The 56,876-nt window shown below is 69.9% G+C and carries 50 protein-coding genes and 1 tRNA gene (2 of these 51 cut by a window edge); 25 read left to right on the top strand and 26 right to left on the bottom strand.

Annotation, left to right across the window (positions count from 1 at the left end; genetic code table 11):
- The 4 genes from ACFVKT_RS02100 to ACFVKT_RS02085 form a co-directional block, all read left to right on the top strand.
- Positions 1–486, top strand: partial view of a fumarylacetoacetate hydrolase family protein gene (locus ACFVKT_RS02100; protein WP_385726582.1) — the 3' portion only. 375 nt of this gene lie to the left of the window's left edge; the window shows 486 of its 861 coding nt (coding positions 376–861); the start codon falls outside the window, past its left edge; the stop codon is at positions 484–486.
- Entirely contained in the window at positions 483–962 is a 480-nt protein-coding gene (locus tag ACFVKT_RS02095; protein WP_385726580.1) for a hypothetical protein, read from the top strand. The genes ACFVKT_RS02100 and ACFVKT_RS02095 overlap by 4 nt, the downstream gene beginning before the upstream one ends.
- A 14-nt stretch (positions 963–976) precedes the next feature.
- Entirely contained in the window at positions 977–2,227 is a 1,251-nt protein-coding gene (locus tag ACFVKT_RS02090) for an oxygenase MpaB family protein (RefSeq protein ID WP_385726578.1), read from the top strand.
- A gap of 104 nt (positions 2,228–2,331) precedes the next feature.
- Positions 2,332–2,991, top strand: coding sequence for a TetR/AcrR family transcriptional regulator (locus tag ACFVKT_RS02085; RefSeq protein ID WP_385726576.1), 660 nt, complete (start codon positions 2,332–2,334; stop codon positions 2,989–2,991).
- A 13-nt stretch (positions 2,992–3,004) separates the two neighbouring features.
- On the opposite strand, the gene ACFVKT_RS02080 is transcribed toward ACFVKT_RS02085, so the two are convergent.
- Complete coding sequence (locus tag ACFVKT_RS02080) at positions 3,005–3,778, bottom strand: sulfite exporter TauE/SafE family protein (protein WP_385726574.1); 774 nt, start codon at positions 3,776–3,778, stop codon at positions 3,005–3,007.
- Positions 3,779–3,955: 177 nt separating this feature from the next.
- The gene (locus ACFVKT_RS02075) at positions 3,956–4,513 is read right to left on the bottom strand and encodes a MarR family winged helix-turn-helix transcriptional regulator (protein WP_385726572.1); all 558 of its coding nucleotides are present in this window, start codon (positions 4,511–4,513) and stop codon (positions 3,956–3,958) included.
- Between the two features lie 194 nt (positions 4,514–4,707).
- Here ACFVKT_RS02075 and ACFVKT_RS02070 point away from each other — a divergent pair, with 194 nt between their 5' ends.
- Positions 4,708–5,259 (top strand): YceI family protein, encoded by a 552-nt coding sequence (locus ACFVKT_RS02070; RefSeq protein WP_385726570.1) that lies wholly within the window; start codon positions 4,708–4,710, stop codon positions 5,257–5,259.
- Positions 5,260–5,399: 140 nt separating this feature from the next.
- A complete protein-coding gene (locus ACFVKT_RS02065; protein ID WP_385726568.1) occupies positions 5,400–5,936 on the top strand; it encodes an NUDIX hydrolase family protein in 537 nt (178 codons plus the stop codon).
- A gap of 40 nt (positions 5,937–5,976) precedes the next feature.
- Here the strand turns inward: ACFVKT_RS02065 and ACFVKT_RS02060 are convergent, their stop codons facing one another.
- Both ACFVKT_RS02060 and ACFVKT_RS02055 read right to left on the bottom strand, forming a co-directional pair.
- Positions 5,977–7,791: an ABC transporter ATP-binding protein gene (locus tag ACFVKT_RS02060; RefSeq protein WP_385726566.1), complete on the bottom strand. Its 1,815-nt coding sequence runs from the start codon at positions 7,789–7,791 to the stop codon at positions 5,977–5,979.
- 205 nt (positions 7,792–7,996) lie between these two features.
- Entirely contained in the window at positions 7,997–8,506 is a 510-nt protein-coding gene (locus tag ACFVKT_RS02055) for a polysaccharide lyase family 7 protein (protein WP_385726564.1), read from the bottom strand.
- 298 nt (positions 8,507–8,804) lie between these two features.
- Here ACFVKT_RS02055 and ACFVKT_RS02050 point away from each other — a divergent pair, with 298 nt between their 5' ends.
- Positions 8,805–9,623: an alpha/beta fold hydrolase gene (locus tag ACFVKT_RS02050; RefSeq protein WP_385726562.1), complete on the top strand. Its 819-nt coding sequence runs from the start codon at positions 8,805–8,807 to the stop codon at positions 9,621–9,623.
- A gap of 28 nt (positions 9,624–9,651) precedes the next feature.
- On the opposite strand, the gene ACFVKT_RS02045 is transcribed toward ACFVKT_RS02050, so the two are convergent.
- The gene (locus ACFVKT_RS02045) at positions 9,652–11,178 is read right to left on the bottom strand and encodes a hypothetical protein (protein WP_385726560.1); all 1,527 of its coding nucleotides are present in this window, start codon (positions 11,176–11,178) and stop codon (positions 9,652–9,654) included.
- A gap of 113 nt (positions 11,179–11,291) precedes the next feature.
- Here ACFVKT_RS02045 and ACFVKT_RS02040 point away from each other — a divergent pair, with 113 nt between their 5' ends.
- Positions 11,292–12,524 carry a molybdopterin-dependent oxidoreductase gene (locus ACFVKT_RS02040; protein ID WP_385726558.1) on the top strand — a complete coding sequence of 411 codons (1,233 nt, stop codon included), beginning with the start codon at positions 11,292–11,294 and terminating at the stop codon, positions 12,522–12,524.
- A 358-nt stretch (positions 12,525–12,882) separates the two neighbouring features.
- Here the strand turns inward: ACFVKT_RS02040 and ACFVKT_RS02035 are convergent, their stop codons facing one another.
- From ACFVKT_RS02035 to ACFVKT_RS02025, 3 genes are read right to left on the bottom strand one after another with little or no spacing between them, the layout of a single operon-like run.
- Positions 12,883–13,707, bottom strand: a complete 825-nt coding sequence (locus ACFVKT_RS02035; protein ID WP_385726556.1) for a class I SAM-dependent methyltransferase — start codon at positions 13,705–13,707, stop codon at positions 12,883–12,885.
- 41 nt (positions 13,708–13,748) lie between these two features.
- On the bottom strand, positions 13,749–14,363 hold the full coding sequence (locus tag ACFVKT_RS02030) for a DUF2064 domain-containing protein (protein WP_385726554.1): 615 nt from the start codon (positions 14,361–14,363) through the stop codon (positions 13,749–13,751).
- Positions 14,360–15,094: a glycosyltransferase family 2 protein gene (locus ACFVKT_RS02025; protein ID WP_385726552.1), complete on the bottom strand. Its 735-nt coding sequence runs from the start codon at positions 15,092–15,094 to the stop codon at positions 14,360–14,362. Before ACFVKT_RS02025 ends, ACFVKT_RS02030 begins: the two co-directional genes overlap by 4 nt.
- Before the next feature lie 111 nt (positions 15,095–15,205).
- Between ACFVKT_RS02025 and ACFVKT_RS02020 the strand changes: the two genes are divergently transcribed.
- Positions 15,206–15,979: a response regulator transcription factor gene (locus tag ACFVKT_RS02020; RefSeq protein ID WP_385726551.1), complete on the top strand. Its 774-nt coding sequence runs from the start codon at positions 15,206–15,208 to the stop codon at positions 15,977–15,979.
- Between the two features lie 204 nt (positions 15,980–16,183).
- Positions 16,184–17,296, top strand: coding sequence for a sensor histidine kinase (locus ACFVKT_RS02015; RefSeq protein WP_385726549.1), 1,113 nt, complete (start codon positions 16,184–16,186; stop codon positions 17,294–17,296).
- A gap of 180 nt (positions 17,297–17,476) precedes the next feature.
- Here ACFVKT_RS02015 and ACFVKT_RS02010 read toward each other — a convergent pair whose 3' ends face one another.
- A complete protein-coding gene (locus tag ACFVKT_RS02010; protein WP_385726547.1) occupies positions 17,477–18,472 on the bottom strand; it encodes an NAD-dependent epimerase/dehydratase family protein in 996 nt (331 codons plus the stop codon).
- A 491-nt stretch (positions 18,473–18,963) separates the two neighbouring features.
- Here ACFVKT_RS02010 and ACFVKT_RS02005 point away from each other — a divergent pair, with 491 nt between their 5' ends.
- Both ACFVKT_RS02005 and ACFVKT_RS02000 read left to right on the top strand, forming a co-directional pair.
- A complete protein-coding gene (locus tag ACFVKT_RS02005) occupies positions 18,964–21,801 on the top strand; it encodes a carbohydrate-binding protein (protein WP_385726545.1) in 2,838 nt (945 codons plus the stop codon).
- Between the two features lie 2 nt (positions 21,802–21,803).
- On the top strand, positions 21,804–23,966 hold the full coding sequence (locus ACFVKT_RS02000; protein ID WP_385726543.1) for a ThuA domain-containing protein: 2,163 nt from the start codon (positions 21,804–21,806) through the stop codon (positions 23,964–23,966).
- A gap of 171 nt (positions 23,967–24,137) precedes the next feature.
- Here ACFVKT_RS02000 and ACFVKT_RS01995 read toward each other — a convergent pair whose 3' ends face one another.
- On the bottom strand, positions 24,138–26,903 hold the full coding sequence (locus ACFVKT_RS01995; RefSeq protein ID WP_385726541.1) for a carbohydrate-binding protein: 2,766 nt from the start codon (positions 26,901–26,903) through the stop codon (positions 24,138–24,140).
- Between the two features lie 500 nt (positions 26,904–27,403).
- Between ACFVKT_RS01995 and ACFVKT_RS01990 the strand changes: the two genes are divergently transcribed.
- Both ACFVKT_RS01990 and ACFVKT_RS01985 read left to right on the top strand, forming a co-directional pair.
- A complete protein-coding gene (locus tag ACFVKT_RS01990; RefSeq protein WP_385726539.1) occupies positions 27,404–27,829 on the top strand; it encodes a hypothetical protein in 426 nt (141 codons plus the stop codon).
- A gap of 160 nt (positions 27,830–27,989) precedes the next feature.
- Entirely contained in the window at positions 27,990–29,783 is a 1,794-nt protein-coding gene (locus tag ACFVKT_RS01985) for a CocE/NonD family hydrolase (protein WP_385726537.1), read from the top strand.
- A 228-nt stretch (positions 29,784–30,011) separates the two neighbouring features.
- Here ACFVKT_RS01985 and ACFVKT_RS01980 read toward each other — a convergent pair whose 3' ends face one another.
- A complete protein-coding gene (locus ACFVKT_RS01980; protein WP_385726535.1) occupies positions 30,012–30,845 on the bottom strand; it encodes a DUF1206 domain-containing protein in 834 nt (277 codons plus the stop codon).
- 163 nt (positions 30,846–31,008) lie between these two features.
- The gene (locus tag ACFVKT_RS01975) at positions 31,009–31,866 is read right to left on the bottom strand and encodes a ribonuclease BN (protein WP_385726534.1); all 858 of its coding nucleotides are present in this window, start codon (positions 31,864–31,866) and stop codon (positions 31,009–31,011) included.
- A gap of 169 nt (positions 31,867–32,035) precedes the next feature.
- Here ACFVKT_RS01975 and ACFVKT_RS01970 point away from each other — a divergent pair, with 169 nt between their 5' ends.
- A complete protein-coding gene (locus ACFVKT_RS01970; protein ID WP_385726532.1) occupies positions 32,036–32,656 on the top strand; it encodes a hypothetical protein in 621 nt (206 codons plus the stop codon).
- Between the two features lie 155 nt (positions 32,657–32,811).
- Here the strand turns inward: ACFVKT_RS01970 and ACFVKT_RS01965 are convergent, their stop codons facing one another.
- Positions 32,812–33,681: a UbiA family prenyltransferase gene (locus ACFVKT_RS01965; RefSeq protein WP_385726530.1), complete on the bottom strand. Its 870-nt coding sequence runs from the start codon at positions 33,679–33,681 to the stop codon at positions 32,812–32,814.
- Between the two features lie 182 nt (positions 33,682–33,863).
- Here ACFVKT_RS01965 and ACFVKT_RS01960 point away from each other — a divergent pair, with 182 nt between their 5' ends.
- The 3 genes from ACFVKT_RS01960 to ACFVKT_RS01950 all read left to right on the top strand — a co-directional run bounded on the left by ACFVKT_RS01960 (position 33,864) and on the right by ACFVKT_RS01950 (position 36,535).
- Positions 33,864–34,922, top strand: coding sequence for a type III polyketide synthase (locus tag ACFVKT_RS01960; RefSeq protein WP_385726528.1), 1,059 nt, complete (start codon positions 33,864–33,866; stop codon positions 34,920–34,922).
- Positions 34,923–34,985: 63 nt separating this feature from the next.
- The gene (locus ACFVKT_RS01955; protein WP_385728097.1) at positions 34,986–35,525 is read left to right on the top strand and encodes an isoprenylcysteine carboxyl methyltransferase family protein; all 540 of its coding nucleotides are present in this window, start codon (positions 34,986–34,988) and stop codon (positions 35,523–35,525) included.
- On the top strand, positions 35,522–36,535 hold the full coding sequence (locus tag ACFVKT_RS01950; protein ID WP_385726526.1) for an NAD(P)/FAD-dependent oxidoreductase: 1,014 nt from the start codon (positions 35,522–35,524) through the stop codon (positions 36,533–36,535). The genes ACFVKT_RS01955 and ACFVKT_RS01950 overlap by 4 nt, the downstream gene beginning before the upstream one ends.
- Positions 36,536–36,716: 181 nt before the next feature.
- On the opposite strand, the gene ACFVKT_RS01945 is transcribed toward ACFVKT_RS01950, so the two are convergent.
- Positions 36,717–37,301, bottom strand: a complete 585-nt coding sequence (locus ACFVKT_RS01945; protein WP_385726524.1) for a TetR family transcriptional regulator — start codon at positions 37,299–37,301, stop codon at positions 36,717–36,719.
- Positions 37,302–37,479: 178 nt separating this feature from the next.
- Here ACFVKT_RS01945 and ACFVKT_RS01940 point away from each other — a divergent pair, with 178 nt between their 5' ends.
- Together ACFVKT_RS01940 and ACFVKT_RS01935 are read left to right on the top strand one after the other, a co-directional pair.
- Positions 37,480–38,781, top strand: a complete 1,302-nt coding sequence (locus ACFVKT_RS01940) for an alpha/beta hydrolase (protein ID WP_385726522.1) — start codon at positions 37,480–37,482, stop codon at positions 38,779–38,781.
- 96 nt (positions 38,782–38,877) lie between these two features.
- On the top strand, positions 38,878–40,461 hold the full coding sequence (locus ACFVKT_RS01935) for an MFS transporter (RefSeq protein ID WP_385726520.1): 1,584 nt from the start codon (positions 38,878–38,880) through the stop codon (positions 40,459–40,461).
- 10 nt (positions 40,462–40,471) lie between these two features.
- On the opposite strand, the gene ACFVKT_RS01930 is transcribed toward ACFVKT_RS01935, so the two are convergent.
- The 5 genes from ACFVKT_RS01930 to ACFVKT_RS01910 form a co-directional block, all read right to left on the bottom strand.
- Positions 40,472–41,095: an ATP/GTP-binding protein gene (locus ACFVKT_RS01930; RefSeq protein ID WP_385726518.1), complete on the bottom strand. Its 624-nt coding sequence runs from the start codon at positions 41,093–41,095 to the stop codon at positions 40,472–40,474.
- Positions 41,082–41,438 carry a DUF742 domain-containing protein gene (locus ACFVKT_RS01925; protein WP_385726517.1) on the bottom strand — a complete coding sequence of 119 codons (357 nt, stop codon included), beginning with the start codon at positions 41,436–41,438 and terminating at the stop codon, positions 41,082–41,084. Before ACFVKT_RS01925 ends, ACFVKT_RS01930 begins: the two co-directional genes overlap by 14 nt.
- A gap of 1 nt (position 41,439) precedes the next feature.
- Complete coding sequence (locus ACFVKT_RS01920) at positions 41,440–41,868, bottom strand: roadblock/LC7 domain-containing protein (protein WP_385726515.1); 429 nt, start codon at positions 41,866–41,868, stop codon at positions 41,440–41,442.
- 11 nt (positions 41,869–41,879) lie between these two features.
- Positions 41,880–44,312, bottom strand: a complete 2,433-nt coding sequence (locus tag ACFVKT_RS01915; RefSeq protein ID WP_385726513.1) for a nitrate- and nitrite sensing domain-containing protein — start codon at positions 44,310–44,312, stop codon at positions 41,880–41,882.
- A 195-nt stretch (positions 44,313–44,507) separates the two neighbouring features.
- Positions 44,508–45,530 carry a substrate-binding domain-containing protein gene (locus tag ACFVKT_RS01910; protein WP_385726511.1) on the bottom strand — a complete coding sequence of 341 codons (1,023 nt, stop codon included), beginning with the start codon at positions 45,528–45,530 and terminating at the stop codon, positions 44,508–44,510.
- Between the two features lie 435 nt (positions 45,531–45,965).
- Between ACFVKT_RS01910 and ACFVKT_RS01905 the strand changes: the two genes are divergently transcribed.
- The gene (locus tag ACFVKT_RS01905; RefSeq protein WP_385726509.1) at positions 45,966–47,495 is read left to right on the top strand and encodes an APC family permease; all 1,530 of its coding nucleotides are present in this window, start codon (positions 45,966–45,968) and stop codon (positions 47,493–47,495) included.
- Positions 47,496–47,589: 94 nt separating this feature from the next.
- Here the strand turns inward: ACFVKT_RS01905 and ACFVKT_RS01900 are convergent, their stop codons facing one another.
- Positions 47,590–47,793: a hypothetical protein gene (locus ACFVKT_RS01900; protein ID WP_385726507.1), complete on the bottom strand. Its 204-nt coding sequence runs from the start codon at positions 47,791–47,793 to the stop codon at positions 47,590–47,592.
- 435 nt (positions 47,794–48,228) lie between these two features.
- Here ACFVKT_RS01900 and ACFVKT_RS01895 point away from each other — a divergent pair, with 435 nt between their 5' ends.
- On the top strand, positions 48,229–48,771 hold the full coding sequence (locus ACFVKT_RS01895; protein ID WP_385726505.1) for a DUF3455 domain-containing protein: 543 nt from the start codon (positions 48,229–48,231) through the stop codon (positions 48,769–48,771).
- A 290-nt stretch (positions 48,772–49,061) separates the two neighbouring features.
- On the top strand, positions 49,062–50,039 hold the full coding sequence (locus tag ACFVKT_RS01890; RefSeq protein ID WP_385726503.1) for a catalase: 978 nt from the start codon (positions 49,062–49,064) through the stop codon (positions 50,037–50,039).
- Between the two features lie 115 nt (positions 50,040–50,154).
- Here the strand turns inward: ACFVKT_RS01890 and ACFVKT_RS01885 are convergent.
- Positions 50,155–50,228, bottom strand: a tRNA-Pro gene (locus tag ACFVKT_RS01885).
- A 151-nt stretch (positions 50,229–50,379) separates the two neighbouring features.
- Here ACFVKT_RS01885 and ACFVKT_RS01880 point away from each other — a divergent pair.
- Together ACFVKT_RS01880 and ACFVKT_RS01875 are read left to right on the top strand one after the other, a co-directional pair.
- Entirely contained in the window at positions 50,380–51,081 is a 702-nt protein-coding gene (locus ACFVKT_RS01880; RefSeq protein WP_385726502.1) for a transketolase, read from the top strand.
- 131 nt (positions 51,082–51,212) lie between these two features.
- On the top strand, positions 51,213–52,124 hold the full coding sequence (locus ACFVKT_RS01875) for a transketolase family protein (protein ID WP_385726500.1): 912 nt from the start codon (positions 51,213–51,215) through the stop codon (positions 52,122–52,124).
- A gap of 92 nt (positions 52,125–52,216) precedes the next feature.
- Here ACFVKT_RS01875 and ACFVKT_RS01870 read toward each other — a convergent pair whose 3' ends face one another.
- From ACFVKT_RS01870 to tdh, 5 genes are all read right to left on the bottom strand, one after another.
- A complete protein-coding gene (locus ACFVKT_RS01870; protein WP_385726498.1) occupies positions 52,217–53,599 on the bottom strand; it encodes an MFS transporter in 1,383 nt (460 codons plus the stop codon).
- Between the two features lie 110 nt (positions 53,600–53,709).
- Positions 53,710–54,069, bottom strand: coding sequence for an MmcQ/YjbR family DNA-binding protein (locus ACFVKT_RS01865; protein WP_385726496.1), 360 nt, complete (start codon positions 54,067–54,069; stop codon positions 53,710–53,712).
- Between the two features lie 232 nt (positions 54,070–54,301).
- Positions 54,302–55,204 (bottom strand): LysR family transcriptional regulator, encoded by a 903-nt coding sequence (locus ACFVKT_RS01860; protein ID WP_385726494.1) that lies wholly within the window; start codon positions 55,202–55,204, stop codon positions 54,302–54,304.
- Between the two features lie 295 nt (positions 55,205–55,499).
- The gene (locus ACFVKT_RS01855; protein ID WP_385728095.1) at positions 55,500–56,693 is read right to left on the bottom strand and encodes a glycine C-acetyltransferase; all 1,194 of its coding nucleotides are present in this window, start codon (positions 56,691–56,693) and stop codon (positions 55,500–55,502) included.
- Between the two features lie 132 nt (positions 56,694–56,825).
- A protein-coding gene (gene tdh, locus ACFVKT_RS01850) for an L-threonine 3-dehydrogenase (protein WP_385726492.1) crosses the window boundary here: on the bottom strand, positions 56,826–56,876 show its final stretch. Its footprint extends 978 nt past the window's final position; only the last 51 of its 1,029 coding nucleotides appear in the window; its start codon lies beyond the right edge, outside the window; it ends in the stop codon at positions 56,826–56,828.

Genomic DNA, 56,876 nt, shown 5'->3' with positions numbered 1-56,876 from the left:
GGGCGGGACGGCCGCGACATTCCGGAGACGGACGCCTGGGACTTCGTCGCGGGCGGGACGGTCGCCAACGACCTCTCGGCGCGCGACGTCCAGTCCGGCGACAATCCCGCCCTGCCGATGGCCAGTCCGGCCCTCGCCAAGGGTTTCGACGGCTTCAAGCCGCTAGGGCCCGCCCTGCTCACGTCCGACGAACTGCGCCTGCACGACGCCCTGGACCTCACCACCGAGGTCAACGGCGAAGTACGCCAGCGTTCCTCGACGGCCGAGCTCATCTTCTCCATCCCTCAACTCCTGGCGTACGTCAGCTCGTTCCTGACCCTGGAAGCCGGTGACGTGATCCTCACCGGGACCCCGGGAGGAACCGGCGTCGCGGACGGGCGGTTCCTGGCGGCGGGCGACGTGGTGTCGGTCACGCTCGCCAGGATCGGCACCCTGACCAGCACGATCGCCCCTCCGAACACCGGGGTCCGGCAGGAGGGGCCATGACTGGATGCCTTCTCTGTCGGCGAGCCGTCGTCCTCGATACCGCGGATCCCGGCTGGCTGCTGCGGGCCGGGTACTGGGGGGTGTCCATGCACCCGGCCATGGCGGCGCCCGGCTGGGTCGCGGTGCAGACACTGCGGCACACCGAGGGACTCGCCGGTCTGGACGGCGCCGAGGCTGCCGAACTCGGCCCGCTGCTCGCCCGGTTGAGCACCGCGGTGACGCGGGTGACCGGCTCGGAACGGGTCTACACCTACTCGCTCGGCGAGGGCAGTCCGCACACCCATGTGCTGCTGGGGCCGCCCCGAGGAGACGTGCGCGGCGCGGCGTTCATCACTGGGCTGATGCGCCGTGACGCCTCCCTGGCCGACGAAGCGGCCGCGCTCCGTACCGCCCGCGAGCTGGCCGGCGAGCTGACGGGCCGACAGGCCGGCGAAGCAGCAGGCGAACCGGCCGTGGGAAACACCAACACCATCTGAAAGCGGTGAGATCAATGACGCAGTCGACCGAAGTGGCGATCCCCGAGATCTTCACGTACTTCGAGACCGCCAAGAGCCCGAAGGGCCTCGCGCTGAAGGCGCAACTCGAACGCTACGCCAAGCGCCCCCTCGACGTCCCCGAGGAACTGGCGACGGCCTTCGGACGGGCCATGAACACCGGGGACAGGCTCGGCGACGCCTACATCGACGCCTGCTTCGCCTCGCCCAAGGGCAAGTCCCGCGCCCGGAAGGACGTGGAGCAGGCCCTGCACGGCGGCATCAAGAGCGTCAACGACCCCTCTCCGGAGCTGGTGGCGCTGTTCGACTCGATCAACACCGACCCCGAGTGGGTGGACTGGGACAAGGTCGAGCACGGAGCCGAGGTCTTCCGGCGGTACAAGGAGCTGTACCCGTTCTTCGGAATGTCCACGTTCAACGCGTACGGCCTGGAGACCGTCGCCAAGCCGCTCGCGCTGACCGGCGCGTACACCGGCGGGTCGGCGTTCGGCCGGTTCGTGGAGACCTCCCGGCTCTGGACGGACACCACCGAGCCCGGGGCCATGCGACCCGGTGCCGTGGGACGCCGCTCCGCGGTCTTCGTACGCACCCTGCACTCGATGATCCGGCACACCCTGCTGCCGCACCCCGAGTGGGACCGGGACCGGCTGGGCATGCCCATCAGCCAGTTCGCGCAGACCGGGACCCTGCTGCTCAGCTCCTTCGCCCCCGGGATGCAGCTCAAGCTGCTCGGCTACCGGCCGACGGACGCCGACATCGAGGCGATGATGCATCACTGGCGCTATGTCGGATACCTCATGGGTGTCGAGGCGCCGTGGTACCCGGAGACGGTCGCCGAAGGCTTCCTGGCCAACCTGTTGCTCGGGCTCTCGGAGGAGCCGAAGATCGACGACGACTCCCGTGAACTGTGCCGGTCGTTCATGGACACCTATCTGCCGCCCGAGGACGCGAAGGGGCTGCGCCAGGTCTACGGCAGGCTGCGCTACAAGGCGCAGCTCGGTCATGCGCGCTTCTACCTGGGCGAGGAGAGCTATGGGTGGACGGGGCTGCCCGACCCCGGCCTGTGGCGTTTCGCTCCGCTCGCCCGGGTGCCCGGGAACCTGACGCGCGAGACCCTGCGCAGGAATGTGACCGGCGTGGCCGGGTGGATCGACCAGGTCAACCGGCGGGACCGGCACGCGTTCCTCAATGCGAACCTCGAAGGCGGCGAGGCGAAGTTCAAACCCGTCGACAAGCTCGCGCGGTAGTCCTCCGCCGCCCGCGCCAAAGGAATATCCGCCCCGCCCCACCCGGTTCCCGCCTCCTCTCCTCCATCCCCACGGAGGAGAGGAGGCGCCGCTAAGCTGGTGTCATGCCTGAGAATCCGCCCCGCGTAAGCCGCCCACGAGGGCGTCCGCCCAAAGACGCGCAATTCGCCCCGACCGACGAGGTTATGGCCGCCGCGATCGAGGCTTTCTCGGTGCACGGATACAACGGTGTGTCACTCCGGACCGTGAATGACGAACTGGGCGTCAGCCGCAACCTTCTCTATCAGCGCTTCGGTTCGAAGGCGAACCTGTGGCAGGCCGCTGTCGACTGGGCTTTCCGCCCTCTCGTGGCTTACCTGGTGTCCGCGGACGACGAATCGGCCGACCCCATGGTGCGGTTGAGAATGCTGATCCGGAATTTCATCGAGTACTCGGCAACACGCCCTTATCTCGCCCGCCTTGTCACCCTTGAGGGCGCCGCCGCCACGGAGCGTCTCGACTATCTCTACGGCAACTACATCGAGCCGATAAGATCGCGCTACATCCACGTCTTTGAACTTCTGTACGAGCAGGGCAGAATCAAGAAAATCCCCTACGAGACTTTCTATTTCCTGCTCACTTCCGGTGGATCCGCGCTCTACGGCCAGATCGCGCTCGCCTCGCTGATGAGCCCGGAGATGACGTCGACCGAGGAGGCCCGCGTCCGGCTCTACGCCGAGAACGTCGCCGAAGTCCTCCTGAACGGCCTGTCGTTGCCGAACTGAACCGTCCGCCCGGTCAGCGCAGCAGCAGTTGCGCTCCGCCCACCACCGTCGCCGCGATCACCAGCCGCTCGAAGAGCCGCTGGTTGATCCGGTTCACGGCCCACCGGCCAAGGACGGCCCCCGGCAGCACGAAGACCGCCAGCGCCGCGTCCAGGAGCAGCGAGTTCCCGTCGATCAGGCCGAGGCCCACGCTGAACGGCACCTTCGACACATTGACGATCAGGAAGAAGAAGGCGGAGGTGCCCAGGAAGCCGAGCTTCCGGAATCCCGCCGACAGGAGGTACATGGACATCACGGGGCCGCCGGCGTTGGCGACCATCGTGGTGAAGCCGCCGAGCACGCCGTACGAACGGGCCTTGACCCGGCCGGTGCGCGTCGTCACGGAGTCGGGTTCCTCGTCCTTCGTGGCCGCCCGTCTGCGCCACAGGGTGACCGCCGCCATCAGCAGCAGGATCGCGCCGATCGAGGTGCGTACGACCCCGTCGTCGGCCCACACCAGGAAGAGTGTGCCGAGGACGACTCCCGCGGCGACCGCCGGGAACAGCCGCCAGAGCGTGGGCCAGTGGGCGTGGCGCCGGTAGGTCAGCACCGCGAGCACGTCCCCGACGATGAGGATGGGCAGCAGCACCCCCGTCGAGGCGCGGGCGGGCAGCACGGCGGCGAAGATCGCCAGGCTGACCGTGTTGGCCCCGCTGACGGCGGTTTTCGAGAAACCGACGAGCAGGGCCGCCGCGGCGAGCGCGGCGAACTCCCAAACGGATATGTGCCAGAGCGTCATCGTGTTCATGCGGGAACCGATGCTATGCCCACGTATCTCTCCAGCGTAAGGACCGTCTCGCCCATTGGCCCCTGAGGTGTCCTCGGGGCTCATCGTGCACCGGCGCCGCACCGGACAGCACCTGGCTGATCCAGCCTCCGCGACGCCCGGTCGATCCGCCTGACCGCGGTGCACCGGGGGCAGGCGTCAGCAGTTACCCGCCGCCCCGCCTCCGGCGCACGGATCGTCCGCGAGTCCCAGCCTGACGAAGGCACCGGCGAACGATGCGAAGCCCTCGTCGCCCAGCGGTTCGACGACGCGGCGGCGCACCGAGTCGGCGAACACCCTGGCCGCGGCCGTGGCGGTCTCGCGGCCCTGCGGGGTCAGCGCGGCGTACGTCACCCTGCGATCCGAGCTCGACGGCCGGCGCTCGACGAGCCCGGCGACGGCCAGCTTGTCGACCACTCCGGTCGTCCCGGCGGTGGAGAACCCGAGCGTCTGGGCGACCAGTCGCATCGGGGCGGCCTGTTCCGGAGTCGTGGCCAGGAAGCAGAGCACTTCGAGCAAAGACGGCGGCAGACCGATTTCCCGCTGCGCGTCGCCCAGGAGCTGGTCCGACAGTTCCCGGAATCCGGTCGCCAGGGAGTTCCAGCGCTGGAGCAGTTCGGCCTCCTCGGCGCTGGGGGCCCCGGCCCCGCCGCCACTGGGGCACTCCATCGAGGCAGGCCACTCGACCCGCCCCGCCGCTTGCTGGGACTCCCCCATGCACTGGCTCCCGTCCACCGATCCACGTCCTGATCCGCTTGCCGAGGATACCCCGCCCAGCTATTATCTCGCTAACTACCTAATAGCTGGCAATTTATTGAGTCTTAAAGCGGCTGGTCAGGGACAGTGCATGCGTTCCGCCGCCCGGATCACCGCGGATTCCCCCAGATCACTCACGAAAGGCCCGACCGATCATGTCCAACACCACCTCGAACTCCCACTCCTCCGGTTCACTCACGGACGTCGGTCCGGGCCGCTGGACGCTCGACCCGGCCGGCACATCGGTCCGCATCCAGAACAGGACGATCTGGGGCCTCGTCAACGTCAAGGGCGTCTTCACCAAGGTCAGCGGCGAGGGCGAGGTGCTCGCCGAGGGCGGTGCGCACGGCAGCGTCACGATCGACGCCGCTTCCCTGGACACCAAGAACACCAAGCGTGACGTGCACCTGCGCTCCGCGGACTTCTTCGACGTCGAGAAGCACCCCTCGATCGTCTTCACCGCCACCGGTGTCACCCCGGTCGGCGACGGCACCGCCCAGGTCACCGGCGAGCTGACCGTGCTCGGCGTGAGCCGCGCCCTCTCCTTCACCGCGGAAGCCTCCGAGATCTCATCGGACGCCGTCACCCTCACCGCCGAACTCCCGGTGGACCGCAAGGAGTTCGGCATGACCTGGAGCCAGGCCAACATGATCAAGCCCCTGACCCTCGTCACGCTCACCACGCGCTTCATACGCCAGTCCTCCTGACGCCCCCTTCGCATACAGGTGCGCGTGGCTCGAAGGACACCCGCTCCGCGGCTCGGAAGTGGTGCGAGTCACGGTCGACCCGGCGGGTCTGACCTGGAGCGGCGCGCACCAAGTGGGGCCATGGAAAGTACGATCAACGAATGGCTGACACGACCGAAACCACGCCCGGCTGGCTGAGTCCCGACGACCTCGAGCTGGCGCGCGCACGTATGCCGATCCTCTACGTCGAGGCCGTGCCGGTGCGCGTCGACGACAACGGCGAGGTGACCAGCATCGGACTGCTGCTGCGCATCGGCCCGGACGGGACGGTGAGCCGTGCGCTGGTCTCCGGCCGGGTGCTGCACCACGAGCGGGTCAGGGACGCGCTCATGCGCCATCTGGAGAAGGACCTCGGGCCGGTGGCACTGCCCCGGGTCCCGGCCTCCCCGCAGCCCTTCACCGTCGCGGAGTACTTCCCGACGCAGGGGACCACGCCCTTCCACGACCCCCGCCAGCACGCGGTGTCGCTCGCCTACATCGTCCCGGTGGCCGGCGACTGCCGCCCCCGGCAGGACGCCCTCGACCTGGTCTGGTTCAGCCCGGAGGAGGCCTCCTCGCCGGTGGTCCAGAACGAGATGCCGGGCGGGCAGGGAGTCCTCCTCAAGCAGGCCCTCGCGCACGTCGGCTGCCTGTCCTGACCGAGGGGGGCACCCATGCGGTGAGCCCACATGCGCTGCCTCAGTGCAGGTCCGCCCGCACCGGACTGTCGTCGAGGAAGCCGCCCGACTGGTGCTGCCACAGCTTCGCGTAGGCGCCTTCCGAGACAAGCAGCTCCTGGTGGGTGCCCTGCTCGATGATCCGACCGCGGTCGAGGACGACGAGCTGGTCCATGTTCGCGACCGTGCTCAGCCTGTGTGCCACCACGAGCGCCGTCCGGCCTTCCATGAGCCGCCACAGCGCCTCCTGGACGAGGACCTCGCTCTCGGAGTCCAGGGCGCTGGTCGCCTCGTCGAGCAGCAGGATCGGCGCGTCACGCAGGATCGCCCTGGCGAGGGCGACCCGCTGGCGCTGTCCGCCGGACAGCTTCACACCGCGCTCGCCCACCATGGTGTCGAATCCGTCCGGCAACGCGTCGGCGAACTCCGTGACGTGCGCCGCCTCGGCCGCGCGGCGGATCTCGGCGTCGGTGGCGTCCGGCCGGGCGAACGCGATGTTGTCCCGCAGCGAGCGGTGGAACATCGCCGGGTCCTGCGGCACGTAGGCGGTCAGGCTGCGCAGGTCCGCCTGGCGCAGCCTGCTGATGTCCTGCCCCCCGATCAGGATCCGGCCGTCGTGGATGTCCGTCATCCGCAGCAGCAGCCGGGTGAGCGTGGTCTTGCCTCCGCCCGACCGGCCGACGAGACCGATCTTCGTCCCGCTGGGCACGGTCAGATCGAGTCCCTCGAAGAGCGGTTCCGCGCCCGCGTGGGCGAAGGTCACCTCTTCGAAACGGACGTCGGCCGCCCGCGACCGCAGCGGCTCCGGCGACGCCGGGTCGATCACGGTCGGCGGCGTCAGCAGCAGTTCGGTGAACTGTGCGGCCTCCGTCATCGAGCTCTCCAGGCGACGGTAGATCTGGTTGAACTCGAACATGATCCGCGTCGCGTTCGTGTAGTACATGAAGGCGACCACGACCGACTCGACGCCGTTGCCGCCCCCGCCGAGCGCGACCGCGAGCAGCAGGCCCAGCGCGTTGGTCAGCACGGACATCGGCGCGACCAGTGTGTCGATGCGCAGGTTGCCGTAGTCCCAGGACCTCAGCGTGAGCCGGCGCGACACCGCGACGCGTGAGCGGTGCTCGGCGGCCTCGCGCTCCTCCGCGGCGAAAGCCCGGACCGTGTCCATGTTCATCAGGCTGTCGGCGACGTGCCCCGACACCCTGGCGATCGCCTCCTCACGCTGGGCGACCAGTGCCTGGCGGCGCCGGATGAGGGGCATCGCGCACAGCGCCGTCAGCGTGATCATCACCAACAGGCCCACGACGAGCAGCGGTTCGTACAGCCACAGCACCACCGATCCGAACGCCAGCGGCACGAAACTGCCCACGACCTGGAACGTCATCGTGTCGACGAAGTCCTCGAAGCGGGTGGCGAAACTCAGCACCCGCTTGGTCAGCGACCCGGCGAAGTTGTCGTGGAAGAAGGCCGCGTCCTTGGCGAACAGCTCGTCCATGCCGATCACATACAGGTGCTCGATGCCGAGGGCGTCGACGCGGTTCAGACAGTGCAGTCCGATGCGCCACAGCACCTCCGCGAGCAGCAGGACACCGGCGAAGGCAAGGACGTAGGGCAGGGTCGAGCCGATGGTGACATCGGCGTCGTCGGCGATCTCGCCGACGAGCTTGGCGATGACCAGCGGCGCGATGTAGTTCATGCCGATGTTGCCCAGCGCCGGCGCCAGCGTCCCGGGCACCGTCAGCCATCGCAGCCGGGCCAGCTCCCGTCCGTAATAACGAAGCGCGAGGAGGACCGGGCCCTTGCCCGGTAAAGCCTCACGCGATTCAGTCGTTCCCATCCCAACCTCGCTCGGACCGGTCCCCTGGGGACGGGGCACGTCGACGGAGCCTCCGCGCGGCTCTCGGCGACGCCGATGTGCGAGTACGGGCAGGCCAGGCCTCGAATTGTCCTGGGCCGCCGGCTCCGGAGTCCAAGCGTTTTTCTCGGCCAACGGCACGTCAGCCACCGATACGTCAGCCGACGCCCCGTCCGCCACCGACGCATCACCCACCGGCACGCCCGAGGAGTTCCCGGGCCGCACTCTCCCGGCGCGAGTAGCGAGCCGCGCCATGCGGGTTTCGCGCGCCGTTGTAGTTGACGTCGACCATCCCACCGTGGGCCACGAACTTTCCCTGGAAGCGGGTGCCGAGCTGGTAGCTGGAGGTCACCAGCTTGTAGTGGGTGGTGTTGTACGAGGTGATGTACAGCGAGGTCCCTTCGAGACGGAACGAGGTGACGTCGCTCGACGAGTCATGTATCTGCCCCGCCATCACATGCGGTTTGGTCTTGGGGAGGTGGGTGATCGCCTGGTCGACGACCATGGTGTGGGTGCCGGACGTGGACGAGCAGCTCTTCGTGGCCGACCCGTTCGCGGTCATCTCGCGCAGTTCTGACCGCGGGTATCCGGTGTTGCTGAACTCGGCCGGCAGGCCGCCCAGACTTTGGAAGCACTGATGGCGGCCAACGACGACACCGAACCCAGAGTCATTCCCATGGAACTTCGCGTACGCCACACCAGCGCTCCCCCGGCGATTCCCGCGCACTGAGGCGAGGAAGCACCTTCACCAAGGCGCCGGAAGGAAAATCTTACGAAACTGTGAAATATACCGTGCCCGGCGCGGATTGACGGAGTTCGAAGCGAGCGCGAGACACCATGGCGGAAACGCGAAGGCCGGATCAGCCGGCCTCGCGGACCACTTCATCCCGTTCATACCACCACCGTTTCGGAACCTCCACGAGCGTCGGCAGACGCGCGTGGGCATCGTCTGCAATCGCCCCTCATGGGTCGCTAGCGAGTGAGGAACCTTGTCCTTGATCAGTCGACGAACATTCTCCGGTGCACTCACGGCAGGAGTCGCGGCAGCGGCGGCCGGAGTGCCGCCCACCGGGGCCGCGGCCCAGGAACTCCCGACGCCCGCAGCTCACCCGGGCGTTGAGCCGGTGCGCAACGTCGTACTCGTCCACGGCGCGTACGCGGACGGATCGTCGTGGTCGGAGGTGACCGAACGCCTTCAGTCGGCCGGCATGAACGTGACCTCGGTACAGAATCCGCTCACCTCACTCGCCGACGACGTCGCGGCGACCGAGCGCGCTCTCGCCCTCCAGGACGGGCCGACGATCCTGGCCGCACACTCCTGGGGCGGCACGGTCATCTCCCAGGCGGGCCTTGCCTCGAACGTCACCGGTCTCGTCTACGTCGCCGCCCGTGCACCCGACGCCGGAGAGGACTACACCGCCCTCGCCGCGAAGTTCCCCACCCCGCCCGCCAACGCCCAACTCGTCGAGTCCGGCGGGTTCAAGCAGCTCAGCCAGGAAGGGTTCCTCCGCGACTTCGCCGGCGGGGTCTCCCGGCGCCGGGCCCTCGCGCTCTACGCCGCACAGGGCCGTATCGCGTCCTCGCTGTTCCCGACCTCGACGACCACGGTGGCCGCGTGGCGGCACAAACCCACCTGGTACGCGGTGTCGAGGAACGACCGGACCACCTCGCCCGAACTCGAGCGTTTCCTCGCCGCGCGTATGCGCGCCAAGACCATCGAGCTCGATTCGAGCCATCTGTCGATCGTCACCCACCCCGACGCGATCGCCCAACTGATCCTCGAAGCCGCGGCCCACACCGCCCCGGACGCCTAGCTCGGACACCGCGCGGGCCGCTCTCCTCTCACCAGCCGGTCAGGAGCAGATGGTTGAGGAGGAGGGCGAGGGCGGCCTGTGCGGTGAGCCAGGCGCGGGGACGGGTGAGGAAGGCGCAGGCCGGAAGCAGCCACATCACGAACGGCAGCCAGATGCGTTCCGTCTCCGCCTTGCTCATGCCCGAGAGGTCGGCGATGAGGAGCGCGAGCAGGCCGGCGAGGACAAGCAGGGCGAGGCGGGATTCGGGAGCGGGTGTGCGGAGCCGGGACTCGGAAGCGGGCGTACGGAAGCGCGCCTCGGAAGCGGGCGTGCCGAAGCGCGCCTCGGAAGCGGGCGTGCCGAAGCGCGCCTCGGAAGCGGGCGTACGGAAGCGCGCCTCGGAAGCGGGCGTGCCGAAGCGCGACTCGGGAACGGGCGTAGGGACGCCCGACTCGGGAACGGGCGTGCGGAAGCCGGCGCGGATGTCCTTGCGTACCGGTGCCGCGCCCGCCCGCCGCAGCCCCGCCACAGTCGCCGGGCCCGCGATCAGCACCGTGCACGCGAGGTTCGCCCACACCCAGTAGCCGTACGGCCGGATGCCGCCGGCCCCTTGGTAGTAGCGGGTCACCAGCAGTCGGTACGCCTCCCACCAGTCGAAGCCGGCGAGGGTGAACGCGAGCGGGACGACGAGGGCCCCGGCGACCACGTACGGGAGGGGGCGCAGTCGCCGCGTACCGAGCAGCAGAACGGCAACGGCGATCACCGCGATCAGTGTCAGCCCGTACGAGAGATACATGGTGAGGCCGAGGAGGAGGCCGGAGACGACGCCGGTCGCCCGCGGCCGGTGTCCCGTGACGGCGAGGGCGAGGAACGCGAGGGCCCAGGCGGCGACCGCGGCGAAGTACCCGTCCGCGGAGGTCCCCATCCAGACGGCGGCGGGGGCCAGGACGAGGAAGGGCGCGGCGCGGCGGGCGAGCGCCTCCCCGGACAGCGCTCGTACGGTGACGAGCACGGCGACCGCAGCCATCGCCCCCACGGTGATGCACCAGACGCCCGCCCAGGCTCCACCGCCGAGCCCGATCCGGTCCAGGAGGACGAAGGTGAGGGTGGCCGCCGGGGGGTGTCCGGCGACGTGCGGGGGCCAGTGGTCGGGCGATCCGATGACGATGTGGTGCGTGAAGTCCCGCAGTGCGTACGGGATGTCGTGGAAGCGGTCGATGACCTGGAGGTACTCGTACCTGGTCGTCAGCCGCAGGGCGATGCCGCGCTGCCAGCCGTCGACGAGGGCGAGGGAGAACGTCCACGCCGTGCCGGTGCCCCAGATGCTCAGCAGCAACGCGCGCCAGGGCAGCCGGGCGGCGACGAGCGGGCCGTAGGCGACGACCGCGACGGCCACCACGATCGCGGCCGGGGTGCCGGGGCCGACGTGCGGATCCCACCGGGAGTACAGCGGCGGCCAGCCGACGTGGAGCGTTCCGTCGCGGTGCTCGATGGCGGTGCCGACCAGCGCGGCGGCCAGCACGAGCAGGGCGGCGGCAAGGGCCGCGGACAGGTCACGGAGAAGATCGCGGTTCACACCAGCACGTTAGGACGGGGGCCGGTCTCCACGGCCTCCACCAGGGCGAACGTCAGAGTTTCGTCATGGTTCGCGAACCCTTTCGTGGGCTGTCCCGCGCCTACGGTCGAGGCATGCCACGGTCCCCTTCCTCCCCCGCCTTCTGGCGCAGTCCGCTGCGCGGCCCCTGGTTCACCTCCGTGCTGGGCATCGTGCTGCTCGGCGGGATCACGGTGCTGTTCGTGACGGGTCTTCTGTCGTACGCCGCCTACAACCCGGGCCTGTCGGGCGTGAACGACATGACCCCGGACAAGGGTCTGCTCGGTTTCTATCTCTTCTCCTGGCCGACCGACCCGCACGGGCTGTACCGGCTCACGCAGGGCGTCCACGTGACGTTCGGTATCACCCTGATCCCCGTGCTGCTGGCGAAGCTGTGGTCGGTGGTGCCGAAGCTGTTCGCGCTGCCGCCGGCCCGGTCGCTCGCGCACGCGCTGGAGCGGGTCTCCCTGCTTCTGCTGGTCGGCGGCGCCCTGTTCGAGTTCATCACGGGCGTGCTGAACGTCCAGCTCGACTACCTCTTCCCCGGCTCCTTCTACTCCTTGCACTTCTACGGGGCCTGGGTGTTCTTCGCGGCCTTCGTGACGCACGCGGTGCTGAAGATGCCGACAGCCGTACACAATCTGCGCCACCTGCGAGATGAACACCCCTCTGCGGACGAGGAGTTGGTGTCCCCGAATCCGGCCGAGCCCACCGTCTCGCGGCGCGGCGCCCTCGGCTTCGTCGGCGGCGGATCGCTGCTGCTGTTCGCCACGACAGCGGGCCGGAGTTTCGACGGGCCGCTGCGGGAGACGGCGCTGCTCGCGCCGCACGGCGGCCCCGAACCGGGTTCCGGGCCGGGCTCGTTCCAGATCAACAAGACGGCACGGTCACGCGGGATCAGCGCGACGGAGACGAGCGCGCAGGCCTGGCGGCTGGTCGTCGAGGGAGGCGGTCGGACGGTCCGGCTGAGCCGCGCCGAGCTGCTGCGACTCCCTTTGCACAGCGCGGCGTTGCCCATCGCCTGCGTGGAGGGCTGGTCGACCTCCGACCAGAACTGGCGGGGTGTACGGCTGCGGGATCTGGCCCGGCTCGTGGGTTACGAGCAGGCGCCCGACGTCCTGGTGGAGTCGCTCCAGCAGAGCGGGGCTTTCCGCCGCGCCGCTCTGCGTGACAACCAGGTGCGTGATCCGGATTCCCTGCTCGCCCTGTTCGTCAACGGCGCGCCGCTCACCCCCGACCACGGATACCCGGCGCGGATCATCGTCCCGGCGGCGCCCGGCGTGCTCAACACCAAGTGGGTGGCGCGGATGACTTTCGGTGACCTGTGACCCCTTCCGAGAAGAGACCTGTGAGGAGACGTGTGATGCGACGACTGTTCGGGACCGCCGCCATCGGCAGTCCACTGCAACTCCTGCTGCTCGCCTGCTCGTTCGCGCTCGCCGGTTACGCGGCGGTGCGGCTGCTCGCGGGCGACTGGTTCGGGGTGGCCCTGTGGTTCGTGGGCGCGGCGGTGGTGCACGACCTGGTGCTGCTGCCGCTGTACGCGGGGGCTGACCGCGCTCTCTCAGGCGCGCTGGGCATCGTCGGCCGCCAGGGGTGGACGGTCTTCGTCCGGGTACCGGCGGCGCTCTCCGGCCTCCTGCTGCTGGTGTGGTTTCCGCTGATCAGCGGTCAGGTGGCGGACCACTACCGGTCCGCGACCACCCTGTCCGGCGACGGGTTCCTGTCCCGCTGGCTGCTGATCACGGCCGCGCTGTTCGGCGGCTCCGCGGTGCTGCTGGTGCTGCGGTTGCGCAGGGCGACGAAGGAACGGCCGCCTGCCTCCCACTGACCGTCCGGCTGCCAGCCCGCGCGCACGGCCTGCCTCAGCAGAGCCGGCGTACCGAGGCGGGCCCAGGGAAAGGCCGGACCGGCGGCGCCGTGGGCGTCGGCGCCGCGGACGACATGGACGTGGACGCGTTCGTCGACGTCCATGTCCGGGACCGCCTCGACGATCAACAGCCCGCGGGGAGAGAGGAGTTGGGACATCCGGCGGAGCAGCGCGGCCGGGTCGCCGCCGATGCCGACATTGCCGTCGATGAGGAGGGCCGTGTCCCAGCGGCCCTCACCGGGGAGTGGCTCGAAGACGGACCGGCGCAAGGCCTGCCCTCCCAGCCGTACGGTGTGGGCGACGGCGGCCTCGCTGACGTCGATGCCGAGCGCGGGCCGGCCCCGCGCCGCGAGCTCGGCGACGAGCCGCCCCGGCCCGCATCCCACATCGAGCACGGCGCCTTCGCAGCGCCGCAGGGCCTCCAGATCGGCCGCGTCGGCCCGTGCGCACCAGCGCTCGACGTCGAGGGGTAGCAGCCAGCCGTCGGGGCGGCGGAGGTAGAGGGGGCCCTGGCCGGTACGGAGTGCGTCGGAGTACGGGTCGGCCGACCAGGGGGCGGATGGGGTCGCCGCTCTGTCGGGCGCTTGGGGGCGAGCGCGTTCGGGCTGGGGGCGGAGTCCCCCGCGAACGGGGGCAGGCATGCGCCCAGCAGACGCGGCGTGCGAGCCAGATCCTGCGCTCATCAGCGGCTCACCGCCCGCATCCGGGCCAGCTCCGCGGCGAAACGGCCTCCCGGCGCCAGCGCCGCGACCGCCTCCGCGTCGGCCGCGGTGTCGACGTCCCGGAGCCGGGGCAGGTCGCGTACGCACAGGCCCGCGGATGTCAGCCGCTCCCGCTGTACGGCGCCTGTGGTCGGCCTCGACATCGGTACGCCGCGCAGCAGTTCGGGGTCGGGAGTGGCGAGCCCCAGCGCCCAGAAGCCGCCGTCCTCGGCGGGTCCGAAGTACGCGTCGCAGTCGGCGAAGTCCACCGTGAGGAGATCGGGCGTCACCTGCGGCGTGTCCATGCCGATGAGCAGAGTGGGCCCTTCGCAGCCCGCGAAAGCGGCGGCCAGCCGTTCGTCCAGACCTCCCGCGCACTGCGGTACGACGTCGATGCCGGTCGGCAGCCATGGGCCGGGCGTGCCGTCCAGCACCAGTACGCGGCGCCGCGCGGGCGTCGCCGCCACCGTACGCAGGGTGTCCACGAGGGCCGCCTCGGCGAGCAGCGCGGCTTCCCGGGGCGTGAACGGCGGCGTGAGGCGGGTCTTCACCCGTCCCGCTCGCGGCTCCTTGGCGATGACGAGCAGGGTGCTCACTGGGCGGTTCCTGTCGAAGCGGCGGCGGGCGCCTTGATCGGCGCCGATGGTTCGGCCAGGACGCGGCGCATGTCCCGTACCGCCTGCCAGGTACCGCGCCAGGTGCCGGTGACCTTGGAGGCGCCGGTGCGCGGCAGGTACGGCACGTCGTGCTCGGTGACGCGCCAGCCGGCGTCGGCGGCGCGGACGACCATCTGGAGCGGGTAGCCGCTGCGGCGGTCCGTGAGGGCGAGGTCGAGCAGCGGTGCGCGGCGGGCCGCACGGAGCGGGCCCAGGTCGTGGAGGCGCAGCCCCGTGCGGCGGCGGATCATCCGGGCCAGCGCGAGGTTGCCCGCTCGGGCGTGCGCGGGCCAGGCGCTCCGGCTCTGCGGGCGACGCCGCCCGAGCACGAGGTCCGCCTCCCCGTCCCGTACCTCGCGTACGAAGGGGGCGAGCAGGGACGGGTCGAGCGAGGCGTCGCAGTCGCAGAAGCACACGAACTCCGCGGTGGCGGCGGTCAGTCCGGCGTGGCAGGCGGCGCCGAATCCGCGGCGCGTCTCCTGCACGACGGTCGCGCCGAGGCTGCGGGCCAGTTCCGCCGAGCCGTCCGTGGACCCGTTGTCCACGACCAGCGCGTGCCATCCCCGGGGGATGCGGGCGAGTACCCAGGGCAGAGCCGCGGCCTCGTTCAGACAGGGGAGGACCACGTCGACTTCCGGGTCCGTTGCGGGAAACGCGGGATTTGCAGTCACGGCTTCACCCTACGAACGCGAAAGGGGCATATCGGTCTTGGCCTCCTTACGAAACACGGACGTCGAGCCGCGCCGGCGGCACAGGTGCGAGGCCGGTGGGAGGCTGGACGCATGCAGCAGCCGTACGAATCCCCAGCTACCGGGCGTGTGCCGAACGGGCAGGGGGACACGACCCCGGGCGGGGCAGGGGCCACGACGCGCGTTCTCGTCGTCGACGACGATCCGACCGTCGCCGAGGTCGTCGTCGGCTATCTCGACCGTGCCGGGTACGTCGTGGACCGGGCCGCGGACGGACCCTCCGCGCTCGCCCGGGCCGCCGCGCACTGGCCGGACATGGTGGTGCTGGATCTGATGCTGCCGGGGATGGACGGTCTTGAGGTGTGCCGGCGGTTGCGGGCGCACGGTCCCGTGCCCGTCATCATGCTCACCGCCCGCGGCGACGAGGACGACCGGATCCTGGGCCTGGAGGTCGGCGCCGACGACTACGTCACGAAGCCGTTCAGCCCCCGGGAGCTGGTGCTCCGGGTGGAGTCGGTGCTGCGCCGCGCCCGGCCTGCCACCGGCGCCCGCCCCCTCCACGCGGCCGGTCTCACCGTCGACCCCGCCGCCCGCCGTGCCACCAAGGACGGTGCGGAACTCGCCCTCACCATCCGTGAGTTCGACCTCCTCGCCTTCTTCATCCGCCACTCCGGGCGGGCCTGCAGCCGGGAGGACCTGATGCGCGAGGTCTGGGGATGGGACTTCGGGGACCTGTCGACGGTCACGGTCCACGTACGTCGGCTCCGGGGGAAGGTCGAGGACGACCCGGCGCGGCCGCGGCTGATCCAGACGGTGTGGGGCGTCGGCTACCGCTTCGACGGCACGCCCCGCGAAGGGGCGGTCTGACGATGTACGACACGACACCCCGCGAAGGGGCGGTACAACCACGGTCGACACCCCACCCGGCGAAGGGGCGGTACGACCATGCACGGCACCACACCCCGCAGAAAGCGCCGCCTGACCACGCTCGACACCACACCCCCCGAAGAGACGGCCTGACCATGCACGAAACGGCACTGCATACGGCACCCCTCGAAGAGCTGGTCTGACATGCACGACATGCTGCTCATCGCCCTCTTCGCCTTCCTGGGCGCCGCCGCAGCCGGGCTGCTCGGCGCGGGTGCGCTCCGGCTGATCCGGCGGCGGTCGCTGACCGCGTCCCTCGCCGTCGTGGCCGCCGTGGCCGTCGCCGCGATGCTCGCCGGGACGCTGGCCGTGGCCTGGGCGATGTTCCTGTCCTCGCACGACCTGAGCGTGGTGACGACGGTCGTCGCGATGGCGGCCGTCGTGTCGCTGGCGACCGCTCTCCTCCTCGGCCGCTGGGTCGTGTCCGGCAGCCGGGCGCTCACCCTCGCCGCCCGTTCCTTCGGCGACGACGGTGACTTCGCGGCTCCGGAAGGCCCCGCAACCGCCGAACTCACCGCGTTGAGCCGGGAGTTGGCGGCCACCAGCGCCAAGCTCGCCGAGTCCCGCACCCGCGAGCGCGCCCTGGAGACCTCGCGCCGCGAACTCGTGGCGTGGATCTCGCACGACCTGCGCACCCCACTCGCCGGACTGCGCGCGATGTCGGAGGCCCTGGAGGACGGCGTCGCGGCCGACCCGGACCGCTACCTCCGCCAGATCCGCACCGAGGTCGAGCGCCTCAACGACATGGTCGGCGACCTCTTCGAGCTGTCCCGCATACACGCCGGGACCCTCGCCCTCTCCCCCTCCCGGATGTCGTTGTACGACCTTGTCGGCGACGCCCTCGCGGGAGCGGACCCGCTCGCCCGCGAACTCGGTGTACGGCTGGTCGGCGACCGGATCGAACCGGTGCCCATCGAGGTGGACGGCAAGGAGATGAGCCGCGTCCTGGGCAATCTGCTGGTCAACGCGATCCGGCGGACACCCGCCGACGGCACGGTCGCGGTCGCGGCCGAGCGGTCGGAGGAAGGTGTCGTACTGTCCGTCACCGACGGCTGCGGGGGCATCCCGGAGGAAGACCTCCCGCGCGTCTTCGACACCGGCTGGCGAGGCACGCACGCCCGGACGCCTCCCGCGGGCGCGGGGCTCGGCCTCGCGATCGTCCGGGGCATCGTGGAAGCCCACCGGGGACAGGCCGCCGTCCACAACGTCCCCGGGGGCTGCCGCTTCGAGGTCACGCTCCCCACGGCCGAGGCATGAGCAGGGCGCCCGGCGAGGTGCCAGGGCCTGCCCGGCGGATCACGCCGGAGACACCGGGCCCGACACCGCCGAGGCATGAACGGCAACACCCCGCGAGGTGCCAGGGCCTGCCCGGCGGATCACGCCGGAGACACCGGGCCGGACACGGCCGAGGCATGAGCGGGGGCACCCTGCGAAGGGTTACTCCCCGCGCAGCTTCGCCGACGCGAACTCCCGCATTCCCTCGGTGAATCCGACCTCCGCCTTCCATCCCAGTTCGGCCCGCAGCCGTGCGGAGTCGGCCGTGATGTGGCGCACGTCGCCGAGCCGGTACTCCCCGGTCACGACGGGGTCGGGGCCGCCGTACGCGAAGGCGAGAGCGCGCGCCATCTCGCCGACCGTGTGCGGTTCCCCGCTCCCGGTGTTGTAGGCGGTCAACGCGCCCTCCCGGGGCGCGGTCTCCAGCGCGGCCGCGTTGGCCGCCGCCACATCCCGTACGTGCACGAAGTCCCGTCGCTGGCCGCCGTCCTCGAAGACACGCGGAGCCTCGCCCCGGGCGAGCGCGGACCGGAAGAAAGAGGCGACACCCGCGTACGGGGTGTCGCGCGGCATCCCGGGTCCGTACACGTTGTGGTAGCGCAGCGACACCGCCGAACCGCCCGTGGACCGCGCCCACGCCGCCGCCAGATGTTCCTGGGCCAGCTTGGTCGTCGCGTACACGTTCCGCGGGCCGGCCGGGGCGTCCTCGCCGACAAGGCCGGGCGTCAACTCCTCACCGCAGTGCGGGCATCGGGGCTCGAAACGCCCCGCGTCCAGATCGGGGACGGCCCGGGGTCCGGGCCTGACCGTCCCGTGCCACTCACACGCGTACGCGCCCTCGCCGTACACGACCATCGACCCCGCGAGCACCAGCCGCCGTACGCCCGCGTCGGCCATCGCGGCGAGCAGCACCGCCGTACCGAGGTCGTTGTGGGACACGTACTCGGCGGCGTCGCCGAACCCCTTCCCCAGCCCGACCATCGCGGCCTGGTGACACACGGCGTCCACGCCCGGCAGGGCGGACGCGACGGTGTCGGCATCGCGTACGTCCGAGCCGTCGCGCAGGTCGAAGCCGACCGGCTCGTGTCCGCGCGCGGTCAGCGTCTCGACGACATGGGATCCGATGAACCCGGCTGCGCCGGTGACCAGTACTCGCATGTGCGAAAGGCTAGGACCAGGGGGACACCGTGACGGGGCACCGGGCGGTCACGTCACGGGTCCGTAAGACCTCGGCGAGCCCGGCCGGCCGTCGCACGGTCCTGGTCGACACACTCGACCGCGTGTCATCCCTTATGAAAATCGATCGCTTTTATTTACGTCAATAGGCGTGCGCCCTACAGTGCCTTGAGGTGCGGGGGCGACGGGACGAAACGGTCGATCACTCCCTGGACGGCGGTGCACAGCCCGCCACTTGAGGGCTGTAAGTCCAGAAGATGGACATATGGGGCGGAGTTTTGACAGGCGCTTGACAAACTCGGCGCGCTTCACGAGTATGCAAAACATCTGCAGATTGCTGCAAATATCGCATTGCAGCACGCAATTGATGTTCGCTGCCTCCATTTCGCATCCCAGTACGGCTGATGCACGCGACAAGCGCGGCCGACGCGCACCCATGCCTGACAACCCGCACGTCAGGAAGGAAGCCCCCCATGTCTCGGCGCCCTCGCGCAGGGCTCAGAATGCTCACTGCGCTCACGCTCATCCTGGCCGGAGCCGCCACGGCGGCACCCTCGGCCACCGCGTTACCGGCGGATCTCCCGCCGGCCGACTACCAACAGGTACAACTCGCCTCGGGAGCAGCCGAGATGGGCGAGCCGATGTCGCTGACGGTGCTGCCCGACCGGTCCGTCCTGCACACCGCACGCGACGGCACGATCCGCTACACGGACGCCGCGGGCAACACCAAGCAGGCCGCCAAGCTGGACGTCTACACGCATGACGAGGAGGGCCTGCAGGGCATCGCGGCCGACCCCGGATTCGCCACCAACCGGTACGTCTACGTGTACTACTCCCCCAAGCTCAGCACCCCCGCGGGCGACGCCCCGACCACCGGAACCGCCGCCGACTTCGAGCCCTGGAAAGGGCACCTGAACCTGTCGCGGTTCACGCTGAAGACGGACGGCACCCTCGACACGGCCAGCGAGAAGGTCGTCCTGGAGGTCGACAACGACCGCGGACAGTGCTGTCACGTCGGTGGCGACATCGACTTCGACGCGGCCGGGAACCTCTACCTGACCACGGGCGACGACACCAACCCGTTCGACTCCTCCGGCTACGCGCCGCTCGACGAACGCACCGACCGCAACCCGCAGTTCGACGCGCAGCGCAGCTCCGGCAACACCAACGACCTGCGCGGCAAGCTGCTCCGTATCAAGCCGACCGCCGACGGCGGCTACACCGTCCCGGCCGGCAACCTGTTCGCCGCCGGCACCGCGAACACCCGCCCCGAGATCTACGCGATGGGCTTCCGCAACCCGTTCCGGATGTCCGTCGACCGCGCCACCGGAGTCGTCTACCTCGGCGACTACGGCCCCGACGCGGGCACCACCGACGCGGCCCGCGGCCCCGGCGGCCAGGTCGAGTTCGACCGCGTCACCGCGCCCGGCAACTTCGGCTGGCCGTACTGCACCGGCACCAACACCACCGGTGAGACGTACAACGAGTACACCTTCCCGAGCGGCCCCTCCGGCGCCAAGTACGACTGCGCGAGCGGGCCCGCCAACAACTCCTTCCGCAACACCGGGCAGGCCCAGCTGCCCCCGGCGAAGCCGAGTTGGATCAAGTACGGGCTGGACGGCTCACCTCCCGAGTTCGGCGGCGGCTCCGAGTCCCCGATGGGCGGCGAGGTCTACCGGTACGACCCGAACCTGGACTCGGACGTCAAGTTCCCGGAGTCCCTCGACGGCCGGTACTTCGCCGCCGAGTTCGGACGCCAGTGGATCAAGGCGATCGAGGTAAAGAGCGACGGTACGTACGGCACGATCGAGGACGTCCCCTGGGACGGCACCCAGGTCATCGACACCGACTTCGGACCCGACGGCGCGCTGTACGTCCTGGACTACGGGAGCGGCAGCGACAACCAGGGCCTGTACCGCGTCGAGTACATCGCGGGCAGCAACCGCAACCCCGTCGCGCAGGCGTCCGCCGACAAGACCTCCGGCCAGCTGCCGCTGACCGTACAGTTCTCCTCGCAGGGCAGCTCGGACCCCGAGGGTCAACAGCTCACCTACTCCTGGGACTTCGGGGACGGTTCGACGTCCACCCAGGCCAACCCCAGCCACACGTACACGACCGCGGGTACCTATCAGCCCACCCTCACCGTCAAGGACCCCGAGGGTCTCACCGGTACCGCGAGCCTGGTGGTGACGGCCGGCAACACGGCGCCGACGGTCACGCTGCAACAGCCTCTGGACGGGCAGCTGTTCTCCTTCGGTGACACCGTCCCGTTCAGGATCCAGGTCAGCGATCCCGAGGACGGCACGATCGACTGCTCCAAGGTGAAGCTCACCTATCTCCTCGGCCACGACAGCCACACCCACGCCATCACCTCCACCACGGGCTGCACCGGCACCCTCACCGTCCCCGCCGACGGCGAACACGACAGCGCCGCCAACCTGTACGGCGTCTTCGACGCGGAGTACACCGACACCGCCGGTCTGACCACGCACTCCACGCGCACCCTGCAACCCCGCCATCGCCAGGCCGAGCACTTCTCCGCCCAGTCGGGCATCCAGATCGCCGGACACGGCCCGGCCGAGGGCGGCAACACGGTCGGCTTCACCGACGACGGCGACTGGATCTCCTTCGAGCCGTACGCGCTCACCGGGGCCAACCGCTTCTCCGCCCGCGTCGCCTCCAACGGGGCCGGCGGCACCGTCGAGATCCGCGCGGGGTCCACGACCGGGACGCTGCTCGGCACGGTGACCGTGCCGGTGACCGGCGGCTGGGAGACGTACACGGACGTCTCGACCTCACTGTCCGCAGTCCCCTCCGGCAGCACCGAACTGTTCCTCGTCTTCCACGGTCCCAGCGGCCAGGGGAACCTCTTCGACATCGACGCGTTCACCTTCAGCACCAGTACCCCCACCACGACCACGTGGGAGGGCGAGTCCTACAGCTCCGGATCCGGCGTACAGACCGCCGCGCACACTCCGGCCAGCGGCGGACAGACCCTCGGCTACATCGACAACGGCGACTGGGCCGGATACGCCTCCGTGCCCACCACGGGCGCCACGTCCTTCTCCGCCAAGGTCTCCTCGGCGGGCGCGGGCGGCACCATCCAGATCCGCTCCGGCTCGCAGACCGGGACGGTGCTCGGCTCGGTGGCGGCGGCGAACACCGGCGGCTGGGAGACCTTCAGCACCGTGACCACCACGCTCAACGGCACCGGGTCGGGGCCGCTGTTCCTCACCTTCACCGGCGGCAGCGGATACCTCTTCGACATCGACACCTTCACGCTCGGCGCCTCGGCGCGAAAGGGGCGCTGACCATGACCAGCCTGATACGACGGTTACGCCGCGGTCCGGCGTTCCTCGCCATGGCACTGACCTGCGCCCTGCTGACCCCCTTCGGCCAGGCCCAGGCAGCCGCCGACCGGCAGGCCGCGCCCTTCGACGTCCTCGTTTTCTCCAAGACCGCCGGTTTCCGGCACGACGCGATCCCGGCCGGCATCAGCGCCCTGCAAACCCTGGGCCAGCAGAACGACTTCACCGTCACCGCCACCGAGGACGCCGCCGCCTTCACCACGGCCAACCTGTCCGGCTACGAGGCCGTGGTCTTCCTCAACACCACCGGTGACGTCCTCAACGCCTCCCAGCAGACCGCCTTCGAGTCATACGTCGACTCCGGCGGCGGCTACTTCGGGGTGCACGCGGCGGCCGACACCGAGTACGACTGGCCCTACTACGGCCAACTCGTCGGCGCCTACTTCCAGAGCCACCCCGCGATCCAGCAGGCCACGGTCAAGAACGAGGACCGGGGCCATCCGGCGACCGCGCATCTGGACACCACCTGGACGCGCACGGACGAGCTGTACAACTACCGCACGAACCCACGCCCCAACGTCCGCGTCCTGCAGACCCTGGACGAAACCACCTACACCGGCGGCTCGATGGGCGCCGACCACCCCATCACCTGGTGCCACAGCCAGGGTTCGGGCCGCGCCTTCTACACCGGCCTCGGCCACACGATCGAGTCCTACAGCGACCCGGCCTTCCGTTCCCTGCTGCTCGGCGCCGTGCGCTACACGGCCGGCCAGGCCGCGGCCGACTGCTCGCCGGCGCCCACCACCGGACCGGTCGAGGCCGAGTCCTTCACCTCGGGCTCCGGCGTACAGGCCGCGGCCCACACGCCGGCCAGCGGTGGCCAGACCCTGGGCTACATCGACAACGGCGACTGGGCCGGATACGCCTCCGTATCCACCGCGGGCGCCTCGTCCTTCTCCGCCAAGGTCTCCTCGGCGGGCGCGGGCGGCACCATCGAGATCCGCTCCGGCTCGGCCACCGGCACCCTGCTCGGCTCGGTGGCGGTGCCGGTGACCGGCGGCTGGGAGACCTTCACGACGGTCTCGACGACACTGACCGCCACGGCCTCCGGCCCGCTGTTCCTGAGATTCACCGGCGGGAGCGGATCCCTCTTCGACATCGACACCTTCACCCTCAGCACCGAGCCCGCGGCCGACGAACTCTCCCCTGACGTGCACCTCTTCTACTACCCCTGGTACGGAAGCCCGGCCGTCAACGGCAGTTGGCGCCACTGGCAGCAGGGCGGCCGCACACCGCCCGAGGACATCGGGGCCGACTTCTACCCGGCGCTGGGCCCCTACGACTCCGCCGACTACGCGGGCGCCGTCGCCCAGCACATGAAATGGGTCGCCCGGTCCGGCGCCGGTGTCATCGTCTACAGCTGGTGGGGCCAGGGCGGTTACGAGGATCAGCTCGCCCGGGGTGTGCTCGACGCGGCGCAGAAAGAAGGCGTCAAGGTGGCCTGGCACCTGGAGCCGTACTCCGGCCGCACCGCCGCCTCGACCGTCGCCGACGTCCAGTACATCAACAGCACCTACGGCAGCCATCCGGCCTTCTACCGCTCCGCCGACCATGGTGACAAGGGGGCGTTCTACGTCTTCCAGAGCCTGCACATCACCGACTGGGCGGCGCTCGACCAGGTCACGGACACCAGCATCGTGCTCGCGCAGACCACCGACACGACCAAGATCGCGCACTTCTCCGGCCTCTACACCTACGACGGCATCGCGGGTGCCACCGCTCCCGGCTGGAAGCAGGCCGGCGACTACGCCCGCGCCAACAACCTGATCTGGGCCCCGTCCGTAGCTCCCGGTTACCTCGACGACCGCGCGGTGCCGGGCAACACGACACCCACCGTCGAGCGCGCCGACGGGGCGGCGTACGACAGGCAGTGGTCCAACGCCCTCGACCCCGCGATCGGCGGCTCGCCGACCTGGGTGTCGGTCACGTCCTTCAACGAATGGCACGAGGGGAGTTCGATCGAACCGGCCGACTCCACCCCGCCCGCGGGCCAGGGCTACCTGACGTACGACGGCGCCTACGGCCTCACCGGCGAGGCGGCGCAGACGGCCTACCTGGACCGCACCGCGTACTGGGTGGGCCTCTTCCGGACGGCACTGCGCGACTGAGACGGGAACGCCTCTCGGGCGGGGCGTTCCAGGCAGGGCGCCCGACCTGGCATGGGCCGGGTTCGGGCGTCCTGCCACGTTCGGGGATCAGGGGTCGACACGGCCGGATCCCGGGCCCGGAAGTCGCGGCGGTCGTCATGACCACCGAACGGCGGCCGTGTGGGCCTGAGTTCAGTTGGTGATGAGGTCGAAGGACTCCCAGGGTCCGACCGCGGTGCGGTTGGCGATCAGGGGCGCGGCGCCGGCGTTGTCGGCGCAGACGTACATGCCGTTGACCTGGGCCTTGAGGCTGGTCGTGCCGTCGGGGTTTCTGATCTCCTGGAAGGTCTCCCAGGGGCCGATCGCGTCGCGGTTGGCGATCAGTGGTTCGGCGCCCGCGTTCTCGGCGGCGACGTACTTGCCGTTCGCCCGCGACTTGAGGGCGATGTTCCCGTTGCCGAGGTCCACCCGGTCGAAGGACTCCGCGCTGCCCGCGGCCGTCCGGTTGGCGATCAGCGGCGAGGCGCCGGCATCGGCGGCGGAGACGTACAGGTTGTTGGCGCGCGAGAGCAGGCTGACCGTGCCGGACGGGGCTGTCGAGGTCCGCAGGCCCAGGGTGGAGGCGGTGCCGCCGAGAGCCTTCGCGTCCTGGTTGGCGGTGCCGGTCAGCCGGGTCGAGGTGTACGAGGACAGCGGCTTGGCGGTGCGCTCGACGACGTAGACCGTGTCGGCTGCCGTCGCGAAGGTGATCTCGGCGCTGGAACTCGTGGTGAGGATCGCCCCGTCCGACACTCGGCGGACCTGCGCCTGCTGCCCGCTCCACGGGTTGACGACCGTCGCCTGCTTGCCGTAGAGGCTCTTCACCCCGACGTACTTCACCTCGCCGGCCTCCCTCTCGGAGCTGACCTGGAAGCCGTCCTTGGCCAGCAGCGTGAACTTGCCGACGAAGGACGAGTCGCCGGGCACGGCCGGGAACACCCGGATCTTGCCGTTGTAGCTCTGCAGGAGCGATTCGTTGAGCGCGGTCAGGTGCACGCCGAGGTATTCGAAGACGCCGTTGGTGTTGTTGGTCATGCCGTTGGGGTAGTTCTGGTACTTCTGCAGCATGGTCTTCATGCCCTGGTAGGCCTGGTCGCCCAGGCCCAGCCGGGCGGCCTGCACGGCGTCGTTGGACCACACGTTGCCGTAGGGGAAGGGCCGCTGGTTCCAGGTGTTGAGCGCCGTCTGCTGGTCGGGGTAGCCGATGCCCGTCAGGTCGTAGGGCCAGATCAGCTCGGCCGAGACGTTCTCGTTGTTCCTGGTCTGGGAGATGGGAGGCTGGTGCGGCTGGTAGGCGCCGCCCGAGACGACGTACGGCGTCAGGTTGTCGAGCACGTTCTGCCAGGTCGCGCGCAGCCCCGCGTCGACACCGAGCTGCTGGCTGACCTGGATCGCCAGCGGGAACATGCTGCGCACGGCGGCCAGGTCGGTGATCGCGTCCCGGACGTTCCAGTACGTCTCATGGGAGTTGGAGTTGGCCATGTGGTACGTGCCGGTGGCGGCGTCGCGCGTCAGCATGGCCGAGTAGAACTTGGCGGTCTCCCGCATGAACGGATAGGCCACGTTCTGCAGGTAGTCGGCGTCGTTGGTGTACCGGTAGCGCGTGTACATGCTGTAGGCGGCTTCATAGCCGGTGGACAGGACGTTCTTGGTGTAGTCGCTGTTGATCGTGCCGCGCGCGTTGCCGTCCCAGCCCATGGTCTCGGGCACCCACAGACCGTCCACGCCGTATCGCGTCTGGGTGTACGCCTTCAGCGCGGCGTAGTTGCGATGGTAGAGGTTGTTGTGCCGGTCGATCAGGTCGGTGTGGTTGGAGGCGAAGAACGAGAGGTAGACGTCTCTCTGGTTCCAGTACCAATAGGCGTTGCTCCACTTGGTGTTGTCCTGGGTGGCACGGAAGACGCCATTGATGAAATGGGACGGATAGTTGCCGAAACCACCCGCCGCGATCATGTAGGTGGACAGGTAGTAGACGTTCTCCAGGTAGTCGGCGTCACCGGAAAGGCCGGAGTACTGCACGAACGACTTGGCCCAGAACGCGTGCCACCAATTCTTGTAATTGGTCAATGTGGTGTTGTAGCCGGTGGACTTGACCGAGTTGAGCTGACTGCGGGCCTGGGCCACCGAGTCGTGGTTCGGAGCGTTGATCCGGCTCGCGGCCGTGAACCAGATCGTGTAGCTGGAGGTGGGGGTGATGGTCACCCGAACCGTCCGCGAGTCGACCACCTGCGTGGTGAACGCGGCGCCCTCCACGGTGGCCGCCAGTGTGTATCCGAACCCGTTCGGGTCCGCCTGGCCTCGGCTCAGCCCTGCGACGCTCGCGTCGGCGAAGGTGGAGATCGTCTTCCAGGTGTTGAGGTCGGGCACGTCGGCGGTGTTGGTGACGGTGGCCGGGTCCCACATGCTCAGGTTGAAGGACACGCTGGACACCCCGCCGCGCGAGTCGTCCACATGGATGCCCATCACCTCCGAGTTGGGCGACCCCATGACGGTCACGGTCCGGTTGGTGTCGTACTTGGTCACCAACGTGCCGTCATACAGCGACAACCGCTGCTGGTAGGTGGAGTACCCCGTGTCCATCGCCGGGCTGGTCGTGAGATTCACCAGCCCCGCCGCGTACGCCGACTGCTCGGCCAGGTCGACTCCGGACGTCTGCATCGTCAGGCCGTTCTGGCTCCAAGTCATCGCGCCGGTACGGCCGTTGCCGACGGGCAGACCGTACGAGGCGTTGGTGTTGGGCCTGTTGTAGACGATGTCGTGCTTGGCCAGATAGCTCGCGTAGTCGACGTTCAGCGCACCGCTCGCCTGATTGAACGCGGCGTCCGTCGTCGAGGCGAGCGCTGGGGTGGCGGTTGTGCCCGCCAACAGCCCCGCGAGGAGAGCCAGTAGCGGTAAGGACCGCAGGAGTCTCATCACCATGAACACCCTTTCGGCGTACCGAGGCGCACGAATGCCCGTATGGAAAAAACGGAATGGGGTTGTCATGTTCAGTTAACAAGGGGCGTTTTTTCGCGTCAAGGGTCTCGGTACGGATCAATTCGTCGGGCGGCCCGGGCGGGCAAAACCGTGTTCGGAAAAGCCCTATTGGAAAATAATGAGCCTGACAGAACGGCGTCCCGCTTTTCCAGGTCAGTGAATGAGCTCACGCCCGACGTCACGTGATGAATTCCCGCGTGGACAACCCGGCGTTCTGTCGGCGGCCTGCCGAAATGTCCGGTTCCGGGCGGCAACGAGCATCTTCCGGGCCTCGACGGGGCTGGCGCGAACCCGCCGCCCGGCATCCGCGTGCGGTGCATCCGCCGTGGCGGCACGGGCGGCCGCGAGCTTCGCCCGCCCCCGGCTCAGCCGGCTGCGCACCGTACCGACCGGAACCCCACAGACATCGCGATCTGCTCGTACGAGGTGCCCCCGGTGGCGAAATGACGCAACACCAGGGCATCCGCAACACCGGCGAGAGCTCGTCCAGAGCCTCCCAGACCCAGTCCCGCAGCGCGTTCCGCTCGAGCCACTGCTCTGGACCGACCTCCGTCGACGGCACATGCAGGTCGTCCACCGGCCGGACAACGACCGGTTCCCGCAACGCGGAGCGGCTGCCGTTGCGCACGATCATCCGCAGCCACGCGCACCGCCCCCGGATCACGGACGTAACCGATCCGCCGCAACGCCGTCAGGGCCGCGTCCTGCATCACATCATCGGTGTCCGCGCCCGGCCCCAGGATGCTCACCGCCACCGCTCGCATCCCCGCCCGGTGCCGCTCCGCCAACAGCCGACGCGGGCGGCCCAGTCGGGTGAAGTCGCCGCGCTGGGCCCGCAGGCTCTGTCCTTCTACCGAGTCTTCTCCTGAGTTTGCTGCCGAGGCACCGTTCCGGAGAACTTATCTCCACTCTTCCTGCCTGATCCCTTGACAGTCGTTGCGACCCTCCTGAAACTACCGAACATTCGGTTGTTGACGGTGGTTGAGTCAGGGCGAGTGCGAACCCTCGCCCACCTCGCGAGGGAGTCGCATGACAGGGTCCAAGGTCAGGAACAAGGTCAAGCTGTCGCGCACGGTCTCGGTACTGCTCAGCGGTTCGGCAGCGCTCGTCCTCATGGCGGCAGGACAGACAGCGACCGCCGCCGCGCCCGCATCAGCTTCTGCCTGGCAGCCGCCGGCGCCCTCCTTCGGGACGAGCCTGCCGGTGCGCACCACCGTCACCATGGACGACGGCGTGAGGATCGCCGTGGACGTCGTCTATCCGACGGACCCGAGCACCGGGGCGCGCGCGTCCGGCACCTTCCCCGTGCTGCTGACGCAGAATCCGTACGGCACGCCGCCTGCCGGCCCTGCCGCCGACGGCGCCTACTTCGTTCAGCGGGGCTATGTGTTCGTGGCCTCCGCGGTCCGTGGCACCGGGGATTCCGGCGGACAGGTCGACTGGTTCGGTGACCGGCAGGGCAAGGACGGAGCCAAGCTCGTCGACTGGGCGGCCAACACGCTGTCGGGGTCCAACGGCAAGGTAGGGCTTGAGGGTTGCTCCTATCTCGGGGTGAACCAGTGGTTCACCGCGGCGGCTGTGGGCAAGAACTCCGCCCTCAAAGCCATCGCACCGTTCTGCACCGATTCGGACTTCTACAACGACCTCACGGCCAACGGCGGTATCCCGACCCCCTTCGTGGCCAACATCGCCCGAGCCCTGCCACGCGGTCCGGAGGACGATCCCGCGACCGACCCGCAGTCCGAGACGATCGCCCAACAGGCCAACGGCGGTTCACGCTCGTACAACGACGCCTATTGGCAGGCCCGGAACGTCCAGAAACTCATGCCGAAGATCGTGAGCAACAGCATTCCTGCGCTCAGCCAGGCCGGGTGGGAGGACCTGTTTCCCGGCGGGAACCTCGGCACCTACGTGGCGGCCCAAAACGCCTACTTCCACCGGCCGTTGACCGATCCGATCGCAGCGGGCCAGCCGGTCACCGGCCGGTACCAGGCGATCGTCGGGCCCTGGACCCACGGCGAACACGTCAACGAGTCCACCCTGCAAGCCATTCGCCTGGAGTGGTTCGACACCTGGCTCAAGAACGCGTCCACCGGCATGGCCGCCACCTCCAAGCCCCTTCACCTGTTCGAGAACGGCGCCAACACCTGGACCGACAGCTCCGCCTGGCCGCTGTCCCTGGAGGCGCGGACCTACTACCTCGGCAACGGATCCCTGTCGGCGACCAGGCCCGCCGGGAAGGGCAGCGACAGTCTCTCCTGGGGCGCCTCGACCGCAGCGAACACCCTGACCTACACAACGGCCCCACTCGCCGGCGCGGCCCTGCTGAACGGGCCGGCCGACGTCACCCTCTACGCCAAGTCGACGACCGTCGAGACCGAGCTGACGGCCACACTGAACATCGTCGCGCCGGACGGCACGGTCACCAAGCAGGCCGACGGGATCCTCCTGGGCAGCCAACGCGCGCTGGACACCGACGAAAGTTGGTACGGCAGGAACAGGGTGCTCCTCAAGCCCAGCCACCCCTTCACCCAGGCGTCGAAGCAGCCCGTGACACCCGGCCGGACCACCCGGTACGACATCTCGCTCCTGCCGAACTTCACGAAGATCCCGGCCGGTTACCGGATCCAGATCATCATCAACAGCCAGCCGCCGGCCGGCTTCCACTTCCCCGTCGCCCCCACCCCGCAGCAACTGGCCGACCTGGCCGGCGGTCAGTACACGATCGAACGTTCCGCGGGCGCGGCATCCTTCGTCAACCTTCCGCTGACCTCTCCCGGTGCGGCGACTCCCAGCGATGACAACTGGGGGCCGGCGTCCTGAGCCCGCAGGGCAGTCCGACTACCGTCTGCCAACGCCGCGACGTCGGCCGGTGACCTTGGAGACCGACAGGTCCCAGATGCCTTCGACGGGCATGCTGTTCTTCCCTGCGGTGCGGTGCGGTGCGGTGCGGGTAGATGGTGCGGTGCGTGGTGACGGTGCGGTGCCGGTAAACCCGAGCGGGATCCGCCGGACGACTGGTTGACCACACGGGCTCTGGGGCCGCGCCGATCACAGACGGCGCCAGCGCGCCGAGGCGAAGGAGAAGACGCCGAAGAGGATCAGCCCGACCGCGACGGCGACCAGGAGCCATGGCCCCATCGGTGTCTGGGTGAAGCTGCGGAGCGTGGCGTCCACGCCCTTGGCCTCGTCCGGGTCGAAGCGGATCGCCGCCACCAGGATGAAGACCCCCGCCGCGGCGAACACCACGCCACGTGACACGCCTCCGCCCACGCCCAGACCGGTGACGACCTGCTTCGTACGGTGGCTCATGGCGCCCGTGTCGAGCTGCCGCAGGAACTTCCGCATGGCCGCCCGGACGGCGAGCACCGCACCGATGCCGATCAGGAGACAGCCGCCGGCGCCCACCAGCACCTGGCCGTACGGCAATTCGAGCACTGACGCCGTCCAGTCCTGCGACTGTGCGTTGCCGCTGGAGCCCTGGCCGCCCCCGGCGGCGTACTCCGCCGTGGCCCAGCAGATGGCGGCGTAGAAGACTGCCCGCCCGCCGTCAAGGACGCGCGAACCGGCCTTGCGTTGAGGTCCCCTGTTGAGGACCGCGCGGGAGCCCCGCCACAACGCCATACAGCCGAAGCCGACCACCATCGCCCACAGCATCACCTTCCCGAACGGCTGTGCCGCCACCTGGGCCAGTGCGCCCTGCCGGTCGGCCGACTCCCCGCCGCTGCCGAGGGCGATCTGAATGGCAAGGGCGCCGATCAGGACGTACACCACGCCCCGTGCGATAAATCCCGCCCGTCCTGCGGCAGTCAGCGTCTCGTTCTGGGTGGCACGGGCCGCGAACTTCGCGGACCGGCCATGCCTTTGTGTGTGAGACGAGGTCATGATGTCGTCCTCCCCATGACGTGGGCGCACGGTACGCGTCCACCGCTCTCCAGTGCCCCTGGCCGGGGATTTGATGCGCGGCAGTCGAAGAACGGCGGCCGGATCGGACCGGATCGGACCGGGCCGCTCGTCGGTTCGGTCGTCAGTCGTCAGTCATCAGTCATCAGTCACCACTTGGTCGTCTCCGCCGGGCCCGCTGTTTCAGCGCCCGTGTCACGCCGGGGAGTTCCTCGTGCACGAGGCGGCCCACCAGGGCGCCGCCGAAGACGACGACGCCGACACCGACCAGCCAGGACTGGACGACCAGGACGGTTCCGAAGGGACCGTAGGTGACGGCGCTTGAGGCGATCAGCGGTGAGAAGACGAGCCGCGAGAAGACCCGCAGACCGAGCAGTCCGATCGCCGTGACCACCGCGCCCGGCAGCAGGGCGCTCCAGGCGATGCGCCCGCCGAGCAGCATCCGCTGCGACCACCAGAAGAACAGGACGGCGCTCAGTGCCGCGACCAGCGCGCCTGCCGGGGAATGGCGCCACAGCGTGGTGGTGGCGGTCAGGTAGAGGATGCCGACGAGCACGCCGAGCCACAGCACATGGCGCCATCTTGCGTACCAGCGGGCCGCGGGCAGCTCCCAGACCTTCTCGTAGCCGGTCTGCACGGCCGCCCCGAAGGTCAGGCCGAAGACGGCGAGCGCGGCAAGCCCGAAGGCGGTCGTGGTCTCCAGCACCTGGCCGGGCCGGGCGAACAGCTGCCCGATCTGGTCCTTGGCGGCCCTGGACACGCCGAGCCCGTCCCCCAGCCACTGCGCGAACCCCCGGCCGTGCTCCGGATCCGCCGCGGAGACAACGATCAACAGGGGCACCAGCGTGAGGAATCCGAGCGCCGAAAAGCCCAGCGACCTCGGCCCCAGTTCGATCTCTCGGCTCCGCCGCCATCCCCGCTCGACCGGCGAATCGCGGATCAGTCGGCCCAGCCGTCCCGATACAGACGATCGGTCCGCGGCACCGGAAGGCTTCTTCGGCATGCAGGTCGACTATCACACCGGGCGAGGACCCGTCACCTGCACGGGAGGTACGGAATCGGCTCGCCGTCGTAGGAGTTGGGCTACCCGCAGAGCGGTGCGCCGGCGCTCTCGCCCACGCGCAGTCCTCGCGACCAGGCGCCGGCTCCAAAGAGGTTCAGCGGCGCGCCAGTTGGCGTTCGCCGGCCGCGCCGGGCTTGTAGGGCAGGCCGAAGGCCTACGGGAGGAGCTGGCGGACCTGTATGCGGAGTCCTGTGCCACAGCGCCCGGTTGGGAGCACCGCGGCCGGAAGGACTTCCTGCGCCGGCTCACGCAGGAAACCTGGCAGGCGGGCTTCGCCATGCTTACCGCGGAGGCACCCGGCTTGGTGGGGTGCGCGTTCGGATTCCCCGTACGGCGTGACGGCTCCTGGTGGAACGGATTCCGTGGAGCAGTCCCGCAGGACGTCGGGCAACTCACCGCCTCCGGACAGGTCTTCGCCATCAGCGGGATAGTCGTCCGTCCCTCCGAGCAGTACCACGGCGTGGCCGACCGCCTGCAAGAACGACTGCTCGCCGACCACCGGGCTCTGCTCGGCGCCACCTTGGTGGACCGGACCCATCGTGCCGCCTGTGCGGGATTCCGGTCGCGGGGATGGCGCGACATCGGCCTGGTCTACCGGCCACCGGGCCCTACGGTGCTGCGAGCGCTGGTCCTCCCCCTCGGACAACGGACAGCCGCGCTGCCGGGTGCCCCTGCCCACCTGCGCGGATCCGGTGAACGCGGGAGGGCCAGAGGCAAGGCCCGCATCTGACGATCACCGGATGAGCGGCGGGGCTACCGGTGCGCCCTGCGGAGTACCCATTGTGCGTACCGCAGTGCCGGCGATGTGGCCGACGCCCCCGCCGCCCCTCCCCCGTACGGCACCGACGGCATCGGCGAACGACCGCAGTTCACGCTCGCGTGGGGTCAGCCGATCCCCGTGCCCCGCACCAGCAGCACCGCCACATCCACCACCGCCACAGTGACCGCTGCCGCGAACGCCAGCCGCTCCCAGCGGCGTCCGAGCACCGTGCCCAGCGCCGCGATCAGGACGGTCACCACGAGCGCCGCCACTCCCCACCTGCCGGGTGGACCGACGGGCCCCAGCACCAGAACCACGGACGCGGCCACCAGCGGCACCGGCAGCAGCAGACGCGCGCCGTCCGGACCCAGCCGGTGCGGCCATCCCCGTACGCCCGTCGCCAGATCGCCGCGGATGTCCGGCAGCACATCACCCAGATGGGATCCGACCCCCAGCAACGCCCCGGCGGTGACGACCCACCAGGCCGGCCACGGATGCCCCGGCAGCCCCAGGGCCACGAACGCCGGGAGGCCCGCGAAACCCACCGCATATGGCGCCCAGGACCACACTGTCGCCTTGAGCCGTAAGTTGTACGCCCACGCCGCAGCCACTCCGGCCAGGTGAACGGCGCCCGCCCACAGTCCACAGGCGAACGACAGCGGCACGCACAGCACCAGTGCGGCGTACGCGGCCAGCCACACCTCGGTGACACGGACCGTGCCGTCGACGACGGGCTTGCCGCGGCGGCCGGCGGCGATGTCCCGGCGCGCGTCGAACGCGTCGTTGGACCAGCCGACGGAAAGCTGACCGGTCAGCACGGCGGCGCCGGTCAGCACAGAACGCGCGGCGCTCTGGCCGGCGGTGACGGCCAGAGCGGTCATCAGGACGGTGACCGCCACGACAGGCCCGGGATGGCACGACCCGGCCAGGCCGGCCACCCGGCCGGCCCAACTCGCGGGCGGGCCTTCGGCCGTCGACTGCTCGGGGGTGCCCACCCGCCGATCGTAGGCGTCCGGCCCCACCCGGCAGCGCACCGCGCGCGTCCAGCCCCACCCGGCCGGCGCACCGCGCCCCCGGGACGAACCGCCGGACGGGCGATCAAGGGTGTCGAAACTGCGGACCGGGGAACACGTGCAAAGCAAGTCAGGCCCCATGCAGGAACCCAGACGGGAACCGTATGACCCGGATCGCAGCTGTCCATGGTGCCCTCGCACCGCACCGTCGCACCCAGCACGAGATCACGGACATGGTGGCCCGCACCTGCCTGCCCCAGGACACCGACCGCCGGGTCCTGGACCGCCTGCACCGCAGTACGAAAGTCAGCTCGCGCCACATGACGCTGCCGCTGGAACGGTACGCGGAACTGGACGGATTCGGCGCCTCCAACGACGTCTTCATCACCGCCGCCACCGACCTGGGAGCCCAGGCCGTCCGGGGCGCGCTGCACTCCGCCGGCCTGACCGCGTCCGACTTGGACCTGCTGATCTTCACCTCCGTCACCGGCATCGCCACCCCCTCGATCGACGCACGGCTGGTCGGCCGCCTGGGACTGCGGCCGGACGTCAAACGACTGCCGCTGTTCGGCCTGGGCTGTGCGGGTGGCGCCGCAGGCCTCGCCCGGATGCACGACTACCTGCTGGGCCGGCCCGACCAGGTGGCCGTTTTGCTGTCGGTCGAACTGTGCTCGCTCACCTTCCAGCGCGACGACGCCTCGATGGCCAACCTGGTGGCGACGGGGCTGTTCGGCGACGGCGCCGCCGCGGTCGTCGCGTACGGCGCGGACCACCCGGACGCGATCGCCGGCCCGACGATCGTGGACACCCGCAGCCACCTGTATCCGGACACCGGGCGCGTCATGGGCTGGGACATCGGGGACGCCGGTTTCAAGGTCGTCCTCGATCCGCAGGTCCCGGACGTGGTGCGCCGTTACCTCGCCGATGACGTCGAGGGGTTCCTCGGCGACCACGGGATCAAGCCGAAGGACGTGACCGCCTGGGTGTGCCACCCCGGCGGCCCCAAAGTCCTTCACGCCGTCACCGAGGCCCTCGACCTGCCCGACGACGCGCTCGATGTGACCTGGCGTCATCTGGCCGACGTGGGCAACCTGTCCTCGTCATCGGTGCTCCACGTGCTGCGCGACACCCTGGCCCAGCGCCGCCCGCCGCCGGGCACGCCGGGGCTGCTGCTGGCGATGGGGCCCGGCTTCGCCTGCGAACTCGTCCTGCTGCGCTGGTAGTTCGGAGCACAACAGGAAACGAAGAACACCAAGGGCATGAAGGACACGAAGGACAGTGGACACATGATCTGGTACGGACTTCTGGCGGCCGCCGTCGCCGCCGAGCGCGTCGCCGAACTCGTCGTCGCCCGCCGCAACGAACGGTGGAGCACCGCCCGAGGCGCGACCGAGTCCGGGCAGGGCCACTACCCGGCGATGGTCGTCCTCCACACCGGTCTGCTGGCCGGCTGCCTTGCCGAGGTGTGGCTGGCCGACCGGCCTTTCCTCCCCGCCCTGGCCTGGCCGATGCTGACGCTCCTGGTGGCCGCCCAGGCGCTGCGGTGGTGGTGCATCCGTACCCTGGGCCCCCGTTGGAACACCCGAGTGATCGTCGTACCCGGTCTGCCGCTGGTGACGGGCGGCCCCTACCGGTGGCGGTGGCTGCGGCATCCGAACTATGTGGCGGTCGTCGCCGAGGGTGTGGCCCTGCCACTGGTTCACACGGCCTGGGTTACCGCCGCCGTGTTCACGGTGCTCAACGCCGCCCTGCTCACCGTGCGCATCCGCTGCGAGAACCGGGCGCTGGCCGGCGCGACCACGTCGACCGCGCCCGCTCCGGCGTGATCGACGTCCTGGTGGCCGGCGGCGGACCGGCGGGGCTGGCCGCCGCCATTCACGCCGCGCTCGCCGGCCTGGAGACCGTCGTCGTCGAACCCCGGACCGGGCCCGTCGACAAGGCCTGCGGTGAAGGCGTCATGCCCGGCGGTGTCACCGCACTGCGAGCACTGGGTGTCGAGGTCACCGGCCGCGAACTGCGCGGCATCCGTTACGTGGACGGCACCGCCCGCGCCGAAGCACCCTTCCACGGCCACAGCGGGCTGGGGATCCGCCGTACGACGCTCCACTCCGCACTGCACCGGCGCGCCCTCGACCTGGGCGTGCGGATGCTGCCGGGCAAGGTGGGTGAGGTGAGGCAGAGCGCGGACACGGTCACCGCCGCGGGCACCACGGCCCGCTGGCTGATCGCCGCCGACGGCCTGCACTCCCCGGTGCGGCGCCGTCTGGGGCTGGAATTGCCGGGCATCGCTCACGGCCGTTACGGACTGCGCCAGCACTTCCGCGTCGAGCCGTGGACGGACTTCGTGGAGGTCCACTGGTCCGGGCACGGTGAGGCGTATGTGACGCCGGTCGGCGACGACTTGGTGGGCGTCGCGGTCCTCAGCCGCAGCCGTCGCGGGTACGAGGAGCACCTGGCCGGCTTCCCGGCCCTCGCCGCGTCGCTGCACGGACCGGCGGCGACGGAGGTTCGCGGCGCCGGTCCGCTGCTGCAGCGGGTGCGGCGCAGAACCGCCGGCCGTGTCCTGCTCGTCGGCGACGCGGCGGGCTATCTGGACGCCCTCACCGGTGAGGGCATCGCCCTCGCGCTGGCGACGGCCGGGGCAGCCGTCCGCTGCCTGGCCGCCGGGCGACCCAACGAGTACGAGCGCGCCTGGGCCCGGCTGACCCGACGCCACCGGCTGCTGACGGGCGCCCTGCTCGCCGCGAGCCGCCGTCCCGGCACCGCCCGCCTCATCGTCCCCGCGGCGTCCCGGATGCCCCCGGTGTTCTCGGCCGCGGTACGCGCACTTCAGTAGCGGCCTGCCCTTTCCCGCGGACACGGAAGGGGGCGGCACCCTCACCGGCTGCCCGCCCACTGAGCGTTCAGGACCGTCGTGCCGAAGACCGGTCACCGCTGTCTCGAAGGCGGTCACAGCAGCTACGCCGGGGCCAGTCACCGATGTGCCGGAGGCCGGTCATGGCTGGGCCGGTCGCCGGTCAGCGCTTGAGCGGGCCGACTCCGTTGAGCAGCGTGTCCACGACCGCGGCGGCGAGCGCGTCCGGGTCGATGTCGCTCACGGCGCGCTCCAGGATCGCCTGCTCGATCAGGGCGTGGTACGCGCGCTGCGCCCAGGCCAGATCAGCGCCGGGGCGCAACAGTTCGGCCTCCTGAGCGCGTTCGAGCAGAAGCAGGCCCTTGGCGAAGATCCGGTCGTGTGCGGCGACGGCCTCGGGGTCGCGCAACTGGGGCTGGCTGATGGCGAACCGCCAGCCGCTCTTGACCTGAATCACGTTCGCGGTCACCTGGTGGAGCGCGACCAGGGGGGGTGCGGTCTCCGGGCGGCCCGCGTCGATAGCCTCCTCGACCTGCCGGAAGGCATGCGCCGCCATCGCGTCGAGCAGCGCCTCACGCGAGAGGAAACGCCGGTGCACGGTGGTGCGGGCGACGCCCGCGGCGGCCGCGATCTGAGCCAGGGTCGCGCCGGGGTCCTCGCTCAGCACCCGCTCGGCGGTCTCCAGGATCGTACGAACGGTGCGCTCGGTGTCTGCGCGCAGCGGTCGCTCCCTCGCGGTGTCCGGCACGGTGTGACCGCCTCCCAGTTTGCCCCAGGTCTCTCCTCGGAGTTCGCAACCCCCTCAACGTACATCACTGTAGCGATACGACAATGACTTGCATCATTGATGTTGCATCTCTGCATTTTCTAGCTACATTTATGTCGCAAGAAACGCAGAACTTGCATCTATCGAGGAGCGAATCACCATGTCACAGGACCCCCAGGACCCCCAGCGCCGGCAGGACTGGATCGAGACGTACGAGTTCCAGGAGGGCGTCGCCGCGAGCGGTCCTGCGGAGTTCCAGCAGGTCGGTGTCCTCAAGATCGGCAGTCCGGACGCCGGCCGCGTCCTGGTGCTGGTCGGCGGCCGCGAGGGCGGTGCGGCGGTCTTCAAGCACGCGGCGCGCAGCCTCGCCGGGGCGTCCGAGGACCTCCAGGTGTGGGCGGTCGACCGGCGCGAGCAGAACCTCGCGGACCTCTCCGGGTTCGCCCGTAGCCCCGAGCAGGCAACCGAGTACTACCTGGGCGGGCACTACACGGCGCGGGAACAGGCCGAGTCGCCGTTCGCCGCGTCCTGGGGTCTGGAAGTCCTCGTGGAGGACCTGCGCCGCGTCGTGCAGGCCGCGTCGGACGGCGGCCGCCGCGAGGTGATCCTCGGCGGAGTCTCCGTGGGCGCCACCGCCGCGCTGCTCTACGCCGGCTGGGACTTCGACGGCACCCCTGGCTACCGCGACCTCGCGGGCCTCGCGGTCGTCGACGGCGGTGTCCTCAACGCCTACTCGGGAGCCGGCATGGAGTTCGACCTGCCGCTGCCGGCCGCCGAGGGCTGGCTGGGAGCGATCGAAGGGGGCGCAGTCTTCGAGGACTTCACCAGCACCACCGTCGGCCTGGGCACCCGTCCCGAGGACGCCGCCGTCTGGTTCCAGCTCGCGGCCGTGCACGCGGTAGCCGACCCGGACGCCCCCGCCGTACTGGCCGACCGGCTCCCCGAGACCGTCCGGACCGACCGCAAGCTCACCAACGCGGGCCTGCTCGGGTACCTCTTCGACGCGAGCCGTGCCCACCCGTCGTTCTCGGTGAACGCCGGAACCCTTGAGGGCGGCGGCAGTTGGACCGACGGCGGCCCGACGCGCCTGGCCACCGTCGCCGAGGCGTTCGCGGGCCCGGTGCCGAGCGCCTGGCTCTGGTACACGCTCAACCGGGTCCTGCTCGACTACGTCGCCGGGATGCCTTTCACCGAGACCGACGTCACCAAGCGGCTCGGGCTACGCCTGTCGCACACCGCCGAGATCGACATTCCCCTGTACGCCTTCCAGTCCGGTCTGACGAACGGCACCACGGGCCAGGCAGCCGCCGCCGTGACCGCCGCCAGCCGCATCCCGGAACTGTCGCTCCACTCGGACGCGGCCCTCTCCCACCAGGACGTCGTCTACGCCGAGTGGGACGACAACCGCTTCCTGCAGACCCTGTCGCAGTTCCTGCGCAACCTCCCGCGCCGCGCCCACTGACCGGACGAGAGGGGATCACCCCCGTCTCCCCTGCCTCTCCCCAGGTCTCTCCCCATACTTTTCCCTCGGACCTTTCCCCTCGGAAGGAGCAGTCGGATGACTGCCGTCACCGCCAGCCCTGCGGCACCTCCTCGGGCCGGACTGACGATCTTCGCCCTGTGTCTGGCCGTCTTCATCGTTCCGATCGGCCTCAGCAGCGCACCGGTGGCGCTGCCCGCGATAGGTCACGACCTCGACGCGGGTGTCGTACCGCTGCAGTGGGTCGTCAACGCCTACAACGTGACCGCCGCGAGCTTCATGATGGCGGCGGGCTCCGTCGCCGACCGGATCGGCCGCAAGAGGGTGTTCGCGTTCGGCGTCGGGCTCTACGGCCTCTCGTCGCTGATCGCCGCTCTCGCCGGCAACGTCATCGTGCTCGACGTCGCGCGCGGCATCTCCGGTGTCGCGGCCGCCGCCATCATGACCGCCGGTGTCTCCGTCATCGCCAACATGTTCCAGGGCGCGGCCCGTACGAGGGCGTTCGCGTACGTGGGCGTCACCATCGGCGCGGGCCTGGCGCTCGGCCCGACTACCTCCGGTCTGCTGGTCTCCGGCCTCGGCTGGCGTTCCGTCTTCTACGTCCAGGTCGTCATCGCGGCCGCGTCCTTGGTGGGCTTCAAGCTGGTCCAGGAGTCGAAGGACCCCGACGCCAGCGCTGTCGACTGGCCGGGCACGGTCACCTTCACCCTCGGGCTCTTCGCCTTCACACTCGGCATCATCGAGGGCCCGCAGTGGGGCTGGGGCAGTGTGGCGGTCCTGGGCCTGTTCATCGGCTGCGTGGTCTTCCTCGGCGCCTTCGTCTTCGTCGAACGGCGCCGGCAGAAGCCCATGTTCGACCTCACGCTCTTCGCCGAGCCCCGCTTCCTCGCCGTCAACCTGCTGGCCACCGCGGTCTCCTTCGGCTTCGTCGGCCTGATGGTGCTGCTTCCGTCGTACCTGGTCGGAGCCAACGGGCTCGGCGACAGCCAGGCCGGCCTGACCCTGCTTCTGCTCACCGCTCCGGTTCTGGTGTTCCCACTGGTCGCCGGCCGCCTGGTGCAGTCCGGCTTCTCCATGCGCTCGATCCTTAGCGGCAGCCTGCTGCTCGTCGCCGCGGGTTGCGCCTGGCTGACGGTGGTCCACCCCGGCATCAGCACGCTCGGACTGGCCGGACCGCTGTTCGTGGTCGGTGTCGGAATCGGGCTCATCTACGGGCTCATGGACGGCGCGGCGGTCAGCACCGTTCCGCCGGCCAAGGTCGGTATGGCAAGCGGCATGTTCAACACGATCCGGCTCGCCAGTGAGGCCGTCGCGGTCGCGGGCATGGTCGCCGCGCTCGTCTCTCTGGTCCAGGGCCGCGTCTCCGACAGGCTGAGCCGCTTCTCCCAGGGCACCGAACTCGACACCCGCGATGTCGCCGACAGCGTCACCAGCGGCAACGTCACCGGACCCGCCGAGCAGGTGCCCATCGGCGTGCGCGCGGAGTTCACCGACTTTCTCCGCGAGAGCTACACCCAGGGTTTCCAGGTCGTCCTGTGGTGCGCGGCCGGCATCTGTGTGGTCAGCGCGCTGGTGCTCCACCGCATCCTGACGGACCGAACGGCCGACTCCGCAGATGACACCGCCGTGGAGTCACCGTCTACGGCGGGGACGGCCGTCTGAGCCACCCCCGTCACAGACTCCTGCTGGGCCTGCCGTCTCCGTTCTTCTGGGCCGAGGTGAGGATCAGCTGGTCGATCAGAGCGATCAGTACGTCCCGGCACGACTCACGGTCCCGGGCGTCGCAGAGAAGCACGGGAGTTCCCTCCGGCAGGGCCAGGGAGTCGCGGATCGCTTCGGGGTCGTACGGATGCTTTCCGTGGAAGCCGTTGACGCCGACGACGAACGGGATGTCCCGCCGCTCGAAGAAGTCGATGGCGGCGAAGCTGGACTTCGGCCTGCGTACGTCGATGAGGACCACGGCACCCAGAGCGCCGATGGCGAGGTCGTTCCACATGAACCAGAACCTCTGCTGCCCGGGCGTACCGAAGAGGTAGAGGATCAGTTCCTGGCTGAGCGTGATCCGGCCGAAGTCCAGGGCCACGGTGGTGGCCTGCTTCTCGGGGATGCCGTCGAGGTCGTCGACGCCCAGACCGGCCGAGGTGAGTGATTCCTCGGTGCGCAGCGGGACGATCTCGCTGACCGAGCCGACCATGGTCGTCTTGCCGACACCGAATCCACCGGCGATCAGGATCTTGACCGTGTCGGGTGCTTGGGGTGCCGAGGTCCCCTGGGTGACGGGGTCAGAGCCGGCCAAGGCCGTCCCTCACTTTCTGCAGCAGGTCCATGTCCGAGGTCAGGGAGATCTGACGCGGCGCGCGGGCGGTGATCCGGCCTTCCTCCAGCAGGTCGCACAGCATGATGCAGACCACGCTCACCGACAGGTCGAGCTGGGCGGCGATCTCCGCCACGGCGACGGGCTTCGCGCACAGCCGCAGAATCCGCGCGTGCTCGGGCTGCGGCCGGCCGGCCAGGTCGGGCGGCGGATCCACCGCGGTGACCGTCGTGATGAGGGTGAAGTCGGAGCGGCTGGGCCTGGTCCGGCCGCCGGTCAGCGTGAACGGCCGTACCAGGCGGCCCGCCGCGTCGCCTCCGTTCACCTCACTCGCCGTCGTCGGTGACGGCGGTGCCGGCACGAGGCGCCGCACTGAGGTGCTCGCCGATCTTCTTCACCAGCATGTTCATCTGGTACGCGACCACGCCGACGTCCGCGCCCTGGTTGGTGAGCACCGCGAGGTGGGCGCCGGGTCCGGCCGTGCTGAGTATGAGGAAGCAGTTGGCCATCTCGATGAGCGCCTGTCGCACTGGGCCGCCGTGAAAGTCCATGCTGACGCCCTTGCTGAGGCTCATCAGGCCGGACGCGGTCGCCGCCAGCCGCTCCGCGTCGTCGCGCAGGAAGCCCGTGGACCTGCTGACGACCAGTCCGTCCTCGGAGAGCACGACGGCGTGGTTGACTTCGGCGACCCGTTCCACCAGTCCGGTGAGCAGTTGGTCGAGCTGGCTGTGCGTGGCGGGGACGGGGCGTGTCATTTCTCTGTCCTTCATGAGCGGTCTGCGGGCGGAGTCGAGGTGGCGGATACGCCTTCCGGTGCGGCTACTTCTCCTTGGTCGTCCGTCGTATCCGTGATGTCGTCACGCGCCTGGAGCGTTCCGCGCTGGAAGCCGGAGAGGGAGGAGGCCGCGCGCTCGGCGCTGAAGTCCTCGAAGGAGTCGTCAGCGGTCGCGATGGGCTCGGAGTCCTCACGCAGTTCGGCTGCCAGGCTGGTCTGCGGTACACGGCGCGGCAGCGGAGAAAGTGCACCGGCGCTGTCGGCTTCGCCCGAGTCCGGGTGCGGCAGGCCGGAGCCGGAGGCGGACCGGGAGGCATCGGCGGCCGTCCGAGTCCGGGCGACGGGCTGGGTCTCCCGTGAGCGCTCGTGGGTCTGCCGCTCCGGGCCGGGAGTACCTGCGGTGGATCTCTTCGCGGCTGCGGCAGGCTCGTGGGCCGGGGAGCCCGCCGAGTCCGCCGAAGCTGCCGTATCCGTGCCCGTGGAAGGGAATTCGCCGGGCTCCCGCACCACGATGTCGTGCGGGAGGAGCACGATCGCGGTGGTCCCTCCGTACGGCGAGGAGCGCAGTGTGACGGCGATGCCGTGCCGGGTGGCGAGCCGGGCGATCACGAACATGCCGAGCCGCAGGTCGTCGGCCAGCGCCACCACGTCGAACTGCGGGGCCACCGCCAACTGGGCGTTGAACGCCGCGTAGTCCTCCTCGGACATACCCAGGCCGCGGTCCTCGATCTCGACGGCCAGACCCTTCGCCACCATTCCGGCCCGCATCCCGACCGGGCTGGGCGCGGGAGAGTACGCGGTCGCGTTGTCGATCAGCTCGGCCAGCAGATGGATGACGTCCGCCACCGCGGGCGGGGTGAGGAACACCTCCTCGTCGGTGTGTACCTCCACCCGCTGGTACTCGGCTATCTCGCCGATGGCGCTGCGCAGGATGTCGATCAGCGCGACCGGTTCGGTCCAGCTACGCCGGGGCTGCTCACCGCTGATGATGACGAGGTTCTCCTCGTACCGGCGCAACTGGCTCGCGTTGGAGTCGAGTTCGTACAGGCCCTTGAGGATCTGCGGGTCCTGGTGCTCGCGTTCCAGTGTGTCGAGCTTGCTGAGCTGGAGGTTGACCAGGTTCTGGCTCTGCCGGGCGATGCCCAGGATCACCTTCTGGAAGCCGCGTCTGGTGTCGGCGAGTTCCACCGCGGTGTGCACGGCCGTGCGCTGCGCGGTGTTGAACGCCTGTGCCACCTGGCCGAGTTCGTCCGTGCCGTAGTCCAGCGGAGGCGCGGCGGACTCCATGTCGATCTTCTCGCCGCGGTCGAGCCGCGCGACGACGTCGGGCAGCCGCTCCTCCGCGAGGCTGAGGGTCGCGATGCGCAGTCCGCGCAGCCGACGGGAGAGGGACCGGGTGATGCGCCACGACATCACGACGCAGACCAGCAGGGCGACAAAGCCACCGGCGCTCAGCGAGGCCGCTTTGATCAGCAGTCCCCGCGCCTTGTCGTCGCTACGCTTGAGCAGTGCGTCCGTCTCCTGGCGGATCAGGACCGTGTACTGGTCCGAGACCTTTTCCAGTGCGGTGCTCCACCGCTTCTCCGCGTCCGGCAGAGCGATCTTCCGGTCGTCGGTGGCGCCGGTCCGGGCCGCGAGCACCTGGTCCTCGACGGCCTCCAGGGTCTTCCACTCCGGGCTCTGGAGAATCCGCTCGGTCTCTGCCTTCAACGTGCCGCGCGCTGCGGGCTGGAGCTGGTCCTCGACGAGCCAGCGCCGTACGTTGACCAACTGCGCGAACTCGTCCCACGACTTCTCGTCGAACTGCCCCGACGCCCAGGCCAGACGCAGCTGGGCGTCCTCCTGGGAGACCAACTCCGCCGAGTGTTCAAGGGCGACGAGCGGCCCCGCCTGCGAGGTGAGGTCCCCGTCGTCGACCTGGGAGAGTTCCTGGAAGGCGTGGATCTGGTCGTCGATGATCGAGGTGTACTGGGCCAGCGCCTGGTCGGCGGTCATGTTGGTGGGGTTGTCCACCTGGCCCCGGTAGTACTCCAGGCTCCCCATCGAGGCGATGACCGAGTACATCCGGTCGGCGATCCGCGCGGGGGCCTGCTGGATCGCGTCGGACTGACCGGCCAGTTTGGCGATCTCCTCGTCGGTACGTTTCCGCTGCTCGTCCAGGGCGGTCCGGGAGCTGCCCGGCGAGCCCAACAGCACGGCTGACAGGCTGCGTTCCTGTTCCAGCGCGAGCGTCGCGTCGGTGCCCATGGCTCCGGTCGACTCGCTCAGCGCGGTCTGGTCCCGCAGCCGCAGCCCCTCGGAGAACATCTGGATCGTCGTCACACCCCACATGGCGGCGAGGGTGACGCTGGGGACCAGAGCCAGCATTATCAGCGAGAGTCGTATGGAACCGAGACGGCGCCGGGCACCTGTCCGTGGAGACATGGTCGTCCTAGGGCTAACCACAGGCGGAAACGGGCTGCGGGGAGGGAGCGGTGGGCGGGGGGTTCGGACGAGCGCGGCGGGTGACCGTGTGTCCGGTAGAGCACCAGGGGGTGCGCAGGATGCTATCCGTACAAGTGACCGTACGCACGGTGAGTATCCGAAACATTGGTCACGTCGTTATCTGAAGGCGGCGGATCAGCGTGTCCCCTGGGCCGCGAACTCCGCGACCGCGGCGACGTTCTCCTTGGTGACGAACGCCGGACCTGTGAGGACCGGGGCCTCTCCGCCGCCGCTGAGATTGCCGTTCGTCTTGTAGAGCCAGATCGAGTCCACCGCGAGATAGCCCTGCAGATAGGGCTGTTGGTCCACCGCGAACTGCACAGTCCCCTGCTGCACGGCCTTGACCAGGTCCGCGTCGAGGTCGAAGGTCGCGATCCCGGCCTTGCTGCCGGCCTCCTTCACGGACTTCACCGCGGCGAGCGCGAGGCTCGCCGTGTTCGTGACGACTTCGTCGATGGTCGGGTCCTGCTGCACTCTGGCCGTGATGGCCTCGGCCGCCGCGTCGGGGTCGGCGCCGTTCACGTAGAGATTCTCGGTCTCGCCGCCGAATGTCTTCCTCACACCGGCGCAGCGCGCTTCCAGGGCGACATTTCCCTGCTCGTGGATGACACACAGCGCGTGCTTGACCTTGTAGCCGTCCAGTTTGTCGCCGACGGCCTGGCCCGCGACGCTCTCGTCCTGGCCGAAGTATTCCAGCAGGCCCGCCGACTGCCAGGCGTCGATACCGGAGTTGAGACCGACGACGGGTATGCCCGCCGCCTTGGCCTGGGCGACCGCACTCTTCATCGCGTCCGGCTTGGCCAGGGTCACCGCGATGCCGTCGACCTGGTCGGCGACCGCGTCCCGCACCAGGTCCGCCTGACCGGTGGCGTCGGGATCGTTCGTGTACGTCAGGTCGATGTTGTCCTTGGCGGCCGCTGCCTGCGCGCCCTTCTGCACCAGCTCCCAGAACACGTCCCCAGGGGCGCTGTGGGTGATCAGGGCGACCTTGAGCACGGGGGTGTCCGCCTGGCCGGCCGGGGCGGCGTCACTGCCCGATTCCGACCCGCCGGAAAGGGAGCAGCCGGCAGCGAGCAGACAGACGGCGGCGAGAGCGGGGACCAGAGCCGTGCCGCGCGCGGAGCTGCCGGAAAGGTGACGTGCGGAAGTCATGTTCATGATGGTGCGGCACCTCGCTGTGCAGCCGGACAAGCGGATGGGGCGTCAAGTCGGCACGACCGTCGGCGGGATGAGGACCGACTGTCTGACTATCACTGGCCGGAGCAAAGCGCGTGTGACGCCTGGTAGTCAAGTGAGCACCTGCTTAGTAGCGCTGCCTTCAGGTGCGCCGACCTTGGCTGGTCGGGAGCAGGTTGGAGGGACGAGGCTCGGGCAGGCGCAACAGCTCCGGGGTGAGTCGCGTGGTGTCGTTTCCGGGACGCCGACCACTGGATATCTGTTAGCGCTTTCACTCCTATGTTTCGGTGGAGTTTCCGTTGCATTCGGACTGAGGGGCAACGGTCAAGATTTACACATGAACACTTGTGGGCGTTTGTGACGACGGCCGACGATTGGCCGGATCGCATCCATTACACGAGCACGCGGGAGCTCCCGGTGGCCGCTGACCAAATCACCTCCGAGCCGGCCGACACCCCGGCGGCAGCCCAAACGGAGCGGCAGAAACTGCGCAAACACTTCGGCCGCTTCGACATCCTTTTCTTCCTTCTCTGCACCATCGTCGGAGTGGATACGATCGGCACCGTGGCCTCGTCCGGTGCCGAGGCTTTCACCTGGCTCATCGTGCTGGCCGTCGTGTTCTTCGTGCCCTCCGCGCTGCTGACCGCCGAACTCGGGGCCGCGTTCCCCGACGAGGGCGGTCCCTATATCTGGACCAGCCGGGCCTTCGGCCGACTCGCCGGCGCCGTCAACAACTTCCTCTACTGGATCACCAATCCGGTCTGGCTCGGCGGCACGCTCTCCGTTTCCGCCGTCACGGCGTACACGACCTTCTTCAACGACGGGAAAGACCTGAGCACGCCGGCGTTCTACGCCTTCACCCTCGTGTTCGTCTGGGTGGGCGTGCTCGCCGCGATCCTCTCCTTCGACGTCGGCAAGTGGATTCCCACCGTCGGCGCCTGGAGCCGTTTCCTCCTCCTCGGCCTGTTCACCATCACGGTCGTGGTGTACGGCATCCAGCACGGCCTGCACGGATTCGGGCTCGGTGACTTCTCCCCCACCTACGTGGGATTCGTCGGCCTGGTGCCCGTCCTGATGTTCAACTACGTCGGTTTCGAGCTGCCCAACACCGCCGGCGACGAAATGACCGACGCTCAGAAGGACGTCCCCTTCGCCATCTTCCGCAGCGCCTTCCTCGCCGTACTGCTCTACGCGCTGCCGATCCTCGGCATCCTGCTCGTTCTGCCGGTCAAGGCCATCACCGGCCTCGGCGGATTCATCGACGCGATCCGACAGGTCTTCACCGTGTACGGCGGCCACGTCGCCGCCGACGGCACCGCCACGCTCAGCGGCGCCGGCAGCCTGCTCGGGAACCTCGCCGCGATCATGTTCATCCTCACGGTGCTGTCCTCCGGCGTCACCTGGATCATGGGCTCCGACCGCGCCCTCGCCGTCTCCGGCTACGACGGCGCCGCACCCCGCTTCCTCGGCGTCATCTCCAGCCGGTTCGGCACACCGGTACGGGTCAACATCCTCAGCGGGCTGGTCTCCACAGTCGTCCTGGTCCTGGCCCACGAACTGACCGACGGCAGCGCCGCGAAGCTCTTCGGCGCCGTCCTCGGCCTCGCCGTCTCCACCACCCTCGTCAGCTACCTGGGCATTTTCCCGGCGCTCGCGGTACTGCGTCGTAAGGCCCCCGAGGTCCCCCGCCCCTACAAGGCGCCCTTCCCCCGCACGATCAGCGTGGTGCTCACCCTGCTGATCCTCTTCGCAAGTGTGCAGCTGGTCGCCCCCGGACTCGGCGACCACTGGTTCGGCCCCGACTACGCACCGGACGGCTGGAGCCACGACGAACGCTGGAAGTACCTGCTGACGGAGGCCCTCCCGCTCATCGGGTTCATGCTCCTCGGCGTGCTCTTCTGGGCACTGGGCAAACCCACCCGCACTGCGTCTGCCGCCAAGGAGTAGCACACGGGCAGGCAGACCGGTGGGCCCCAGGTCGTCGTGATACTTGCGCTGCGGGGCTACCGAGCGAGTGAGCCATGCGGCCAGGCCGCAGCAATCAGAGGCGTCCGTGGACGTCGCGGTTCCGCACCCGCCAGGCCCGCACCAGCAGGAAGAGTCCGATCAGCACGACCACCACGCCAAGCGCGGCGTACTGGCCGTGGCCGGACATGGCCGAGCCGCTCATGGCTCCGACGCCCTGCGCGATCCAGACCGCGCCGAGCACGACGAGGACGATCCCACCGATGCCGCGGACCAACATGCTCGCTCCATTCTCCGCACCAGTACGTCTGTCGCGGCGCCCCGCACGTTCAGCACTCAGCTTGGCCCCGTTCGTTGTGCCAGGGGTTGCCGAAGTTCTTACGAATCGGGAACGTCGCACCGGCTGATCGCACTCGCCCTGACCGCGTGCCAGTGTCCGCGCATCGCACCGCACCGCTCGGCTCCGCACCGCACGGAGCGGTACCGGACGGCACTGGCATCTTTCCGAATTCTTACGCGTCGTTCGCAGACGCCTCCGAGCGGAGATCCACTCGTACGATCCAAGTGGCCCCGAGGTACTGGCAGTTCGAGCCTTCGGGCCGGATCACCGCTTTCGGCACATTCTCTTTTCTCCCACTCGCTTCTCTCTCCTACACGCTCTTCTCTCCTACACGTGGAGTCATCTCTCATGGTCTTCAGCAAGCGAGCTGCCTTGATGACGGGAACCATCGTCACCGCCGCGGCGGCGGTGATCGGCAGTGCGGCAGTCGGCCAGGCATCGGGCAGACCGACCTCGGACACCCCTGCGGTCACGACGCCGATCCCGCCGCAGCTGCAAGTACCTGACGGCAACAAGAAGATCGCCGTTCTCGACGCACAGGGCGTACAGACCTACGCGTGCACCAACGGTGCCTGGACATTCGTCGAGCCGGCCGCCACGCTGTCGGACTCCCGGGACAGTCGCCACCGCCCGATCGCCCTTCACTCGCGAGGACCGGTGTGGGTCTCCACGGTGGACGGCAGTGCCGTCAACGCCTCCGCCGTGCCCGGCGCGAGCGTCCCCAGCGACAACGCCGTCCCGCAACTACTGCTCCAGGCAACGGCTACCCGTGGCAGCGGCGTCTTCGGCTCTGTCTCCTACGTTCAGCGACTGGCCACACGAGGGGGCGTCGCCCCCAGCGGGTCCTGCTCACCCGGAGCGCAGGCCGGCGTGCCGTACCGGGCCACGTACGTCTTCTACGCGCCTGCGCAGAACTGAGGTCCTTCGCCACCTGAGCCTGGTGGTTGTACGGGTCGTACGGGTCGTACGGGTCGTACGGGTCGTACGGGTCGTACGAGCCGCATGGGTCGCGCGGGTCGGGGGAAGGGAACGACGCACGGCGTCGGCGACGGGATCCTCGTCGATGAGCCTTCCGAGCGGTCGTCATGGGCGCCATCGTGGGCGTCGACGTCTGCGTCTGCTGCGCGCGGCGGCCTGGCACCGCGCTGCTCGGTCCGAGGTAGCTCGTCCGCCAGGTGTGCAGCGATCACGAATGCGATGATGGGCCCATGGCACAGGGACCGCAGGACTCCTCAGTCACCGAGGACGGCATGACCGCGGCACAGGCCGTCGACCGGATCGAAGCCGCTGCCCACCCGCGCCCGCATGATCGCCGCCTGCACGCCCGCGGAGCCGTCTACGACGCACGCTTCGTGCCCAGCGGGCAGATTACCCAGTGGACGACCGCCACCCCTCTCACCGCCGAGTCCGAGGCGGTCGTCCGCTTCTCCAACGGCTCGGGCCGCTTCGACGCCGACGACCGGGTACGCGGCGTACGCGGAATGGCGGTGAAGTTCCTCGATGCCGGCAAGGGCGTCATGGATCTGGTGGCCGCGACCTTTCGGGTCTTCCCCAGCCACAATCCCGAAGGATTCATCGACCTGGTCGAGGCGTTGGGCCAGGCGGGTACGGAGGGCGGATTGGCCGACCGCGCCAAGGGGAAACTGGCCGCGGCCGGCAAGTTCGCCACCGTCCTCGCCCAACACCCCGAAAGCCGGGGGGCGTTGAAGTCCTTCGCCAGCCGGCAGGCGCCGGCCAGTTTCGCCACCGTCCGCTACGACGGCCTGCACGCCTTCGTCCTGGTGGACGAGTCCGGTGAGCGCCGCCCCTTCCGCTACCGCCTCGTGCCCCAACTGGGCGAAACCGAACTGGATCCCGCGCACGCCGAGACGCTTGCTCCGGACTTCCTCATCGGTGACCTCGACTCCCGACTCGAAACGGGACCTGTCACCTTCACCGTGGTGTTCCAGTTCGCGGAGGAGGGCGACCCGACCCACGACCCCTCACAGGCGTGGCCGGAGCACCGGCCGCTGATTCCAGCCGGGTATCTGCACGTGACGGCCCGCTCGGCACGCGAAGAACACTGGCAGCAGCAGGTGTTCGACCCCACCCGCCTCGCCCCCGGCGTAGAACCCTCCGACGACACCATGCTGGCCTTCCGCCGCCACGCCTACTCCGTCTCAGCCGAGCGCCGACTCGCTCCCTGATACACAATCAGGGCGGCCGGATGAATGTGACACGACAACCCAGAAAACGATCAAGAGCCCTGCCTCACCGAAGTGAAGCAGGGCTCTGATTTGCGACTACGAGGCGAACCTCTCGTCGGGACGACAGGATTTGAACCTGCGACCCCTTGACCCCCAGTCAAGTGCGCTACCAAGCTGCGCCACGTCCCGATGCCCGCCTGACCTGGGGTTTCCCCTGGCCGAACGCGCATCGAAACAATACCGCACTCGTGCAGGTGATCGCGCCCTCGTTTCCAGGGGGCCGGCGGAGACTCCGAGCCAGGTTGACCTGAAGTTTAGTTGAGGTTGCAGGGTGTTCCGTATGACGACTGCAGCGGAACAGGGTTACGCGTACGCCGAGCTGCCCCGGTTGATGGGGCTGATGACCGGCGATGAGAAGCATGGTCCTGCGGCGACGTCCACCTTGGACGCGCTGTGGGTGCTCTACGACCGGGTGCTGCGGGTGGGGCCGGAGCGGATGGACGATCCGGAGCGGGACCGGTTCCTGTTGTCCAAGGGGCACGGGCCGATGGCGTACTACGCCGTGCTGGCGGCCAGGGGCTTCCTGCCCGTCGCGTGGCTGCCCGGGTTCGGCTCGTACGACTCGCCCCTCGGGCACCATCCGGACCGGATGCTGGTCCCGGGTGCCGAGATCGGCAGCGGGTCGCTGGGGCACGGGCTGCCGATCGCCGTCGGCATGGCGTTGGGGCTGCGGGCGCAGGGGCTCGACGAGCCGCGCGTATGGGTGCTGACCGGCGACGCGGAGCTGGACGAGGGCAGCAACCACGAGGCGATCGCCTACGCAGGGCCGGCCGGGCTGGAGCGGCTGCACACGGTCGTGATCGACAACTCCTCCGCCAGTCACACCCGGCCCGGCGGAATCGCCGCGCGCTTCGAAGCGGCCGGCTGGTCCACGACGACCGTCGACGGCCGTGACCACGAGGCGCTGTACGCCGCCTTCACCGCCCCTCATCCGGGCCGCCCCCGGGTGATCGTCGCCCAGGTCGAGCCGAAGTCCGCCTGAGGCGAGCCATGGCCCTGCGACGAGCCGAAGTCCGCCTGAGCAGCGCTGTGGCCCCGCGCCGAGCCGAAGTTCGCCCGAGGCCAGCCGTGGCTCCGCCTCCCCGCAAGCACCCCGAAAGGAAACCAGCTCCCATGGACACCATGCGTGACCGTTTCGCCCCCGTCGTCTCCCAGCTTCTCGACGAGGATCCACGCGTCGCCGTCGTTCTTGCCGAGATCGGCACGGACGGATTCGAGCCCGCTCGGCGCAGGCACCCGGAGCGGGTGATCAACGTCGGCATTCGTGAACAGCTCCTGGTCGGGGCTGCCGCGGGCCTGGCGCTGACCGGGCTGCGGCCCGTGGTGCACACCTTCGCCAGTTTCCTCGTCGAGCGGCCCTTCGAGCAGGTCAAGCTGGACCTCGGGCATCAGGGCGCGGGCGCCGTGCTGGTCAGCGCGTCCGCGTCCTTCGACTGGCCCGCGGGCGGGTACACCCACATGTCGCCCGGCGATGTGGCCCTGCTCGACACCCTCGACGGCTGGACCGTGCACGTGCCGGGCCATCCGGACGAGGCCGAGACGCTGCTGCGTCAGGCGGTCGCCGCCGGGGACGACAAGGTGTACGTGCGCCTGTCCGTGCAGGCCAACCCGCAGGGGCTGCCGGTCGACGGGGCGCGCTTCGTCACCGTCCGCGAAGGGCACGCCGGGGTGGTCGTCGCCGTCGGGCCGATGCTCGACGCCACGCTCGCCGCCACCGAGGGGCTCGACGTCACCGTCCTGTACGCGACCACCGTCCGCCCCTTCGACAAGGCCGCACTGCGCCGGGCGACCGAGGCGGCGGGCGCCGACGTCGTCCTCGTCGAGCCGTACCTGGCCGGCACATCCACGGCCGCCGCGTCCGACGCGCTCGCCGACGTGCGCCACCGCGTCCTCGGTCTCGGCGTGGGCCGCCGTGAACTGCGCCGCTACGGGAACGTCGACGAGCACCTGGCCGCACACGGTCTCGACGCCCGGTCGCTGCGGGAGCGGATCGGCGGCTTCCTGGGGGCTGCCGTGGGCGTCTGAACCGTGGGCACCGGGGCAACGCACGTCCAGGGAAGGGCGAGGGCATCTGACCTGGCACCCGCTCCTGTGCACCGGTCGTGCCGGCGCACCGCTCAGCGCTTTTCGCCTCGCGCCGGTTCCGGTATCGCCCCGGTCGGACGCAGTCCCGCCACAGGAGCGGAAGCCGGGGTTTCGACGCGTACCAGGTCACGTATCGCGGGCACCGACAGGAGGGCCGTCGCGGCGACGAGGGTCATGACGCCGGCGACGAGGAGGACGTTGTCCGCGCCGAGGACCGTCGCGGCCGGTCCCGCCAGGGCCTGTCCGACGGGCATCATCGCCAGGGAGCCCGCGACGTCGTACGCGTGGATGCGGTTGAGGACGTCGGGCGCGACCTGCGTCTGCACGCTGGTCGCCCACATCACTCCCCACACCGACAGGCCCGCTCCCGCTATCACCGCTCCGGCCGACATGGCCGCGACGCCGAGCCCCGCCCCGACGGACGCCGGGAAACAGGCGAACGCGAAGAGGGCGACCGAACCAACCCGCAGCATGCGGCGGGGACGCAGTCGCAGCGCGATCAGTCCTCCTATGACGGTGCCGGCGCCCAGGGCCGAGTTGATCAGGCCGTAGGTGCGCGGGCCGTACTGCTGGACCACCTCCGTCGCCACCAGGGGGACCGTCGGGCCCCAACAGAAGATCATGTAAACGCACCAGATGACGATGACTCCCCAGAGCCAGGTGCGGGACCTGAACTCCCGCCAGCCCTCGGCGAGTTCGGCCCTGAAGGTACTGCCGTGGCGGACGTGACCTCCAGGCGCGGCCGGTGGCAGCCGGAGCAGCAGCAGACACAGGGCACTGAGCGCGTATGTGCCCGCGTGGGCCGCGAAGACCGCTCCGGCCGAGGCGAACGCGACCAGCAGGCCGGCCAGGGCGGGACCCGCGAGCTGAGCGGCCGACTCGGCGATCCGTATCGCGCCGTTGGCCCCCTGTACGTCGGTGGCGAGGCGCGGCACCGTACTGGCGACGCCCGGCTGGAAGACCGCGCCCGCCACGCCGTTGACCGCGCCGATCAGGCAGATCTGCCAGAGGACCACATGGCCGGCGAAGAAGAGCCCGGCTGTGAGGGCCTGGGTGACCAGTCGCACCAGGTCGGCGCCGATCATCAGCTTGCGCGTGCTGAACCGGTCGGCGATCACCCCGCCGAAGATGACCAGCCCGGCGAAGGGGGCGGCCGACGCGGCCATCGCCAGGCCGACCGCGCCCACCCCGTACCCGTACTGCAGCAGACCCGCGGCCAGCGCCACCGGCAGGATGGTGTCGCCGAGCCGGGCGAGGGCTCGCGCGACGAAGAACAGCGCGAAGTCCCGTGACCAGACAGACCGCGGGGCGCGCTCGGCGGCCGGGCCACGGCGGCCAGGGCCCTCGCCCGGACGACCACGGCCGGAGGCCTTGCTCCGCGCCGTGACCTGCCCGGCCGGTGCTTCCCCGCCCATCCTGCGTCCCCTCCCCGCCGACCGATCCCCTACAACTCCCCCGCAGAGTCCCCGCGTCCCACTCGCGCCTCCGGATCATGCCACGGCGCACCGACAACGCCTCGGCGGTCTCATTCGACCGACGGCAGGCCCAACTCCGGGTGGGAGTCCAGCAGCCGGGTCGGGGCCGCCTGGCGCCAGGAATCGGCGAGGATGTCGCGGAGTTCGTCGTCGTCCTCCAGGGCCGCGAGACGGACGCGGACCCAGGCGAAGCCCGCCTCGTGGTCGGCGATCCAGAACTTCGCGGGCTCGGCCCTGGCGAGCTCGTCCCGCTCCTCCTTCGGGCAGCGCACGGCGATGGAGGTCTCGGCCTCGGGCAACGTGGCGAACATCTTTCCCGCGACCCGGAACGTGGGCATGCTCCACGCGACCTTCTCCGTCGTGTCCGGCAGGGAGAGGGCGATACGGCGTACGTCTTCGGCATCCGGCATGAGAGGCACCGTAACCAATGGCACCGACAATCGCGCCGGGCCTCCGTCCGGCCTTCCCCTCATGCGGCGGACGGCGGCCGAGGAGGCCCTGACCACACGGAAACCCGGGGAGGGACTTCGCGGACACACTCCTCAAGGCCGACGCCTCCAGCAAGAGAGGCAGCCAACCCAGTCGCCTCCGGCGAGGGAGGCAGCCGGCTCAGTGAGGCAGCCCAGCCGGCAACGGCCCGCGCTACGCCTCCGCGGCCACCCCGAGCGCATCCAGCACCGGCCGGATCAACGGGTGCCCCTCCGCTCCCCGTCGTACGGCCGCGAAGACCCGACGCGTCGGCGCCACCCCGTCGACCGGGCGGACGACCACGCCGGTGAGGTCCATGCCGCGCAGCGCCGAGCGCGGTACGAGAGCCACCCCCGCGTCGGCCGAGGCCAGGGCCACCACCGCGCGGAAGTCGTCCGAGGAGTGTTCGAGACGGGGCTGGAAGCCCGCGCTCTCGCAGGCCAGGACCACCACCTCATGGCAGGGATTTCCGGGGTACGGGCCGATCCAGGTGTCCTTGGCCAGCTCGGCGAGCGGCACCTCGTCCACGTCGGCGAGGCGATGGCCGACCGGGACCACCGCGTCGAAGGGCTCGGCGTACAGCGGTACGTGGGTCAGGCGGGGGTCGTCGGCCCGCGGGGCCCCGCGGTACTCGACGGCGACCGCGACATCGACCTGCCGGTCTAGGACCATCGGCAGGCTCGCGTCGCCCTCGGCGTCCTGGACGCGGATGCGGATGCCGGGCGCCGACACGGCGAGGCGGGCCACCGCGGGGGCGACGACCAGGGCGATGCCGGTCGCGAAGGAGGCGACGGTGACCGTGCCGGCCGCGCCCGAGCTGTAGGCGGCGAGCTCCGCCTCCGCACGCTCGAGCTGGGCGAGGACCGTGTTGGTGTGGCTGAGCAGGATCTCACCGGCCGGAGTCAGCCGTACGCCCTTCGCGCCGCGCTCCACCAGACGGTGGCCCGTCTCCTGCTCCAGGGCGGTCAGCTGCTGGGAGACGGCCGAGGGCGTGAGATAGAGCGCGGCGGCTGCCGCCGTCACCGTACGGTGGTCGGCCACCGCACGAAGGATGTGGAGCCGCCGCGCTTCGATCATGCGACCGATTCTCTCAGGTCGGGCGAACCGGAACGAGTGAGGAGGATCCGTCGACCCGAAAGGGGCGAACCGCAACGGGCGATCGGAAACCGGGGAACAGGAACGGGCGGACCGGATCGGCCGGTCGGAAACCCGCGAACCTGAACCGGCGAACCGAAACGGCCGACCGGAAACCGGCGAACCGGAAACCGCGGCCCGGGTCGGCCAGTCGGAAACCCGCGAACCTGAACCGGCGAACCGAAACGGCCGACCGGAAGCCTGCGAACCGGAACCCGCGGCCCGGAACGGCCCTCGCTCAGGCGTCCAGCTCCGCGCGCGCGGTCACGAACGCGTCCACCGCCCGGTTCACGTCCGCCGTCGAGTGCCCGGCGGACAGCTGCACCCGGATACGCGCCTGTCCCTGCGGCACGACCGGGAACGAGAAGCCGATGACGTACACCCCGCGCTCCAGGAGGAGTTCCGCCAGGCGCCCCGCCCTCGCCGCGTCGCCGATCATGACGGGGGCGATCGCGTGGTCGCCGGGGAGGATGTCGAAGCCCTCCTCGGTCATCCGGCGGCGGAACAGCGCGGTGTTCTCGGCGAGCCGGATCCGCAGGTCGTCGGCGGACTCCAGCAGGTCGAGCACCTTGAGGGAGGCGGCGGCGATCACCGGGGCGAGCGTGTTCGAGAAGAGGTACGGGCGCGAGCGCTGGCGCAGCAGTGCGACGATCTCGGCGCGGGCGGCGACGTAACCGCCGGAGGCTCCGCCGAGTGCCTTGCCGAGGGTGCCGGTGATGATGTCGACGCGGTCCATGACGCCGTGCAGTTCGGGGGTGCCGCGGCCGCCGGGGCCGACGAAGCCGACGGCGTGCGAGTCGTCGACCATGACCATCGCGTCGTAGCGATCGGCGAGGTCGCAGATCTCGCGCAGTGGAGCCACGTACCCGTCCATGGAGAAGACGCCGTCCGTGACGATCAGCCTGCGCCGGGCGCCGCTCGCCTCCTTCAACTGCTGCTCCAGGTCCGCCAGATCGCGGTTGGCGTACCGGAAGCGGCGTGCCTTGGAGAGGCGGATGCCGTCGATGATCGAGGCGTGGTTGAGGGCGTCGGAGATGACCGCGTCCTCGGCGCCGAGGAGGGTCTCGAAGACGCCGCCGTTGGCGTCGAAGCAGGAGGAGTAGAGGATCGTGTCCTCCTGCCCGAGGAACGCGGACAGCCGCTGCTCCAGCTCCTTGTGCACCTCCTGCGTACCGCAGATGAAGCGCACGGACGCCATGCCGTAGCCCCAGCGGTCGAGGGCCGCGTGGGCGGCGGCGACGACCTCGGGGTGGTCGGCGAGGCCGAGGTAGTTGTTGGCGCAGAAGTTGAGGACCTCACCGGGGCGGCCACCCGCGGTGACGCTCACGGTCGCCGACTGCGGGGTGCCGATAACGCGCTCGGGCTTGTGTAGACCGGCGGCGCGGATCTCGTCGAGGGTGGTGCGCAGATCGTCGCGTACGGAATCGAACATCATCAGTTCCTTGAAGTCTTGGTTCCTGGAAGCCCTGGTTCCTGGAAGCCCTGGTTCCTGGAAGCCCTGGTTCCTGGAAGCCCTGGTTCCTGGAAGCCTTGGTTCCTTGGAGCCTTCGGCGGGGCAAGGTGCTCAGACGGTCCAGTCGAGGATGACCTTGCCGCCGCGGCCGCTCGCCGCGTC

Origin of the sequence: Streptomyces sp. NPDC127595 (assembly GCF_042671685.1) — a bacterium.
In the GTDB taxonomy this organism is placed as follows: Bacteria; Actinomycetota; Actinomycetes; order Streptomycetales; family Streptomycetaceae; genus Streptomyces.
Note: the sequence above shows the minus strand (reverse complement) of the source record. Positions and strands in the feature narration are given on the sequence as shown.

Excerpts from the sequence above, each read along its gene's own strand:
- ACFVKT_RS02095 (WP_385726580.1), top strand. The coding sequence starts at position 483 with ATGACTGGATGCCTTCTCTGTCGGCGAGCCGTCGTCCTCGATACCGCG.
- ACFVKT_RS02090 (WP_385726578.1), top strand. The coding sequence starts at position 977 with ATGACGCAGTCGACCGAAGTGGCGATCCCCGAGATCTTCACGTACTTC.
- ACFVKT_RS02085 (WP_385726576.1), top strand. The coding sequence starts at position 2,332 with ATGCCTGAGAATCCGCCCCGCGTAAGCCGCCCACGAGGGCGTCCGCCC.
- ACFVKT_RS02080 (WP_385726574.1), bottom strand. The coding sequence starts at position 3,778 with ATGAACACGATGACGCTCTGGCACATATCCGTTTGGGAGTTCGCCGCG.
- ACFVKT_RS02075 (WP_385726572.1), bottom strand. The coding sequence starts at position 4,513 with ATGGGGGAGTCCCAGCAAGCGGCGGGGCGGGTCGAGTGGCCTGCCTCG.
- ACFVKT_RS02070 (WP_385726570.1), top strand. The coding sequence starts at position 4,708 with ATGTCCAACACCACCTCGAACTCCCACTCCTCCGGTTCACTCACGGAC.
- ACFVKT_RS02065 (WP_385726568.1), top strand. The coding sequence starts at position 5,400 with ATGGCTGACACGACCGAAACCACGCCCGGCTGGCTGAGTCCCGACGAC.
- ACFVKT_RS02060 (WP_385726566.1), bottom strand. The coding sequence starts at position 7,791 with ATGGGAACGACTGAATCGCGTGAGGCTTTACCGGGCAAGGGCCCGGTC.
- ACFVKT_RS02040 (WP_385726558.1), top strand. The coding sequence starts at position 11,292 with ATGCCACGGTCCCCTTCCTCCCCCGCCTTCTGGCGCAGTCCGCTGCGC.
- ACFVKT_RS02035 (WP_385726556.1), bottom strand. The coding sequence starts at position 13,707 with ATGCCTGCCCCCGTTCGCGGGGGACTCCGCCCCCAGCCCGAACGCGCT.
- ACFVKT_RS02020 (WP_385726551.1), top strand. The coding sequence starts at position 15,206 with ATGCAGCAGCCGTACGAATCCCCAGCTACCGGGCGTGTGCCGAACGGG.
- ACFVKT_RS02015 (WP_385726549.1), top strand. The coding sequence starts at position 16,184 with ATGCACGACATGCTGCTCATCGCCCTCTTCGCCTTCCTGGGCGCCGCC.
- ACFVKT_RS02010 (WP_385726547.1), bottom strand. The coding sequence starts at position 18,472 with ATGCGAGTACTGGTCACCGGCGCAGCCGGGTTCATCGGATCCCATGTC.
- ACFVKT_RS02005 (WP_385726545.1), top strand. The coding sequence starts at position 18,964 with ATGTCTCGGCGCCCTCGCGCAGGGCTCAGAATGCTCACTGCGCTCACG.
- ACFVKT_RS02000 (WP_385726543.1), top strand. The coding sequence starts at position 21,804 with ATGACCAGCCTGATACGACGGTTACGCCGCGGTCCGGCGTTCCTCGCC.
- ACFVKT_RS01995 (WP_385726541.1), bottom strand. The coding sequence starts at position 26,903 with ATGGTGATGAGACTCCTGCGGTCCTTACCGCTACTGGCTCTCCTCGCG.
- ACFVKT_RS01990 (WP_385726539.1), top strand. The coding sequence starts at position 27,404 with ATGACGCAACACCAGGGCATCCGCAACACCGGCGAGAGCTCGTCCAGA.
- ACFVKT_RS01985 (WP_385726537.1), top strand. The coding sequence starts at position 27,990 with ATGACAGGGTCCAAGGTCAGGAACAAGGTCAAGCTGTCGCGCACGGTC.
- ACFVKT_RS01980 (WP_385726535.1), bottom strand. The coding sequence starts at position 30,845 with ATGACCTCGTCTCACACACAAAGGCATGGCCGGTCCGCGAAGTTCGCG.
- ACFVKT_RS01975 (WP_385726534.1), bottom strand. The coding sequence starts at position 31,866 with ATGCCGAAGAAGCCTTCCGGTGCCGCGGACCGATCGTCTGTATCGGGA.
- ACFVKT_RS01960 (WP_385726528.1), top strand. The coding sequence starts at position 33,864 with ATGACCCGGATCGCAGCTGTCCATGGTGCCCTCGCACCGCACCGTCGC.
- ACFVKT_RS01955 (WP_385728097.1), top strand. The coding sequence starts at position 34,986 with ATGATCTGGTACGGACTTCTGGCGGCCGCCGTCGCCGCCGAGCGCGTC.
- ACFVKT_RS01940 (WP_385726522.1), top strand. The coding sequence starts at position 37,480 with ATGTCACAGGACCCCCAGGACCCCCAGCGCCGGCAGGACTGGATCGAG.
- ACFVKT_RS01935 (WP_385726520.1), top strand. The coding sequence starts at position 38,878 with ATGACTGCCGTCACCGCCAGCCCTGCGGCACCTCCTCGGGCCGGACTG.
- ACFVKT_RS01920 (WP_385726515.1), bottom strand. The coding sequence starts at position 41,868 with ATGACACGCCCCGTCCCCGCCACGCACAGCCAGCTCGACCAACTGCTC.
- ACFVKT_RS01915 (WP_385726513.1), bottom strand. The coding sequence starts at position 44,312 with ATGTCTCCACGGACAGGTGCCCGGCGCCGTCTCGGTTCCATACGACTC.
- ACFVKT_RS01910 (WP_385726511.1), bottom strand. The coding sequence starts at position 45,530 with ATGAACATGACTTCCGCACGTCACCTTTCCGGCAGCTCCGCGCGCGGC.
- ACFVKT_RS01900 (WP_385726507.1), bottom strand. The coding sequence starts at position 47,793 with ATGTTGGTCCGCGGCATCGGTGGGATCGTCCTCGTCGTGCTCGGCGCG.
- ACFVKT_RS01895 (WP_385726505.1), top strand. The coding sequence starts at position 48,229 with ATGACGGGAACCATCGTCACCGCCGCGGCGGCGGTGATCGGCAGTGCG.
- ACFVKT_RS01890 (WP_385726503.1), top strand. The coding sequence starts at position 49,062 with ATGGCACAGGGACCGCAGGACTCCTCAGTCACCGAGGACGGCATGACC.
- ACFVKT_RS01880 (WP_385726502.1), top strand. The coding sequence starts at position 50,380 with ATGACGACTGCAGCGGAACAGGGTTACGCGTACGCCGAGCTGCCCCGG.
- ACFVKT_RS01875 (WP_385726500.1), top strand. The coding sequence starts at position 51,213 with ATGGACACCATGCGTGACCGTTTCGCCCCCGTCGTCTCCCAGCTTCTC.
- ACFVKT_RS01870 (WP_385726498.1), bottom strand. The coding sequence starts at position 53,599 with ATGGGCGGGGAAGCACCGGCCGGGCAGGTCACGGCGCGGAGCAAGGCC.
- ACFVKT_RS01865 (WP_385726496.1), bottom strand. The coding sequence starts at position 54,069 with ATGCCGGATGCCGAAGACGTACGCCGTATCGCCCTCTCCCTGCCGGAC.
- ACFVKT_RS01860 (WP_385726494.1), bottom strand. The coding sequence starts at position 55,204 with ATGATCGAAGCGCGGCGGCTCCACATCCTTCGTGCGGTGGCCGACCAC.
- ACFVKT_RS01855 (WP_385728095.1), bottom strand. The coding sequence starts at position 56,693 with ATGTTCGATTCCGTACGCGACGATCTGCGCACCACCCTCGACGAGATC.